Origin of the sequence: Kitasatospora sp. NPDC051984 (assembly GCF_044593455.1) — a bacterium.
Taxonomy (GTDB): domain Bacteria; phylum Actinomycetota; class Actinomycetes; order Streptomycetales; family Streptomycetaceae; genus Kitasatospora.
Genome location: NZ_JBIUCB010000009.1, coordinates 1 through 43,760, shown reverse-complemented (window position 1 = coordinate 43,760; position 43,760 = coordinate 1). Strand labels below are relative to the sequence as shown.

Annotated in this window: 40 protein-coding genes; 23 read left to right on the top strand and 17 right to left on the bottom strand. The window is 72.4% G+C overall.

Features of this window, described 5'->3' with window-relative positions; genetic code table 11:
• The first annotated feature begins 85 nt into the window (after positions 1–85).
• The 3 genes from ACIHEI_RS19370 to ACIHEI_RS19360 all read left to right on the top strand — a co-directional run bounded on the left by ACIHEI_RS19370 (position 86) and on the right by ACIHEI_RS19360 (position 2,178).
• A complete protein-coding gene (locus tag ACIHEI_RS19370) occupies positions 86–208 on the top strand; it encodes a hypothetical protein (protein ID WP_396607472.1) in 123 nt (40 codons plus the stop codon).
• On the top strand, positions 205–837 hold the full coding sequence (locus ACIHEI_RS19365) for an alkaline shock response membrane anchor protein AmaP (RefSeq protein ID WP_396607471.1): 633 nt from the start codon (positions 205–207) through the stop codon (positions 835–837). The genes ACIHEI_RS19370 and ACIHEI_RS19365 overlap by 4 nt, the downstream gene beginning before the upstream one ends.
• Positions 838–945: 108 nt before the next feature.
• Entirely contained in the window at positions 946–2,178 is a 1,233-nt protein-coding gene (locus ACIHEI_RS19360; RefSeq protein WP_396607470.1) for an MFS transporter, read from the top strand.
• Positions 2,179–2,331: 153 nt separating this feature from the next.
• Here ACIHEI_RS19360 and ACIHEI_RS19355 read toward each other — a convergent pair whose 3' ends face one another.
• Positions 2,332–3,087: an SDR family oxidoreductase gene (locus tag ACIHEI_RS19355; RefSeq protein WP_392956380.1), complete on the bottom strand. Its 756-nt coding sequence runs from the start codon at positions 3,085–3,087 to the stop codon at positions 2,332–2,334.
• Between the two features lie 42 nt (positions 3,088–3,129).
• Positions 3,130–4,131: a sheath polysaccharide-degrading enzyme gene (locus ACIHEI_RS19350; RefSeq protein WP_396607469.1), complete on the bottom strand. Its 1,002-nt coding sequence runs from the start codon at positions 4,129–4,131 to the stop codon at positions 3,130–3,132.
• 195 nt (positions 4,132–4,326) lie between these two features.
• On the opposite strand from ACIHEI_RS19350, the gene ACIHEI_RS19345 reads away from it, so the two are divergent.
• The gene (locus ACIHEI_RS19345; protein WP_396607468.1) at positions 4,327–6,621 is read left to right on the top strand and encodes a SpoIIE family protein phosphatase; all 2,295 of its coding nucleotides are present in this window, start codon (positions 4,327–4,329) and stop codon (positions 6,619–6,621) included.
• Positions 6,622–6,633: 12 nt separating this feature from the next.
• On the opposite strand, the gene ACIHEI_RS19340 is transcribed toward ACIHEI_RS19345, so the two are convergent.
• Positions 6,634–7,440: an SURF1 family protein gene (locus tag ACIHEI_RS19340; RefSeq protein WP_387646069.1), complete on the bottom strand. Its 807-nt coding sequence runs from the start codon at positions 7,438–7,440 to the stop codon at positions 6,634–6,636.
• A 22-nt stretch (positions 7,441–7,462) separates the two neighbouring features.
• Positions 7,463–8,443: a DEDDh family exonuclease gene (locus ACIHEI_RS19335; protein ID WP_396607467.1), complete on the bottom strand. Its 981-nt coding sequence runs from the start codon at positions 8,441–8,443 to the stop codon at positions 7,463–7,465.
• A 122-nt stretch (positions 8,444–8,565) separates the two neighbouring features.
• Here ACIHEI_RS19335 and ACIHEI_RS19330 point away from each other — a divergent pair, with 122 nt between their 5' ends.
• The 4 genes from ACIHEI_RS19330 (at position 8,566) to moaA (ending at position 12,864) form a co-directional block, all read left to right on the top strand.
• Entirely contained in the window at positions 8,566–9,609 is a 1,044-nt protein-coding gene (locus ACIHEI_RS19330) for a zinc-dependent alcohol dehydrogenase family protein (RefSeq protein ID WP_396607466.1), read from the top strand.
• Positions 9,610–9,783: 174 nt separating this feature from the next.
• Positions 9,784–10,179: a DUF485 domain-containing protein gene (locus ACIHEI_RS19325; RefSeq protein WP_396607465.1), complete on the top strand. Its 396-nt coding sequence runs from the start codon at positions 9,784–9,786 to the stop codon at positions 10,177–10,179.
• The gene (locus tag ACIHEI_RS19320) at positions 10,176–11,789 is read left to right on the top strand and encodes a cation acetate symporter (RefSeq protein ID WP_387646062.1); all 1,614 of its coding nucleotides are present in this window, start codon (positions 10,176–10,178) and stop codon (positions 11,787–11,789) included. Before ACIHEI_RS19325 ends, ACIHEI_RS19320 begins: the two co-directional genes overlap by 4 nt.
• Positions 11,790–11,874: 85 nt before the next feature.
• Complete coding sequence (gene moaA, locus ACIHEI_RS19315) at positions 11,875–12,864, top strand: GTP 3',8-cyclase MoaA (RefSeq protein ID WP_396607464.1); 990 nt, start codon at positions 11,875–11,877, stop codon at positions 12,862–12,864.
• On the opposite strand, the gene ACIHEI_RS19310 is transcribed toward moaA, so the two are convergent.
• From ACIHEI_RS19310 to ACIHEI_RS19270, 9 genes are all read right to left on the bottom strand, one after another.
• Positions 12,861–13,301: a nuclear transport factor 2 family protein gene (locus ACIHEI_RS19310; protein WP_396607463.1), complete on the bottom strand. Its 441-nt coding sequence runs from the start codon at positions 13,299–13,301 to the stop codon at positions 12,861–12,863. The two genes, moaA and ACIHEI_RS19310, sit on opposite strands and share 4 nt — an antisense overlap.
• Positions 13,302–13,306: 5 nt before the next feature.
• The gene (locus ACIHEI_RS19305) at positions 13,307–14,152 is read right to left on the bottom strand and encodes a hypothetical protein (protein ID WP_396607462.1); all 846 of its coding nucleotides are present in this window, start codon (positions 14,150–14,152) and stop codon (positions 13,307–13,309) included.
• Between the two features lie 41 nt (positions 14,153–14,193).
• The gene (locus tag ACIHEI_RS19300; protein WP_396607461.1) at positions 14,194–17,601 is read right to left on the bottom strand and encodes a tetratricopeptide repeat protein; all 3,408 of its coding nucleotides are present in this window, start codon (positions 17,599–17,601) and stop codon (positions 14,194–14,196) included.
• A gap of 77 nt (positions 17,602–17,678) precedes the next feature.
• The gene (locus ACIHEI_RS19295; protein ID WP_396607460.1) at positions 17,679–17,921 is read right to left on the bottom strand and encodes a hypothetical protein; all 243 of its coding nucleotides are present in this window, start codon (positions 17,919–17,921) and stop codon (positions 17,679–17,681) included.
• Positions 17,922–18,146: 225 nt separating this feature from the next.
• Positions 18,147–18,509: a DUF3099 domain-containing protein gene (locus tag ACIHEI_RS19290; RefSeq protein ID WP_396607459.1), complete on the bottom strand. Its 363-nt coding sequence runs from the start codon at positions 18,507–18,509 to the stop codon at positions 18,147–18,149.
• A gap of 92 nt (positions 18,510–18,601) precedes the next feature.
• Positions 18,602–19,150 (bottom strand): RNA 2'-phosphotransferase, encoded by a 549-nt coding sequence (locus ACIHEI_RS19285; RefSeq protein WP_396607458.1) that lies wholly within the window; start codon positions 19,148–19,150, stop codon positions 18,602–18,604.
• A gap of 288 nt (positions 19,151–19,438) precedes the next feature.
• Entirely contained in the window at positions 19,439–20,833 is a 1,395-nt protein-coding gene (locus tag ACIHEI_RS19280; protein WP_396607457.1) for a metallopeptidase TldD-related protein, read from the bottom strand.
• Complete coding sequence (locus tag ACIHEI_RS19275; protein WP_392956351.1) at positions 20,833–22,359, bottom strand: TldD/PmbA family protein; 1,527 nt, start codon at positions 22,357–22,359, stop codon at positions 20,833–20,835. Before ACIHEI_RS19275 ends, ACIHEI_RS19280 begins: the two co-directional genes overlap by 1 nt.
• Positions 22,360–22,496: 137 nt before the next feature.
• Entirely contained in the window at positions 22,497–23,627 is a 1,131-nt protein-coding gene (locus ACIHEI_RS19270; RefSeq protein WP_392956348.1) for an MBL fold metallo-hydrolase, read from the bottom strand.
• A gap of 248 nt (positions 23,628–23,875) precedes the next feature.
• Between ACIHEI_RS19270 and fabG the strand changes: the two genes are divergently transcribed.
• Positions 23,876–24,595, top strand: a complete 720-nt coding sequence (gene fabG / locus ACIHEI_RS19265; RefSeq protein ID WP_387646039.1) for a 3-oxoacyl-[acyl-carrier-protein] reductase — start codon at positions 23,876–23,878, stop codon at positions 24,593–24,595.
• Positions 24,596–24,597: 2 nt separating this feature from the next.
• Positions 24,598–25,365, top strand: coding sequence for an enoyl-ACP reductase FabI (fabI, locus tag ACIHEI_RS19260; RefSeq protein ID WP_387646037.1), 768 nt, complete (start codon positions 24,598–24,600; stop codon positions 25,363–25,365).
• A gap of 230 nt (positions 25,366–25,595) precedes the next feature.
• On the opposite strand, the gene ACIHEI_RS19255 is transcribed toward fabI, so the two are convergent.
• On the bottom strand, positions 25,596–26,261 hold the full coding sequence (locus tag ACIHEI_RS19255; protein ID WP_387646035.1) for a FadR/GntR family transcriptional regulator: 666 nt from the start codon (positions 26,259–26,261) through the stop codon (positions 25,596–25,598).
• Positions 26,262–26,338: 77 nt separating this feature from the next.
• Here ACIHEI_RS19255 and ACIHEI_RS19250 point away from each other — a divergent pair, with 77 nt between their 5' ends.
• From ACIHEI_RS19250 to ACIHEI_RS19240, 3 genes are all read left to right on the top strand, one after another.
• The gene (locus ACIHEI_RS19250) at positions 26,339–27,631 is read left to right on the top strand and encodes an MFS transporter (protein WP_387646033.1); all 1,293 of its coding nucleotides are present in this window, start codon (positions 26,339–26,341) and stop codon (positions 27,629–27,631) included.
• A gap of 10 nt (positions 27,632–27,641) precedes the next feature.
• Complete coding sequence (locus ACIHEI_RS19245; protein WP_387646030.1) at positions 27,642–27,764, top strand: SGM_5486 family transporter-associated protein; 123 nt, start codon at positions 27,642–27,644, stop codon at positions 27,762–27,764.
• A 110-nt stretch (positions 27,765–27,874) separates the two neighbouring features.
• A complete protein-coding gene (locus tag ACIHEI_RS19240; RefSeq protein WP_396607456.1) occupies positions 27,875–28,402 on the top strand; it encodes a SixA phosphatase family protein in 528 nt (175 codons plus the stop codon).
• A gap of 53 nt (positions 28,403–28,455) precedes the next feature.
• Here the strand turns inward: ACIHEI_RS19240 and serB are convergent, their stop codons facing one another.
• A complete protein-coding gene (serB, locus tag ACIHEI_RS19235) occupies positions 28,456–29,718 on the bottom strand; it encodes a phosphoserine phosphatase SerB (RefSeq protein WP_387646027.1) in 1,263 nt (420 codons plus the stop codon).
• A 167-nt stretch (positions 29,719–29,885) separates the two neighbouring features.
• Here serB and ACIHEI_RS19230 point away from each other — a divergent pair, with 167 nt between their 5' ends.
• The 3 genes from ACIHEI_RS19230 (at position 29,886) to ACIHEI_RS19220 (ending at position 34,577) form a co-directional block, all read left to right on the top strand.
• The gene (locus tag ACIHEI_RS19230; protein WP_396607455.1) at positions 29,886–32,693 is read left to right on the top strand and encodes an FHA domain-containing protein; all 2,808 of its coding nucleotides are present in this window, start codon (positions 29,886–29,888) and stop codon (positions 32,691–32,693) included.
• A 107-nt stretch (positions 32,694–32,800) separates the two neighbouring features.
• A complete protein-coding gene (locus ACIHEI_RS19225) occupies positions 32,801–33,940 on the top strand; it encodes a GAF domain-containing sensor histidine kinase (RefSeq protein ID WP_396607454.1) in 1,140 nt (379 codons plus the stop codon).
• Positions 33,933–34,577, top strand: a complete 645-nt coding sequence (locus tag ACIHEI_RS19220) for a response regulator (RefSeq protein ID WP_387646019.1) — start codon at positions 33,933–33,935, stop codon at positions 34,575–34,577. Before ACIHEI_RS19225 ends, ACIHEI_RS19220 begins: the two co-directional genes overlap by 8 nt.
• 8 nt (positions 34,578–34,585) lie before the next feature.
• Here ACIHEI_RS19220 and ACIHEI_RS19215 read toward each other — a convergent pair whose 3' ends face one another.
• The gene (locus ACIHEI_RS19215; RefSeq protein ID WP_396607453.1) at positions 34,586–35,383 is read right to left on the bottom strand and encodes a hypothetical protein; all 798 of its coding nucleotides are present in this window, start codon (positions 35,381–35,383) and stop codon (positions 34,586–34,588) included.
• A gap of 132 nt (positions 35,384–35,515) precedes the next feature.
• Here ACIHEI_RS19215 and ACIHEI_RS19210 point away from each other — a divergent pair, with 132 nt between their 5' ends.
• From ACIHEI_RS19210 to ACIHEI_RS19185, 6 genes are all read left to right on the top strand, one after another.
• Positions 35,516–36,307, top strand: coding sequence for an ABC transporter ATP-binding protein (locus ACIHEI_RS19210; RefSeq protein WP_396607452.1), 792 nt, complete (start codon positions 35,516–35,518; stop codon positions 36,305–36,307).
• A gap of 121 nt (positions 36,308–36,428) precedes the next feature.
• Positions 36,429–36,842 (top strand): NfeD family protein, encoded by a 414-nt coding sequence (locus tag ACIHEI_RS19205; protein WP_380342548.1) that lies wholly within the window; start codon positions 36,429–36,431, stop codon positions 36,840–36,842.
• Positions 36,843–36,852: 10 nt separating this feature from the next.
• Complete coding sequence (locus tag ACIHEI_RS19200) at positions 36,853–37,878, top strand: SPFH domain-containing protein (protein WP_396607451.1); 1,026 nt, start codon at positions 36,853–36,855, stop codon at positions 37,876–37,878.
• 150 nt (positions 37,879–38,028) lie between these two features.
• Positions 38,029–38,793, top strand: coding sequence for a sulfite exporter TauE/SafE family protein (locus ACIHEI_RS19195; RefSeq protein WP_396607450.1), 765 nt, complete (start codon positions 38,029–38,031; stop codon positions 38,791–38,793).
• 48 nt (positions 38,794–38,841) lie between these two features.
• On the top strand, positions 38,842–39,138 hold the full coding sequence (locus ACIHEI_RS19190; RefSeq protein WP_380486166.1) for a 4a-hydroxytetrahydrobiopterin dehydratase: 297 nt from the start codon (positions 38,842–38,844) through the stop codon (positions 39,136–39,138).
• A gap of 99 nt (positions 39,139–39,237) precedes the next feature.
• Positions 39,238–41,202: a PQQ-binding-like beta-propeller repeat protein gene (locus tag ACIHEI_RS19185; RefSeq protein WP_396607449.1), complete on the top strand. Its 1,965-nt coding sequence runs from the start codon at positions 39,238–39,240 to the stop codon at positions 41,200–41,202.
• Between the two features lie 73 nt (positions 41,203–41,275).
• On the opposite strand, the gene ACIHEI_RS19180 is transcribed toward ACIHEI_RS19185, so the two are convergent.
• Entirely contained in the window at positions 41,276–41,785 is a 510-nt protein-coding gene (locus tag ACIHEI_RS19180) for an HNH endonuclease (protein WP_387646002.1), read from the bottom strand.
• Between the two features lie 216 nt (positions 41,786–42,001).
• Here ACIHEI_RS19180 and tyrS point away from each other — a divergent pair, with 216 nt between their 5' ends.
• Positions 42,002–43,267, top strand: a complete 1,266-nt coding sequence (gene tyrS / locus ACIHEI_RS19175) for a tyrosine--tRNA ligase (RefSeq protein WP_387863023.1) — start codon at positions 42,002–42,004, stop codon at positions 43,265–43,267.
• Positions 43,268–43,760 lie beyond the last annotated feature (493 nt).

The following is a 43,760-nucleotide window of genomic DNA, read 5'->3' as shown; positions in this document are numbered from 1 at the left end:
TGGGATCGCACCGGCTGGACGTCCGCACCCGGTCGGTCCGGGAACGTCACCACCGCCGTGAACTGGCCGAGTTGGAGCCACCCCGATGAGCCGACGTGCCGTCAACCGCGCGGTGTTGGTGGGATCGCACCGGCTGGACGTCCGCACCCGGTCGGTCCGGGAACGTCACCACCGCCGTGAACTGGCCGAGTTGGAGCCACCCCGATGAGCCGACGCACCGTCAACCGGGCCATTCTGGCCGTGGTCGGACTCCTGCTGCTGACCGGCGGAGCACTGGTGCTGCTCGGCGGGCTGGACGTCTACCGGCACCTCGGGATCACCCCGCCGCACTGGTGGCCGCTCACCTTGCCCGACCAGCCGGTGGTCAGCGCCACCAGCCGCACCCGCTGGACCGACCGCGACTGGTGGTGGCCGGTGGCGATCGCGGTGCCCGCGCTGGTCGTGCTCGGCGGGCTGTGGTGGCTGTTCTCGCAGCTGCGCCGCGGCGGCCCGGCCGGCCTGGACCTGCCGTCCCCCGCGGCGCCCGGGCAGCCGCACTTCGCACTGCACGTGCGCAGCCGGGCCGTCGAGGACGCGATCGAGACGGAGCTCATCGCCCACCCGGCGGTCGACCGGGTCACAGTCCGGGTCACCGGCGCCGCCCGCCGCCCCGAGGTGCACACCGCCCTGCGGCTCGTCCCCGGCGCCGACACCGCCGCCTTGATCGACACCTACCGCACCGGCCCGGTCGAACGCGCCCGCCGCTCCCTCGGCCTGGCCACCCTCCCCGCCGAACTCCGCCTCCGGGTGGCCCGCCCCCGCAAGGCCCGCACGAAGAAGACCCCGCGGGTCCGCTGAGTCCGGAGAGATCCGCACCGCTTTGCCGAACGGCCGGTCCGCCGGGTCGAACGGCAGTACGGTGACTGACTGTTCGTGAGTCGATCGTATGCGTGCGGGGGGCAGCAAATGCGGGGGTGGCGGAACGGGCCGCTGGCGGTGCCGGGGTTCCGGCTGCTGGTGGTCGGGCAGTTCGCTTCGACGGTGGGGGACTACTGCTACGCCGTCGCGCTGCCCTGGCTGGTGCTGGGCGGCCGCGGCGGGACGGCCCAACTCGGCACTGTGCTGGCGTGCTACGGCATCGCCCGGGTGGCGACCATTCCGCTCGGCGGCATCCTCGCCGACCGCTACGGGGGCCGCCGCATCATGCTCGGCGCGGACGTCGTCCGGGCCCTCGCGATCGGCGCGCTCGCCGCGGTCGCTGCGGCGGGCGAGCCCGGACTGCTCCAACTCGCGCCGCTGGCCGTGGTGTTGGGGGCCGGCTCCGGGCTGTTCCTGCCCGCCTCGTACACCCTGCTGCCCGCCCTGCTCCCCGCCGAACAGCTCGGCCGCGGCAACGCGCTGTCCTCGATGGCCAACCAGTTCGGCGGCGTGCTCGGCCCGTCCATCGGCGGCATTCTGGTCGCGCTGTGGGGCTCGACCCCGGCGCTCGCCGTCGATGCCGGGTCCTTCCTGCTCTCCGCCGCCGTGCTGCTGGGCCTGCGGCCCCGCAAGGCCGATCCAGTTGCCGAGGGCAGCCCGTCGGAGGCGGAAACGGACGGCCCAGGGTTCGCCGACGTGCTGCGGCGCGGCCGGCTGCTGCACGTGGTGATGGTCGTCGCCCTGGTCTGCAACCTCGCCTTCAACGGCACCATGGAGGTCGCCCTCCCCGACTGGGCACACGGCTCGCTCGGCGCCGCGGACTACGGCATCCTGCTGACGGTGCTCAGCATCGGCTCCCTGGTCGGCTCGGCAATCGCCGCGAAGGCCCCGGCCACCCAGCAGCCCGCCCGCCTGTTCGCGCTGCTCGCGGTGGTGATGGGCATCGGCCTGGCCGGCGTCCCGTACGCGGGTGGCGCGATCGGCGCGGGCGCGTGCATAGCCGTCTACAGCGTGGCCAGCGGCTGGCAGAACATCGTCGCCGTGACGATGCTTCAGACCTGGACGCCCACCCGCCTGCTGGGCCGGGTGATGAGCATGGTGATGCTCGCCGTCACCGGCTCCTTCCCCATCTCGGTCGCCGCCGCCGGCCTGATCGTCCACCGCATCGGCCCCGCGCCGTTCTTCCCCGTCGCCGGCCTCACCATCGCCCTCACCGTGGCCCTCGCCCTCGCCCAACCCGCGTTCCGCAGGCATCGCAACGGGCAGGCCTTCGCGAGCTGAGGGAGAGCGACCGGGGGCGCGTGGGGGCACCTCCCAGCCCCCAAGGGCTGGGGGAGAACTGCGCGGGGTGGAAGGCTGCCACCGGCAAGATCGCGACCCAGGACAATGACGTGCACGTGGTCGCGACCTTGCTGGCAGTCACTCCCTCTCGCCCTACAGGCCCCGGGTCGCGCCGCCGTCCACCGGCACCATCACGCCCGTCAGGTAGGACGCGGCCGGGGAGAGCAGGAACGCCGCGGTGCGGCCGAATTCTGCCGGGGTGCCGTAGCGGCGGAGGGGGATGTTGGCGGTGGCGGCTTCGCGGGCGGCGGCGGGGTCGGGGGTGAGGGAGTCGAGTTCGCGGACGCGGTCGGTGTCGATGCGGCCGGGGAGGAGGCCGAGGACCCGGATGCCGCGGGGGCCGAGTTCGTCGGCGAGGGTCTTGGCGGCCATGGCGAGGCCGGGGCGCAGGCCGTTGGAGATGCCGAGGCCGGGGATCGGCTGGCGGACGGAGGTGGACAGGACGAAGGCGATGACGCCGCCGGAGGGGAGGCGTTCGGCGGCGGCGCGGGCCAGGCGGATGGCGCCGAGGAAAACGGAGTCGAACGCCGCGCCCCAGGCTTCGTCGCTGGCGGTGGCGACCGGCCCGGCGGCGGGGCCGCCGACACTGATCAGCATGCCGTCGAAGCCGCCGAAGCGGCTGCTCGCGGCGTCGATCAGACGCCCCGGGGTGGCCGGGTCGGCGTTGTCGGCGACCACGCCGTACGCGTGGTCGCCGAGGGCGTGGGCCGCGGCGGCGACCGATTCTTCGGTGCGGCCGGTGACGACGACGCGGGCGCCCTCGGCGATCAGTTGTGCGGCGGTGGCGTGGCCGAGTCCCCGGGTCGAGCCGGTGACCACGTACACCTTGTCCTTGAGTCCGAGATCCATACCGACCATTCTGACCGGTCGTCCTGGCGGGGTGAGGGAGGGTCAGCCCACCGGGACGCCGGGGTTGACCAGGGCGGCGGGGCCGGTGACGGTGTTGTCGGCGGTGACGGTGACGGGACAGCCGGTCCGGTCGTAGTTCGTGACGTCGATCGCGTACTTGGCGGGGTTGCGGCCGGTCGCGCCGGTGAGGTCGGAGTGGTTGTTGCGGAACACGGTGCCGCAGCCCCAGCCGGGGAGCTGGCTGTGGGTCTGGTAGCCGTCGTTCACGGTGCGGACGCCGGTGTTGTTCTCGATGACGTAGCCGTTGCCCTTCACGTCGACCCAGGAGTCGTCGTAGTTGACCTCGGTCAGGCCGTTGCCGTCGAAGCGGTTGCCGGAGATCAGGCCGCCGGTGGTGCCCTCCTTGAGGTCGATGTTCTCGCCGCCGATGTTCGGGCCGATCACGTTGTTGAGGATCTGCACGTAGTCGCTGCGGTCGGTGAGGGTGTTGGCGGTGCCGACGTACACGCCTTCGCCCTTGCCGTCGTGGGCGGTGCCGGTGTCGTGGACGGTGGAGCCGCGCAGCACGCCGTGGCTGGAGGAGGTACGGAAGTGCACGCCCTCCATGGAGGTGTGGTGGACGGTGACGCCGTCGAGCACCACCCAGTCGGAGGCGTCCAGCACGATGCCCTTCTGCGCGCCCGTGACGGTGAGTCCGTGAACGGTCCAGTAGGGGGCACTGTTCAGCGACAGGCCGTAGCCGCCGCCGGTGGGGGTGGTGAGGACGGCGCGCGGGGAGCCGGTGAGGGTGATCCGGGCGGCGGCGGTGCCCGGGGCGGTGATCTTGAAGTTGCCGGTGTAGGTGCCGTCGGCGAGCTGGATGGTCCGGCCGGGGACGGCGGCGTTCAGCGCGGCCTGGAGTTCCTTGCCGGTGGAGACCTTGACGGTGTCGCCGGCCAACGGGGACGGGGCGGCGCCGGCCGGGGCGGGGAGCAGCGCGAGGGCGGCGGCGCCGAGGCAGAGGGCGGTGGCGGCGGCCCGGATGCGGAGGGTGAGGTGCGTCATGACGGTGCGCTCCAGGGGGGGAAGAGCGGATCAGGACAACGGCACCCGCCAATGTGGACTGGACCAATGCGGGCCGTCAACGGGTGCGTATCGGCCAGCTGCGGTCACCGGGTGCCGCGGACGGGTGTCAATGGCGCGCGGCCGGGAACCGTCCGAAGATGGGGAGGACCGGACCACCCACCCGAGGTGCTGCGCATGGAAAGTAGGCGGTTGCCGAACATCGACGGCGTCGCGGCCGCCCTGGTCGACGGCGACGGTCGCGTCGTCGGGTGGACCGCCGCTGCCGAGCAGCTGCTCGCGCTGGACGCGGCCCAGGTCACCGGCCGCCCCGCCCGCGAGCTGCTCGCCGACGAGAGCGAGGAGCGCCTGCTCGACCGTGGGTCCGGCGAGGTACGGCTGCGCACCGGCTCCGGGGTTCCGCTGGAGGTCTCGTACCAGGTGCTGCCGCTGGCCGGCGAGGGCAGCGAGGTACGCGCCCTGGTGCTGGCCACCCCCGCCGACACGGTCGCCCAGCGGCGCCAGGACGAGGCGTTCACCCGAGAGCTGTTCCTGCAGGACCAGCTCGGCCTCGCCGTGTTCGACACCGACCTGCGGCTGCTGCGTACCAACAGCCACCTGCTGCCCTACACCGGCCTGCCCGACGGTCTGACCGGCTCCAAGCTGCACGACTACCTGCAGCCCGAGGACGCCGACGCCGCCGAGGCGCTGCTGCGGCACGTGGTCACCACCGGGGAGCCGGTGGTGCGCACCGCGCTGCGGATCCGCCCGCTGGACGACCCCCGCAGCGGGGTGGTGATGGAGATCCAGGCGTTCCGGCTGCAGGCCCTGGACGGCAAGGTGATCGGCGTGACCGCGCTGTTCGGCGACGTCACCGAGGTGCACCGGTACCGGCGGCGGGCCGACGTGCTGCACCGGGCCACCGCCGCCGTCGGCAGCTCGCTGTCGGTGGCCGGCACCGCCGAGGACCTGGCCGGGGTGCTGGTCCCCGGGCTCGGCGACCGCGTCGAGGTGGACATCGCCGAGGCCGTGTTCACCGGCGACGAACCGCAGCCCGACACCGAGGGCCGGCTCGCCGTCCGCCGCACCGCCACCGCCGGGCCGCCGCGCACCGACGGCCGGCCGCTCGGCCCGCTGGGCCGGGAGGTGCTCGGCGCCCCGCTCTCCTCGACCCCGGAACCGCCGTCGATGAGCGCCCCGCTACAGGCCCGCAGCGGCCCGCTAGGCCGGGTCACCGTCCACCGCGACCCCGCCGAGGGCGCCTACCAGCGCGAGGACCTGGAGCTGCTCCGGGAGATCGCCGCCCGGTCCTCGCTCGCCCTGGACAACGCCCGCCGCTACACCCGCGAGCACCGGGCCGCCGTCGGACTCCAGCGCAGCCTGCTGCCGCCCGCCGAGACCACCGTGCCCGCCGCCACCACCGCCAGCGTCTACCGGCCCACCGACACCGCGACCGGCGTCGGCGGCGACTGGTTCGACGTCATCCCGCTCTCCTCCGCCCGGGTCGCCCTGGTGGCCGGCGACGTGGTCGGCCACGGACTCCAGGCCAGCGCCACCATGGGCCGCCTGCGCACCGCCGTCCGCACCCTCGCCGACCTGGACCTGGAACCCGACGAACTGCTGGTGCACCTGGACGACCTGGTCTCCCAGCTGGTCGTCGAGGGCAGCGAGGAGGAACGCGAACGCGGCGTCGCCGACCCGTCCGGGGCGACCTGCGTGTACGTCGTCTACGACCCGGTGGCCGGGCTCTGCCAGGCCGCCAGCGCCGGGCACCCGCCGCCCGCGCTGGTCCACCCCGACGGGCAGGTCGAGTACCTGCCGGTCAACCCCGGGCCGCCGCTGGGCATCGGCGGCCTGCCGTTCGAGACCGCCGAGTGCGCGCCGCGGGCCGGCAGCGTGCTGGCGCTGTACACCGACGGGCTGATCGAGGGCGGCAACGGCGGCGACGTCGACGAGGGCATGGACCAGCTCGCCACCCAGCTCCGCGAGGCCGACCTGCGCGGCGACCTGGCCGCCGCCGGGCGGGCGATCGTCGCCGAGATGGCCACCGCCGGGCAGAGCGACGACGTCACGCTGCTGCTGGCCCGGCTGCACCCGGTGCCGGCCGAGGACACCGCCGCCTGGACCATCGAGGCCGACCCGGCGGCGGTCGCCGGGGTGCGCGAGTCGGCCAGCCGCACCCTGGAGCAGTGGGGTCTCGGCGAGCTGGTGTTCACCACCGAACTGGTGCTCAGCGAACTCGTCACCAACGCGATCCGGTACGCGGGCGGGCCGGTCATGGTGCGCCTGATCCGCTCCTCGGTGCTGACCTGCGAGGTGTCCGACCCGAGCGCCACTCAGCCGCGGATGCGCCGGGCCCGGCTCACCGACGAGGGCGGACGCGGCCTGTACCTGGTCGCCCAGCTCACCGAACGCTGGGGCAGCCGCTACACCCGCAGCGGGAAGACCATCTGGGCCGAGCAGCGGCTCGACCCGCCGCCGCTCAGCTGGTAGCTCCTGAGCTGATCAGCCGGCGGCGCCGACCAGTTCGTCCTCGGCCGCCACCGGCTTCGCCGCGTGCTGCTTGGCCTCGCGGCGGGCCAGCACGACCAGGCCGGTCGGGATCAGCGTGGTGAACAGCCACCACTGGATGGCGTACGCCATGTGCGGGCCGATGTCGGTGTGGCCGGGCTCGGTGAGCAGGGTGGGGGAGGCGCCGGCGGCGGGCTGGGAGGAAGCCAGCTCCAGGTAGCCGCCGAGCACGGTGGTGCCGGAGAACTTGGCCTGCTCCTCGGTGTTGATCACCTTGTACATCCGGTCGGGCAGGCCGCCGCGGTTCTTCAGGCCCACCTTGGCGTAGGTCTCGTCGGCGCGCAGCCGCCCGGTCACCGTCACGTCGCCGTCCGGCGGGGCGGGCACGGCGGGGAAGTCGGCGGCGCCCGCGCCGGACTCCACCCAGCCGCGGTTGACCAGCACCGAGCCCTTGCCGTCGGCCAGCACCAGCGGGGTGATCACGAAGTAGCCGATGGAGCTGCCGCCCGGCTCGGTGCGGCCGCGGATGACCACCTCGTGCGCGGTGTCGTAGTGCCCCTGCGCGGTGACGGTGCGCCACACCTCGCCGCCGGGGACCGACCAGCCCGGCGAGGACAGCGAGTCGAAGGCGACCGGCGGGCTGCCCAGGTTCCGGGCCACCAGGTCGTTGCGGGCCACCCGCGCCTCGTGGCGGTGGTACTGCCAGAAACCCAACCGGATCATGGTCGGGATCAGCACCAGCGCCAGCAGGACGATGACCGCCCAGCGCGCGGACAGCAGGAATCGGTACACACCCGGCACGCTAATCCTCCTTACCGTCGCGTCACGCACCGGGGTGCGGCGCGACCTCCCGCAGCAGCTGCAGGAACGCGTCCTCGCCGACCACCGGGGTGCCGTACTCGCGGGCCTTGCGGGCCTTGCCGCTCCACGAGGTGGGCTCGTTGGTGACCAGCAGGCTGGTGAGCCGGCTCACCGAGGAGGCGATGTGCAGGCCCGCCTCGATCATCCGGTCCTCCAGCAGCTCGCGATCGGTGGCGGTGTCGCCGGTGATCGCCACCCGCATGCCCTGCATCAGCGGCGAGCCGTCCACCCAGCGCCCCGGGTTCGGGTACGGGCAGACCGGGCGCTTGCGGGAGGGCCGGTACGAGCTGCTCCAGGAGCCGCGGGACGGCCCGGCCGGGGCGCTCTCGCCCAGGTCGGTGACGGCCACGCAGGTGGTCAGCGGCAGCGGCACCCCGCCGCTGCGGGCGAGCGCCAGCGACGGGCGGAACACCTCGGCGAGCACCCGGGCGTCGTCCAGCGCGTGGTGCGCCTGGCGCTGGCTGACCCCGAAGTGGGCGGCCAGCGAGGAGAGTTTGCCGTTCGGCAGGGGCAGCCGCAGGTCGCGGGCCAGCACCATGGTGCACAGCCGCTGCTCGACGGGGGCGCGCAGGCCGGCCCGGGAGAACTCGCGGGAGATCATGTTCCAGTCGAACAGCGCGTTGTGCGCGACCATCACCCGGTCGCGCAGCCGCTCGGCGAACTCGTCGGCGACCTCCGGGAAGGTCGGTGCGCCCTCCAGGACCTCGCTGGTCAGGCCGTGGATCCAGACCGGGCCGGGATCCCGCTCCGGGTTGACCAGGGTGTACCAGTGGTCGGTGACCTCACCGTCCGGGTCGAGCTGGTAGATGCCCGCCGAGATCACCCGGTCCGAGCGCCCGAGTCCGGTGGTCTCCACGTCGACCACCGCGAAGCCGCGCCCGGCGTCCCCGCCGGGGCCGGTGCGCTGTGCCGGGAGCGGCGAGGTGGGGAATGGCGCGTACATAGCGCACCACTTTACGGGGAACGGGGGACGGCTCAGGCCGGAACGGTCGCCCGGACGGCCGTTCTAGAGTGGCAAGTGGGTGCGAACCAGGCACCCGACCTCTGCAACGAAGGACAACCCTCATGCGCGCCACCGTGATCCACGGCCCCCAGGACATCCGGATCGAGGAGGTGCCCGACCCCCGGATCCAGCGGCCCACCGACGCCGTGGTGCGGGTGCTGAACGCCTGCATCTGCGGCAGCGACCTGTGGGCGTACCGCGGTGTGGCCAAGCGCCAGGCCGGGCAGCGGATCGGGCACGAGTTCCTCGGCTTCGTCGAGGAAGTCGGCCCCGAGGTGCGCGATCTCACAGTCGGCGACCTGGTGGTGGCCCCGTTCGTCTGGTCGGACGGCGTGTGCGAGTACTGCCGCGAGGGCCTGCAGACCTCCTGCCCGCACGGCGGGTTCTGGGGCATCCCCGGTTCGGACGGCGGGCAGGGCGAGGCGGTCCGGGTGCCGTTCGCGGACGGCACGCTGGTGAAGCTGCCCAAGGAGGCCGCCGGCGACGAGAAGCTGCTGCCGGCCCTGCTGGCGCTGTCCGACGTGATGGCGACCGGGCACCACGCCGCGGTGTCGGCGGGCGTCCGGCCCGGCGCGACGGTCGCGGTGGTCGGTGACGGCGCGGTCGGCCTGTGCGGCGTGCTGGCCGCGCACCGGCTCGGCGCCGGCCGGATCATCGCGCTCGGCCGCCACGAGGGCCGCACCGCGATCGCCCGCACCTTCGGCGCCACCGACGTGGTGCCGGAGCGCGGCGAGGCGGCGATCGAGGCGGTGCGCGAGCTGACCGGCGGTTTCGGCGCGCACGCCGTGCTGGAGGCCGTCGGCACCGAGGAGTCGATGCGCACCGCCATCTCGATCGCCCGCGACGGCGGCGCGGTCGGCTACGTCGGTGTGCCGCACGGCGGCAGCGCGGGCGTGGACATCGGCCAGATGTTCAACCGGAACGTCTCGGTGCGCGGCGGCGTCGCCCCCGCCCGGGCGTACATCCCCGAGCTGCTGCCCGACGTGCTGTCCGGGGCGATCGACCCGGGCATCGTGTTCGACCGGACGGTGGGCCTGGACGGGGTGCCGGAGGGTTACCGGGCGATGGACGAGCGGACGGCGCTGAAGGTGCGCATCGCCTTCTGAGCCTTTCTCTGAGCCTTCTCAGGGGACGTTGATTGACTGATTGTCAGACCGGGGCGGCCGAGACGGGCCGCCCCGGTTCTGCGTTCCGGTCAGATTTCGACCGGATCGTGCACGGGATCTTCTCGCGGCCGCACCCCGGATCTACCATGCTCCGCACTCCGCACGACACGACCCATGCCCATCCGATCGTCCATCGCACCGAAGACGTCAGGAGGCACCGCCGTGACACCCCCGCACGACACCGTCCCGGAACCGTTCACCCGCATCGAGGAATCACCGGAGTTCGGCCAACTGCGCAGCTCCTTCCGGAACTTCGCCTTCCCCGTCACGGCCGGATTCGTCCTCTGGTACCTGCTGTACGTCCTGCTCTCCTGCTACGCGCCCGGGCTGATGAACACCAAGGTGGCCGGCAACATCAACCTGGCCCTGGTGCTCGGCCTGCTCCAGTTCGCCAGCACCTTCGCCATCGCCGCCTGGTACGCCCGCCACGCCGGCCGCCGGCTCGACCCGGCCGCCGCCGCCATACGCGACCGCGCCACCGCCGCTGTCGTCGGGGAGAGTGCCGAATGATCCAGCTGGCCGGCTCCGCGAGCGAGCACCGCACCCTGATCATGTCGCTGTTCGGCGTCTTCGTGATCGTCACCCTCGGCATCACACTGTGGGCCGGACGGCAGACCAAGGACGCCGCCGACTTCTACGCCGGCGGCCGTGCCTTCACCGGCTTCCAGAACGGCCTGGCGATCTCCGGCGACTACATGTCCGCCGCGTCCTTCCTCGGCATCGCCGGACTCATCGCGCTGTACGGCTACGACGGCTTCCTCTACTCGATCGGCTTCCTGGTCGCCTGGCTGGTCGCGCTGCTGCTGGTCGCCGAACCGCTGCGCAACTCCGGCCGCTACACCATGGCCGACGCGCTCGCCTTCCGGATGCGCCAGCGGCCCGTGCGCACCGCCGCCGGAATCTCCACCATCGTGGTGTCGATCTTCTACCTGCTCGCCCAGATGGTCGGCGCCGGCACCCTGGTCGCCCTGCTGCTCGGCGTCAGCGGCGACGGCGCCAAACGCTGGACCATCGTGGCGGTCGGCGCGCTGATGGTGGTCTACGTGACCGTCGGCGGCATGAAGGGCACCACCTGGGTGCAGATCGTCAAAGCCGTGCTGCTGATCGCCGGCGCCGCGACGATGACCTTCATGGTGCTGGCCAAGTACCACTTCAACCTGTCCGGCCTGCTCGGCGCCGCCGCCGACGCCAGCGGCAAGGGCCACGCCTTCCTCGAACCGGGACTCAAGTACGGCGTCACCGGCACCACCAAACTCGACTTCCTCAGCCTCGGCATCGCCCTCGTCCTCGGCACCGCCGGACTGCCGCACATCCTGGTCCGCTTCTACACCGTCCCCACGGCGAAAGCCGCCCGGAAGTCCGTGCTCTGGGCGATCGGCATCATCGGCGTCTTCTACCTGATGACGCTCGCCCTCGGCTTCGGAGCCGCCGCCCTGGTGGGCCCCAAGACCATCAAGGCCTCCAACGCGGCCGGCAACACCGCCGCCCCGCTGCTCGCCGAACAACTCGGCGGCGGGGCCGGCTCCACCGGCGGTGCCGTGCTGCTCGCGGTGATCTCCGCCGTCGCCTTCGCCACCATCCTCGCCGTGGTCGCCGGACTCACCCTGGCCTCCTCCTCGTCCTTCGCCCACGACCTCTGGGCCAACGTGATCCGGCGCGGGAAGGCGAGCGAGAAGGAGGAGGTGGCCAGTGCCAAGCTCGCCGCCGTCGCGATCGGCGCCATCGCCATCGTGCTGTCGATCTTCGCCGACAAGCTGAACGCCGCCGCCCTGGTCGCGCTGGCCTTCGCGGTCGCCGCCTCGGCCAACCTGCCCACGCTGCTGTACTCGCTGTTCTGGAAGCGGTTCAACACCGTCGGCGCGGTCTCCGCCACCTACGCGGGCCTGATCACCTCCGTCACCCTGGTGATCTTCTCGCCGGTGGTCTCCGGCAACCCCAAGACCTCGCTCTTCCCGCACAGCGACTTCCACTGGTTCCCCCTGGAGAACCCCGGCCTGATCTCCATCCCGGTCGGCTTCCTGGCCGGCGCGATCGGCACCTGGCTGGCCCGCGAGCAGGCCGACCCCGCGAAGTACGCCGAACTGGAAGTCCGTTCACTCACCGGCCTGGGCGCGGACTAGGTCGTGTCCCGCGCCCGGTTAAGCTGGCCCGGCCGCTGGGTGGCGGCCGGGCCGGTGCGGCTCTTCGAGGAAGGGCGGGACCGGGATGCTCCTCGACACCTACGGTCGACAGGCCGTCGACCTGCGGGTCTCCCTCACCGACCGGTGCAACCTGCGCTGCACCTACTGCATGCCCGAGGAAGGCCTGAATTGGCTCGGCAAGCCCGAGCTGCTCACCGACGAGGAGATCGTCCGGCTGGTCGGCCTGGCGGTTCGCGACCTCGGCGTCCGCGAAGTCCGCTTCACCGGCGGCGAACCGCTGCTGCGTCCCGGGCTGGTCTCCATCATCGCCGCCTGTGCCGAGCTGGAGCCCCGCCCCGAGATCTCCCTCACCACCAACGGCATCGGCCTCGCCCGGGTGGCAACCGCCTTGCGGGACGCCGGAGTCGACCGGGTCAACGTCTCGATCGACACCCTGAACCCCGACACCTTCGCGAAGCTGACGCGCCGCCGCCGCCACCAGGACGTCCTGGACGGGCTGCTCGCCGCCGAGGCCGCCGGGCTGCGGCCGGTCAAGCTCAACGCCGTCCTGATGCGCGGCGTCAACGATCACGAGGCCGCCGACCTGCTCGCCTGGGCGATCGAGCACCGTTACCAGCTGCGGTTCATCGAACAGATGCCGCTGGACGCCCAACACGGCTGGGACCGCTCGCAGATGGTCACTGCCGAGGAGATCCTCGCCCTGCTGCGCACGCGTTTCTCGTTGACTCCCGAACCGTCCTCGGTGCGCGGCGCGGCCCCCGCCGAGCGCTGGCTGGTCGACGGCGGTCCCGCGACGGTCGGCGTCATCGCCTCCGTCACCCGCCCGTTCTGCCGCGCCTGCGACCGCACCCGGCTCACCGCCGACGGCCAGGTCCGCAACTGCCTCTTCGCGACCGGCGAGACCGACCTGCGCGGCGCGCTGCGGGCCGGCGCGAGCGACGCGAAGCTGGCCGAGCTGTGGCGGGCGGCGATGTGGGGCAAGAAGGCCGGCGCGGGCATCGACGCTCCGGAGTTCCTCCAGCCCGAACGGCCGATGTCGGCGATCGGCGGTTAGCTTCGGAGGTGGCGGCTGACGTCGCCGACCAGCGTGGCGCGGAAGCGCCGTTCGGTGAAGCGCCACTGCCCGTCGCGGCGTTCGAAGCGGTCGTGGTACCGGCCGCAGACGATGGCCTGCAACGGCAGCTCCGGGAGCGACTGGAACACCGTGACGTAGGAGCGGGCCGACGCCGTACCCGCCTCCTCGTCGACCTCGACGGCGAGGTTGGTGGTCACGTGCTGGGTGCGCGGGGTGCCGTCGGCGTAGACGATCAGCATGCCCCGGAACATCCGCTCGATCGCGTCCCGCCCGCGCACCGGGTCGCCGCTGCCGGTGAAGGCGGCGTCCGAGAGGAGGTCGGCGAGGCCGGCGAAGTTCCCGTCGTCCACGAGCTCGGCGTACCGGGCGATCAGGTTCTCGATTGCTTGCCGACCAGGCGCGGGAAGATCATTCACGGGCCTCACTGTAGGCGTACCGCCTGACGTGCCGTCATCCGGCGCCGTTCCCCGACGGCTTCGCGAACCTCTTCCCGTGCCAACTCGGGTTCGACGGCGGGTGGCTGGAACCGGTGGCCGGCCAACCGGACGTGCTCCTCCCAGCGGTCCTGCCAGAACTCGACTGTCCACCCCGGCCACCGCTTCGGCATCTCGTACGCCTCCGCAGTCGCCGCCAGCGTCCACCAGCCCACCCGGCGCCGCGCCGGATCGATGTGCACCCCCGCATCGGCCGCCACCCGGCACACCCCGTGCTCGGGGGCGCCCGCCAGCCAGTTGAGCAGTGCGGCCCCCTCGCCGATCGGATGGTCGTCGACGTGCGCCACCATGAAGCACTGGTCGGAGCCGACCGTCACCACCGCAGCCAGCGGCGCCGGGTGGGCAAGGTCCTCGTCGTCGGGTTCCAGCAACGCAACGGGCCAGATGGTGCGTTCGCGATCCCGGACGAACTCCGGGTCCAGGCCCAGGTAGGCCCGCACCTCCGCGTTCCCGTCGTACAGCCAGCGCACCTCCCAGCCCGCCCACGCCTCCCGCAGCAGCTCCAACGTGGCGGCACGGTGGCGGAGTTCGGTGCTCGGGCCCTCCCAGGCGAACAGCAGCAGTACCTTCCGGCCCAGATCGATCAGCGCCGCGCCCATGCAGATCACGTCGTCCAGCCACCAATCGGTCACCCGCAGCCCCTCGACCATCGCGAGGGTCGCCTCGGGCCCCGCCAGCAGGTCGACGTCGAGCCACACGGCGCCGAAGCGGGACAGGTACAGCTCGTGCTCGCCGCTCTCGCGGACGATGACGAAGTTTGCTCGGTCGGCCATGGGGTGAGGATGACTGCCGCCCGGTGGCGGCCGCCAGCGAATTAGGGTGCTTGACCGAGCAGGCCGAGTGCGGTGGCGGCGCGGGTGGCGGCGGGGGAGGCGGTCAGTTCGTGGAGGTATTCGCGGAGGGTGTCGTGGGTGTCGGGGGCGTTCGGGACGGCGAGGAACTCGGCTATCGGGGGGCCGAGCTCGCCGTCCTGGACTGCCACCGCGTGCAGCACCGCCAGGGCCGCCCGGGAGGCCGCGAGGGTGAGGGGGACTGCGGCCAGCAGCGCGTCCCAGGCCGGGGTGGAGGCCTCGCGGCCGTGCTCGTACAGCTGCGTGACGGCCTCTTCGCGGAGCACGCCGGGGGCGGTCGGTTCCAGCCGGGCGGCCTGGTCCAGGGCCTCCCGGGCGGGTTGCCACTTGCCCTGCCGGCGGAGCACCGCGACGAGTGCGCAGTGGGTGCCGATCTCGTAGGGGGAGAGTGCGAGGGACGCCCTGAGATCGGTGACGGCTGCGTCGAGGCGGCCCGCACGCCGGTGGAGTTCGGCGCGGTCGCGCAGCAGCCAGGGGGAGTCGGGCTCGATGGTGAGGGCGGCGTCGAAGTCGGTGAGGGCCAAGTCGTGGCGGCCGGTCTGTTGGTGCAGGTGGGCGCGTTCGAGGAGGGCCCAGTGGAAGCCGGGGTCGATGGCGAGGGCGGCGCCGAGGTCGGCGGACGCCTGGTCGGGGCAGCCGGTTCGCCGGTGCGACTTCGCGCGGTGCAGCAGCGCCCAGATGTGCTGCGGGTCGATGGCGACGGCGGCGGTGAAGTCGGCGATCGCCTCCGGGTGGCGGGTCGCGTCCTGATGGATCTCGCCGCGGTAGAAGTGGGCCCAGGGATCGGCGGGGTTGATGGCGAGCGCCGCGTCGAGGTCGACGAGGGCCAGGTCGAGACGGCCCTCCCGGCAGTGGGTGCGGCCTCGCCAGACCAGGGCGATGAAGTCGTTGGGGTTGAGGGCGATGGCGGCGGTGAAATCGGCGACGGCCTGGCTGTACCGTCCCGCCCGGCTGTGCGCCTCGCCGCGGTCGCGCAGAACGACGGGGTTGTCCGGGTCGAGCGCGAGGGCGGCGTCCAGGTCGGCGACCGCGTGGGAGAGCCGGCCTGATTGGTAGTGCGTCTTGCCGCGTTCGCCCAGGGCCCAGACGTAGCCGGGGTTGACGGAGAGCGCGGCGGTGAAGTCGCTGATCGCCTGTTCCGGGTGGTCGGCGAGTCGGTGGGCGATGCCGCGTTCGCACAGGGCCCAGGTGTTGAAGGGGTCGAGGGCGAGGGCGGCGTCGAAGTCGCCGATGGCGAGGTCGATCCGGTGCGCCGCGCCTTGGGCCAGGCCTCGGCGGATCAGGGTCGAGCCGTGCTCGGGTTCGAGGGCGAGGGCGGCGGTGAAGTCGGCGATCGCGCGGTCGAACCGGCCTGCCCTGTGGTGCACCTGGCCGCGTTCGGACAGTGCCCAACTGTCCTCCGGGTCGAGGACCACTGCGGCGTCGAGGTCGGCCAGCGCCTCGTCCAGCCGGCCGACCAGGCGCAGGACCCAGCCCCGGTAGTAGAACGCGTCGGAGTGTTCCTGCCTGGTGGCCACGGTCGTCGCGCGGTCGGAGACGGCGGCCGCCATGCGGTCCGGGTGCTCGCGGGCCGCGAGCACCTCGGCGGCGAACGGGGTGCGGGCGAGCGCCGCGTCCAGGTCGGCCAGTGCCAGGTCGCGGTGGCCGAGGTAGCAGCGCACGCGGCCGCGCTGGATCAGTGCGGGCAGCAGGTCGGGGGCGAGCAGCAGGGCCTGGTCCAGCAGGACGAGCGCCGCGGGGTCCTCGTTCTGCTGGATCGACCGGTGGCCCTGCCCGGTCAGCGCCCGGGCCCGGAGGCGGGCGGGCAGGCCGGGGGCGGCCAGGGCGGTGAGAACGGTCTCGGCCGGGTCGGGGGTGGTGAGGGCGGTGTGCAGCAGCTCGGACCAGCGGGTGAGGTCGGCGTCGGCGGTGTCGCGGGCGGCCAGGGTGAGGAGTTCGGCCCAGGCGGTGAGGGAGTCGGGGGAGTGGTCGGCGGCCTCCGCGAGGCGGTGGAGCGCCGGCGGCAGCTGGGTGGTCGGGGCGGCGCAGAGCAGGTGGTAGGTCTCGTCGAGGAGGTGGCGGAGCCAGCGGGCGTTGCCGCGGAGCCGGGACGGCGGGAGCTCGGCCTGGAGGGCTTCGCAGGCGGCCGCGTGGTGCTGGGCGAGGCGGGTGTGCCCGCTTCGCCAGGCGTGCGGGGCGCGGATGCGGTGGTGGCGCAGGAGGCTGGCGCGGACGACGGCGTGGTACTGGTGGGCGTCGCCGTGGGCGGTGACGAAGGGCTGGTCGAGGAGCCAGTCCCAGCCGGGGGCGGTCGGGTCGTCCACGGCGAGGCAGAAGAGGTCGCGGTCGAGGCGGGGCGGGAGGGCGGCGGCGAGGACGGTCTCGCGCAGGGCGGGTTCGGGAATCCACTGGAGGAAGCGCTGAACTGCCTTGTCTACGGCGTCCGTTCCGGCGTCGGCGACCTCCTCGGCGGAGTGCGGGTCGGTGCCCGCGAGCAGGGCCAGCAGCAGCGGCAGGCCGAGGGACATCCGGACGATGGCGTCGATCGCGTCGGGGGAGTGCACGCCGCGGCTCGCCAGCAGGTCGCGGGCCTCCTGCTCGGTGAAGGCTTCGAGGGCGACGTCCACCACGGCGGAGCGCAGGCGGGCCCAGTCGCGTTCGGCGAGTTCGTCGCGGCCGGCCAGCACGACGATCACGTCGAGCGGGAGATCGCCATAGGTGCCGTCGATCAACTCGCGCAGCCAGCCGTCGAGGTGGCGGCCGGTGATCTCCCAGGTGTCGAGGAAGAGCACCACCCAGGGGACGGGTTCGCGGTCGCAGAGGTGGGCGAGTTCGGTGACGAACGCCCGGCTGAGGGTGGCGAGTTCGGAGTCGCCGGTGGGTCGGCGGCGGCGGACGGCGGCGATCAGGCGGTCGGTGCTCTCGGCGACGGTCTCGGGGGTGGTGAAGGCGGCGGAGCCGGGAACGAAGGTGTTGGCCGCGCCGAGAGCGGCGTGGGCGACCACCCGGGCGGGCAGCGAAGGCAGGTCGGCCGGGGTGGCCTGGGCCCGCCGGTACTGTTCCAGGGCCTTGTCGAAGTCCTTGAACGGGGCCTCCGGCGAGGCGAGTTGGGCGGCGAGCGCGGCCAGCGCGGTGTCGACGCCCTGCACGTCGGTGTCGTCGATCAGCGCGGTGCGCCCGCCCGCCCGGCCGGCCGTCTCCCGCCACTGGGCGATCAGGGTGGACTTGCCGATGCCGCCGACGCCCCGGACGTGGAACAGGAAGTCGGCGGGGTCGGGCCCGGCCTCCGGGTCGGGGTTCTTGCGCAGGTTGTCGGCGAACAGGGCGAGTTGGGCCCGGCGTCCGACGAACTGGGAGTCGACGCGGCGGCGCAGCGCCTCCGCCCGGGACATTCGCCTTGCACCACCACGAGACAACGCATTCCCCCACTCGCCGAAGTGCGGACCACGCTACTGGGCGCTGTCGACGGTCAGGGGGTGAACGGCTCGGTGTCCTTGAGGAAGCCGCGGACCGCGAGGAACTGGCTGAGGGAGTCGCGGTGTTCGTCGCAGGCGAGCCAGGTTTTGCGGCGGTCGGGGGTGTGGAGCTTGGGGTTGTTCCACAGCAGGGTCCAGGTGGCGGACTCGCGGCAGCCCTTGGCGGAGCACTTCGGGGGGCCGGCCGGGCTTTCGGGGCCGGTGGGGGTGCCGAAGAGGGGGTGCGCGGTGTCCATGGGTCCGATCCTATGCCCGGGCATGACGACGCCGGGCAGCCACGGGGGGAGCTGCCCGGCGTCGGTCCGTCGCTCCGACGGGGGATGCGGAGCGCTTAGGAAGTATGGCACGGCAACGGGCTCGGAAGCTCGTCCGTCCAGTGATTAATTTGAGGATCGTCTGAGCTTTCAGACGGTCAGACCGTCGCATGAACGGTCATATCGGGCAGCGGAATTGAGGGATTCTCAATCCTGTGGCCGGTTCTCGGCGGGACGGGCGGCCGCCGCCCCGCCGCCGCCCGTCCCGCCGGGGCCGAGCATCAGCTGGGTGTCGGGGGCGAAGTCGAACGTCGAGGGCAGGCCGGGGGCGCGCTCGCGGCCCGCGTTGGCGATCAGGACCGCGAAGTACGGGAGCAGCACGCCGCCGGCCAGTGCGGCGAAGGCGAGCCAGCGCTGGACGTCCCACAGGATGACGGCGAGCAGGACGCACACGGTGCGGATCAGCATGGAGATCACGTAGCGGCGCTGCCGGCCCCGGACGTCCTCGCTGAGGCTGCTGCGGGCACCGGTGATCCGGAAGACCTGGTCGTCGTCCGCGCTCTTGCGCATGGGTCCATCCATCCATCGGTTCCGGGCTCCCTACGGTCGTCCACGGTAACCCCGCTGATGCCGGACGGACCCACGTGGGGTCCGTCCGGTGGTCAGGCGGTGCGGCGCAGGTACTGGACGGGTACGGCGTCGGTGAGCCAGACACCGTTCGCAGACACCCGGAATTCGTGGCCGACGGCGGCCATCGCCGCCGCATCGACCTCCAGCACCACGGGGCGGCCGTGCCGGGAGCCGACCTTGACGGCCGTCCCGGTGTCGGCGGAGAGGTGGACGTCCTGCCGGGCCATCGGGCGCAGGCCCTCGGCCAGGATGTACCGGAGGTTGCGCTCGGCGGTGCCGTGGAACAGCACGTCGGGCGGGGTGGTGGCGGGCAGGCCGAGGTCGACCTCGATGGTGTGGCCCTGGCTGGCCCGGATCGCCGAGCCGTCCTCGGAGTAGGCGAAGCGGCGCTTGTTGTTGGTGGCGACCACGTGGTCGAGCTGGGCGCGGCTGAGTCGCCGGCCGTGCCGGCCGAGCGCGGCGAGCAGGGTGTCGACCTCCACCCAACCCGCCGCGTCCAGGGTGACCCCGATGGCGCCCGGGTCGTGTCGCAGGACGCGGCTGAGCATCTTCGACGTCTTGACGGTGTGCTTTTCGTCCATCGGGATCCCCCCAGGGGTTCAGGGCCTGTCCAGCCGATCTTGCCGGGCGCGCGACGCCGGATCATCCGCCCCCAGCCTGGCGGCTGGGAGGTGCCCCCACCCCCAGCCCCAAGGGGGGCTGGGAGGTGCCCCCACGGACGCACCGGCAAAACATCCAAGTACACCCAGTACGAGGACGTTTCGCCGGCACGCCCAGCCGGGCGCGAAATGGGGGCACCTCCCAGCCCGCAAGGGCTGGGGGAGACGCACGCTGATCCGACAAGATCGACCGGACAGGCCCTCGGCCGGTCAGGAGGCCTGACTGACCGAGCTCATGTTGAAGTCGGGCACGCGTACCGGCGGCATCGCGGCCCGGGTGAACCAGTCGCCCCATTCGCGGGGCAGGCAGCGTTCGGTGCGGCCGGCCTCGGTGATCCGGCCGAGCAGGTCGACCGGGGATTCGTTGAAGCGGAAGTTGTTGACCGCGCCGACCACTTCGCCGTTCTCGACCAGGTAGACGCCGTCCCGGGTGAGGCCGGTGAGCAGCAGGGTGGCCGGGTCGACCTCGCGGATGTACCAGAGGCAGGTGAGCAGCAGGCCGCGCTCGGTGCTGGCGACCATCTCCTCCAGCGTCGGCGCGTCGGGCGCGGAGGTCTCCAGCACCAGGTTGTCGATCGGCGGGGTGAGCGGGAGGCCGGCCAGGCCCGCGGAGTGGCGGGTGGTCAGCAGGTGGGTGAGCTTGCCGTCGCGCAGCCAGTCGGTGCCGGTCAGCGGCGCGCCGTTGTCGAACACCGAGTCGTTCTCGCCGGAGGAGTGGGTGAGCACGAACGGGGCGGCCTGGATGCCGGGTTCGGCCGGGTCGGAGCGCAGGGTGAGCGGCAGCGGGCTGAGCTGCTCGCCGATCCGGGTGCCGCCGCCGGGCTTGGAGAACACCGAGCGGCCCTCGACCGCGTCCCGCGCGCCGGACGACCAGGACATGTAGACCAGCAGGTCGGCGACGGCGGACGGCGACAGCAGCGTCTCGTAGCGGCCGGCCGGCAGGTCGATCTTCTTGCGGCCCCAGCCGAGGCGGCGGGTCAGGTCGGTGTGCAGGGCGGTGACGTCGACGTCCGTGAAGTCCTGGGTGGCGGCGCCGGCCCAGGCGGAGCCGGTCAGGTCGGCGGTCTTGGCGTTCAGCTCGACGGTGCCGGTGGGCTGGTCGTGGCGCAGCCGCAGGCCGGTGGAGCTGCCCAGGTAGGAGGAGACCATCTCCTGCCGGGCGAAGCCGTACAGCAGCTCGCCGTTGGCGCGGGCGCGGCCGAAGGCCTCGCCGAGTGCGGGCGCGAACGCGTCGAACACGCCGATGTCGGTGACCTGCGGGGCCTCGGTGAAGCGCGGGTCGGCCGGTCGGGCGGTGATCAGCGGCTGGGCGTCCTCGGCGGGTTCGGCGGCCCGGGCGGCGGCCTCGGAGGCGCGCACCAGCTGCTCGACCTCGTCGAGCGTGACGGCCTCCTGGGCGACCACGCCGGCGGCGGTGCCCTGCGCGCCGTTCACGGTGGAGATCACGGTGAGCCGCCGGCCGCGGGTGACGCCGTTGGTGGTGAGCGCGTTGCCGGCCCAGCGCAGGTTGGCGGTGGACTCCTCGTCGGCGATCACCACGCAGCCGTCGGCGCGGGACAGTTCGAGGGCGCGTTCCACCAGCTCGTGGGGGTGCGTGAGGGACATCAGTGACCCGCCTCCTGCTGGGTGTTGAGCACGTTGACCTGACGGAACAGCGCGGACGGGCAGCCGTGGCTGACCGCGGCGACCTGGCCCGGCTGGGCCTTGCCGCAGTTGAAGGCCCCGCCGAGCACGTACGTCTGCGGGCCGCCGACGGCGCTCATCGAGCCCCAGAAGTCGGTGGTGGTGGCCTGGTAGGCGAAGTCCTTGACCTGCCCGGCGAGTTCGCCGCCCCGGATGGCGTAGGCGCGCTGCCCGGTGAACTGGAAGTTGTAGCGCTGCATGTCGATCGACCAGGAGCGGTCGCCGACGATGAACAGGCCGTTCTCCACCTGGGAGATCAGGCCGGCGGTGTCGGGGCCGTCGGCGGCGGGCTGGAGTGAGACGTTGGCCATCCGCTGCACCGGCACGTGCGCCGGGGAGTCCGCGTAGGCGCAGCCGTTGGAGCGCTCGAAACCCTTCAACTTGGCCATCGGACGGTCGAGTTGGTATCCGACCAGGACGCCGTCGCGGATCAGGTCCCAGGACTGGGTGGCCACGCCCTCGTCGTCGTACCCGATGGTGGCCAGGCCGTTCTCGGCCGTCCGGTCGCCCGTGACGTGCATCAGCTCGGAGCCGTACTTCAGGCTGCCGAGCTGGTCGAAGGTGGCGAACGAGGTGCCCGCGTAGGCGGCCTCGTAGCCCAGCGCGCGGTCCAGCTCGGTGGCGTGGCCGATCGACTCGTGGATGGTCAGCCACAGGTTGGACGGGTCGATCACCAGGTCGTAGCGGCCCGCGGTGACGCTCGGCGCGCGCATCTTCTGCGCCAACAGCTCGGGCAGCTCGGCCAGTTCGGCGTCCCAGTCCCAGCCCTTGCCCCGCAGGTACTCCCAACCGCGCCCGGCCGGTGGCGCGATGGTGCGCATCGAGTCGAACGCGCCCGTGCGCTCGTCCACGCTGGTGGCCTCCAGCCACGGGTGCAGGCGCACCCGCTGCTGGGTCGTCACGGTGCCCGCGGTGTCCGCGTAGAACTTGTTCTCCTGCACCGTCAGCACCGCCGCCGACACGTGCGAGACGCCGTCCGCCGCCAGCAGCCGGGAGGACCACTCGGCCAGCAGGCCGGTCTTCTCCGCGTCCGGCACCTCGAACGGGTTCACCTCGTACGCGGAGACCCACTCCACGTCGGGGTACACCGGCTCCGGGGCCAGCTCCACCCGCTCGTCCGAGCCCGCCGCCCGGCTGATCCCGCCCGCCAGCCGGGCCACCGCCACCGCCTGCTCGGCAACCGCCGCCGCCGAAGCGGGCGTCAGGTCCACGCCCGCGGCGAAGCCCCAGGCGCCGTCCAGCAGGACGCGGACGGCGAAGCCCAGTTGCACGGTGTCCGACGACCCGGACGGCCGGGCGTCACGCAGCCGCCAGGACGCCGAACGGACCCGCTCCAGCCGGAAATCGGCGTGCGAGACGCCCAACTGCCGGGCCCGGGACAGGGCCGCGTCCGCCAGCGGGCGCAACGGGTACGAGAGGAACTGAGGGTCCATCGCGGAGGGGGGCATCGGGCTCCCTGGGTCGAGGGTCAGGTGCGGCGGGCCGCCCCCGGGTCGAGGGCACACCCGCTCGCATCATCCCCGGCCCCAGGGCGTTCTGCCAGCAAATATTCGCCGAACCGTCCTGACGCCCAGTCAGTTCCGGGTCAGGACAGCGCCTCCCACCAGCCGTCCAGCTCCGGCGGATCGGACACCTCGACCCGCTGCCCCGGACGCGGCACCGCCAGCGGCACGCCCTGCGCCTTCGCCTCCGCCAACAGCCGCTCCACCGGCTCCGCCCAGCGGTGCGGCGCCAGGTTGAACGTGCACCAGTGCACCGGCAGCAGCAGACCGCCGCGCAGCTCCAGATGCGCCCGGACCGCGTCCTCCGGGCTCAGGTGGATGTCCGCCCAGGCGTCGTCGTACGCGCCGATCGCCATCAGCGCGGCGTCGAACGGGCCGTGCTGCTCGCCGATCCGGGCGAAACCCTCGAAGTAGCCGGAGTCGCCGGTGAAGAACACCCGCCGCTCCGGTCCCGCCACCACCCACGAACCCCACAGCGTGGTGTTGCGGGTGAAACCACGGCCGGAGAAGTGGTGCGCGGCGGTCAGCGTCAGCGTCAACTCGCCGAGCGTGCACGTCTCGTCCCAGTCCAGCTCGATGATCCGGTGCTCCGGCACACCCCAGCGGCGCAGGTGCCCGCCGATGCCCAGCGGCACCGCGAACGGCGCCGACTGGAGCTCCACCAGGCGGCGCACCGTCGCCATGTCCAGGTGGTCGTAGTGGTCGTGCGAGATCAGCACCGCGTCCACCTGCGGCAGCGACGCCAGCTCCACCGGCACCGGGTGCAGCCGCTTCGGGCCCGCCAGGTGGGACGGCGAACAGCGGTCCGACCACATCGGGTCCACCAGCACCCGGCAGCCGTCCAGCTCCAGCAGCGCCGAGGCGTGGCCGTACCACGTCACCGCCACCTCCTGGGAGGCCGCGGCCGGCTGCACCGGCACCGCCAGCGGCACCGGACCGGCCGGCACCCGCCCGTCCTTCTCGAACAGCATCCGGCGCAGCGTCGCCGCGTCCGGGCTGCCCGGAACGCCCGGCGACACCTGCGAGGGCGCGTTGTGGAACACCCCGTCCCGGTACTGCGGAGACACCCGCACCCGCGGGTCCGACGGGTCCGGCCGGCGCCCGAACTGGGCCGGCAGCTCCCGCAGCGCCCACGCCGCAGCACCCGCCACCGTCAGTGCCGCCGCCGCCACCAGCGCCCGGCGGCCCGCCCGGCCAGGGAGTGCACCACTCATCGCGTCCGCTCCGATCGGCTCGCTCGAAAACGGTGCCCGGACTCTCCGGAGCACCCCCGGGGCAACGGCCACCACCGGCCGGGCGTTCCCCACGCCCGACCCGCACCCGGATTGTCGGGATGCGACAGAACACACCCGGCAATGCCTGTCCAAGGCCGCTTCGCCCGAGCTCGCACCCTACCGATAGCGTCACAGATGGCTACGCGTGCGATCGGCACGCGCACATCGAGTAGGGAAGAGGTGGACCGTTGAGCCGCTCGGTACTGGTCACCGGAGGTAACCGGGGCATCGGCCTCGCCATCGCCCAGAGCTTCGCCGAGGCGGGCGACAAGGTCGCCATCACCAGCCGCAACGGCGAGGTCCCGGCGGAGCTCGCCAAGTACGACGTCCTCGCCGTGCGCGCCGACATCACCGACACCGAGCAGGTCGACGCCGCCTTCACGGAGATCGAGGCCGCCCACGGCCCGGTCGAGGTCCTGGTCGCCAACGCGGGCATCACCAAGGACACCCTGCTGCTGCGCATGTCCGAGGACGACTTCACCTCCGTCCTGGACACCAACCTCACCGGCACCTTCCGGGTCGTGAAGCGCGCCGCCGCCAAGATGCTGCGCGCCCGCAAGGGCCGCGTGGTGCTGATCTCCTCCGTGGTGGGCCTCAGCGGCTCCGCCGGCCAGGCCAACTACGCCGCCTCCAAGGCCGGCCTGGTCGGCTTCGCCCGCTCGCTGGCCCGCGAACTCGGCTCCCGCAACATCACCGTCAACGTGATCGCGCCCGGCTTCGTCGACACCGACATGACCGCGGTGCTCAGCGAGGAGCGCCGCAAGGAGATCGTCTCCGGCGTCCCCCTGGGCCGCTACGCCGCCCCCGCCGAGATCGCCTCGGCCGCGCGGTTCCTGGCCTCCGACGAGGCCGCGTACATCACCGGAGCCGTCATTCCCGTGGACGGCGGATTGGGCATGGGTAACTGACCATGACTGGAATTCTCGAAGGCAAGCGGATCCTGATCACCGGTGTGCTGATGGAGTCCTCCATCGCCTTCCACACCGCGAAGCTCGCCCAGGAACAGGGCGCCGAGATCATCCTCACCGCCTTCCCCCGGCCCAGCCTCACCGAGCGCATCGCCAAGAAGCTGCCCAAGCCGGTCAAGGTCCTGGAGCTCGACGTCTCCAACCCCGAGCAGCTGGCCGGCATCGCCGACCAGGTCCGCGAGCACCTGCCGACCCTGGACGGCATCGTCCACTCCATCGGCTTCGCCCCGCAGGACGCGCTCGGCGGCAACTTCCTGGACACCCCCTGGGAGTCCGTCGCCACCGCCATGCAGGTCTCCGCGTACTCGCTGAAGTCCCTCACCACCGCGCTGCTCCCGCTCATGCAGGACGGCGGCGCCGTGGTCGGCCTGACCTTCGACGCGCAGTTCGCCTGGCCGCAGTACGACTGGATGGGCCCGGCCAAGGCCGCCCTCGAGTCCACCAACCGCTACCTCGCCCGCTACCTCGGCGAGCGCAACATCCGCTGCAACCTGGTCTCGGCGGGCCCGATCGGCTCGATGGCCGCGAAGTCGATCCCCGGCTTCCCGGACCTCGCCGCCACCTGGGACTCCCGCTCCCCGCTCAAGTGGGACCTCACCGACCCGGAGCCGGCCGGCCGCGGCGTCGTCGCGCTGCTCAGCGACTGGTTCCCGAAGACCACCGGCGAGATCGTCCACGTGGACGGCGGGCTGCACGCCATCGGTGCCTGAGGCAGACGAGTAAGCACAACCAGGGGCTCGGGGAACTGCGAGGGCGAGCTGCTGGTGGTCAGGGATATCGGTAGGTCGTGACTGCTACCGGTAAAAGACGGGACCCGAAACGACGGGACCTTCCACGCCCCGTTGATCACCAGCAGACTCGGCCCCGCCGTTCCCCGGGCCCCTGTTGTGGCTCCCGCCGTTCCCCGCGCAGCTGTTGTGGCTCCCGCCGTTTCCAGGGCTCAGCTCTTGCATCTGCCAATCGCCCGGCCCGCCGCCTCGGCGGCCTTTTCCGCGTCGCCGGACCTGATCGCGTCCAGGATGTCCGAGTGCGAGACCCAGCGGTGGGGGAGCAGGTCGGGGCCGACGTCGTGGCGGAGGTGGGCGAGCAGGACCTCGCCGAGGTCGGCGTAGATCGCGGCGAGGACGTCGTTGTGGGCGGCGGCCACCACCGCGTGGTGGAAGGCGGCGTCGGCCTGGATGAAGTCCTCGGGGATGCCGGCGTGCCAGGCGGCGTCGCGGCGGGCCAGGGCGGCGTCGAGGAGTTCGAGGTCGCGGGCGGTGCGGCGGGTCGCGGCGAAGCCGGCGGCGGAGGTTTCCAGGGTGGCGCGGAGTTCGGCGACCTGGCTCTGGTCGGCGTCGGCGAACCGGCGGTGCATCACGCCGGCGAGTTCGCTGGTGGCGAGGACGTAGGTGCCGGAGCCCTGGCGGATGTCGACCAGCCCGTTGTGGGCGAGGGCGCGGACGGCTTCGCGGATGGTGTTGCGGGCGACGCCGAGCTGGTCGACGAGTTCCGCCTCGGTCGGGATGCGTGATCCCACCGGCCATTCGCCGGAGGTGATCTGGGCCCGGAGTTGGGCGATCACCTGGTCGGAGAGCGGGGTGCGGCGAGTGGTCGACAGCGCCAAGGTCGGGCTCCTTCTGTGGTTTACGTCATCAGGATACCGGGGCGACTTAAGTCATCCCATGATTCTATGATTACGCCATGTCTACCGCAGCAGACCCCTCAGCGACCGGAACCGAGAACCCTCGACCAGCCCCAACGTCCAGCGCCACCGTCACCGCCGCCGGCCCCCCGTCGGTGGTTCGCAACGGCGGAGCCGTCCTGCTCGCCGTCGGTGTGGCCGCCGCCGCCGTCAACCTGCGTCCCGTGGTGACCAGCCTCGGCGCGCTGCTCGACCCGGTCCGCGAGGGCCTCGGGATGAGCGCCACGGTGGCCGGCCTGCTCGCCGCGGTGCCGCCGCTGTGTTTCGCGCTGCTGGGCTTCGCCGCTCCGGGTCTGGCCCGCCGGCTGGGCCCGATCACCGTGGTGACGGCCGCGATGGGCGCCATCGCGGCCGGTGTGCTGGCCCGTTCGTTCACCGGTTCCACCGCGGTGTTCCTGCTGCTCACCGCGCTGGCGCTGGCCGGAGTGGCGCTGGCCAACGTGCTGCTGCCGGTGGTGATCAAGCGGTACTTCCCGGACCGGGTCGGTCCGATGATCGGCCTGTACTCGATGGCGCTGTCGGTCGGCACCTCGCTGGCCGCCGCCACCACCGTCCCGCTGGCCCACGCGCTCGGCGGCTCCTGGCGGCTCGGCCTCGGCGTCTGGGCGCTGCCCGCCGTGCTGGCCCTGGCGCTGTGGCTGGTCGTGCTGTTCGTCCGCCGGGACAAGGGCACTGCGGTGGCCCCCGCCGCGCAGGCCCACACCCGGCTGCCGATCCTGCGCAGCGGCACCGCCTGGGCGCTGGGCGCGTTCTTCGGCCTCCAGTCCACCAGCGCGTACAGCACGATGGGCTTCCTGCCGAAGATCTACCACGACGCCGGCGTCTCGGAGTCCGCGGCCGGTGTGCTGCTGGCGGTGGTGATGGCGATCAGCGTGCCGGTCTCGTTCGTGCTGCCCAACCTGGCCGCCCGGGGCGGCGACCAGCGGATGTACGTGGTGGTGCTCGGCCTGTGCGGCATCGCGGGCTACCTGGGCCTGATGCTGGCCGCCGGGACGGTGCCGTGGCTGTGGGCGATCCTGGTCGGCCTGTCGATGTGCGCGTTCCCGCTGGCACTGACCATGCTCGGCCTGCGCGCCCGCACCCCGGGCGGGGTGGCGCAGCTGTCGGCGTTCGCGCAGAGCCTGGGCTACCTGATCTGCATCCCGGGCCCGATCCTGATGGGCGCCCTGTACGAGAACACCGGCGAGTGGTACCTGCCGCTGGGCCTGCTGGCGCTGCTGCTGGTGCCGCAGATCCTGGTCGGCGTGCGCGCCGCCCGGGCCCGGCACATCGAGGACGAGGTGGTCGGTTAGGCTCGGCGACATGCCAGTTCTCGAACCGAATCCCCAGGGCGGCCAGAAGAAGCTGCTGCAGATGCTCGGCCTGATCGCCGCCATCGTGGTGGTGATCTCGATCGTCGCGTCGATCGCCTCGAACATGGGCTGATCCGACAGGTGCCCGCCGTCCGTGCCGGACCGGTGGAGCTGCCACCCGCAGGGGTGGCAGCTTTCCCGACCCCGCGCCCGGGCGGCGGTTTTCTGCGAAGCTCTAGGGGTATGAGCGCCGACACTCCTCGTAGGATCATCGTTCTTCGTCATGCCCGGGCCGACTGGCCCAACCAGGTCGACGACCACGACCGCCCGCTGGCCGACCGCGGGCGCGGCCAGGCCTCCGAGGCCGGCCGCTGGCTCGCCGACTCCGGCGTCAACCCCGACCACGTCCTGTGCTCCACCGCGCTGCGCACCCGGGAGACCTGGAAGCTGGTCGCCCACGAGCTGCCCAAGCGGTCCCGGAAGACGGTCTACGAGGACCGCGTGTACGAGGCCCAGCCCGGAAAGCTGATCGAGGTGATCCAGGAGACCCCGGAGGAGCACAGCGACCTGCTGCTGGTCGGCCACAACCCCGGCGTGCTGGGCCTGACCCAGGTGCTGGCAGGCGACGAGGGCGACGCCGAGGAACTCAACCGGATGCGGTTGAACGGATTCCCGCCCGCCGCGGTGGCGGTGCTCAGCTTCGACGGCCCATGGAAGCTGGTCGAGCCCGGCGTGGCCCGGCTCGAGTCGTACTTCATGCCACAGGACTGAAGGCAGACCGAAGGGGCGGGGTCCGCGGACCCCGCCCCTTCGGTATCGGTCGATCAGTCCCCGGTGGGCGCGCCGTCCAGCTCGTCGGCCGCCTCGACCTCCTCGCGGGTGACGCCCAGCAGGTACAGCACGGTGTCCAGGAACGGCACGTTCACGGCGGTGTCGGCCTGCTCGCGGACCACCGGCTTGGCGTTGAACGCCACGCCCAGGCCCGCCGCGTTCAGCATGTCCAGGTCGTTGGCGCCGTCGCCGATCGCCACCGTCTGCTCCAGCGGCACCCCGGCCTGCTCGGCGAACCGGGCCAGCCAGCGGGCCTTGCCGGCCCGGTCGACGATCTCGCCGGTGACCCGGCCGGTGAACTTGCCGTCCACCACCTCCAGGGTGTTGGCGGCCGCGAAGTCCAGGCCCAGACGGTCCACCAGGTGCTCGGTGACCTGGGTGAAGCCGCCGGAGACGATCGCCACCTGGTAGCCGAGCCGCTTCAGGGTGCGGATCAGGGTCCGGGCACCCGGGGTGAGCCGGACCTCCGAGCGGACCTTCTCGGTGACGGCCGCGTCCAGGCCCGCCAGCAGCGCCACCCGGGCCCGCAGCGACTCGGCGAAGTCCAGCTCGCCGCGCATCGCCTGCGCCGTCACCTCGGCGACCTGCGCCTCGCAGCCCGCGTGGGCGGCGAACAGCTCGATCACCTCGTCCTGGATCAGCGTGGAGTCGACGTCCATCACCACCAGGCGCTTGGCCCGCCGGTGCAGCCCCGAGCGGACCACCGCGATGTCCACCCGCTGCACGGCGGCCTCCGCCGCCAGCACCGCGCGCAGCTCCTCGGTGGGCACGCCGGAGATGGTCAGCTCCACCGCCGTCACCGGGTACTTGGCCAGGCGGAACACCCGGTCGATGTTGCCGCCGGCCTCCGAGACCCGGGCCGACAGCGCCGCCACCGCGGCCGCGGTCAGCGGGTGGCCGAGCACCGTGACGTGCGAACGGCCCTCGCGGCGCGGACGGTTGTCGCCGGTGCCGGAAATGATCTCGGCCTGAAGCCGGTGCTCCTCCGCCCAGCGGTGCACCGTCACCCGCAGGTCGCCCTCGGCACCCGCCGCGGGCGGGGGAGTGACCAGCGCGCACAGCGTTATCCGGCCACGCGTGACCACCTGCTCGATGTCGATCACCTCGACCCCGAAACCGGCGAGCTGGGTGAACAGGCCCGCGGTGATGCCGGGGCGGTCCTTGCCGAACACCTTGACCAGCAGCGTTCGCTCGGTGTCGGTGCTCACGGGCGGCGCGGCGGAAGGGGCCTGAGCGGCCGGATCTGTTGCGTTCATGGTGCCCCCCACGCTACCCGGAGCGTCCCCGCGCGAGCCGCCCGCGTCCGGGTCGTGGGACACCCGGCGGACACCCCAGCAGGTCCGCGAGCGGTAGCCGGGCGGTCACAGAACCGTGTACCGGGTTTCGGACAGACCGACCCGGCTGGAATGATTCCCCCCGTCAGATGCAACATCCTGGGGGACCGGAGAGCGGGGCGGGCGGAGAGTTGCCGCAACTCGTACTAGAAATCGACGGCCGGCAGCGGGTACTCGAACCCGGCCGTGCCTACACCATCGGGCGTGACCCGGCGTCGGACTTCCTGTTCGACGACGCCAGGGTCTCCTGGCGGCACGCCACCATCAGCTTCGACGGGGCGAGCTGGCAGTTCACCGACCACGGCTCGACCAACGGCACCTTCGTGGCCGGCGCCCGGGTCGAGCAGAGCGCCCTGCACCCCGGCACCGTGGTGCACCTCGGCAACGGGCAGAACGGCCCCCGGCTGGCCTTCACCGCTCCCGCCGCCGCGCCCGCGCAGCCCGGACCGCTGCACGAGGCCGTCACCAGCCGGGCCCCCGGGCCGCAGGCGCAGCCGCCGTACCAGCAGCAGCCCGTCGGCCAGCCGCCGGTCGGTCAGCCGCCGGTCGGACCCGGCCCGGCCGCCCGGCCCGGCCAGTGGCAGCAGCCGGCCGAGCAGCCGATCCCGCAGGGCTGGGACGCACCCACCCCGCGGCCCGGCTTCCCGCAGCAGCAGAGCTTCCCGCCGCCGCAGCAGCAGGCCCCTCACCCGCAGCAGGGCTTCCCGCAGCAACAGGGCTTCCCGCCGCAGCAGCAGCCCGTCCCGCAGCCGCCGTTCCCGCACCAGCAGCAGGCCGCGCAGCAGCAGTTCCCGCCGCCGCAGCAGTTCCAGCAGCCGCAGCCGCCCGTGCAGCAGCACCCGGCGGCCCCGCAGCAGGCCGGGCCGGCCGGCGGGCTCGGCAACCCGACCATGGTCCGCAGCCTGAGCGGCGGGCGGACCATCCGGATCGGCCGCGCCCTCGACAACGACATCGTGGTCTCCGACCTCCAGGTCTCCCGGCACCACGCGGAACTGCGCCAACTGCCGGACAGCCGCTGGGAGATCGTCGACCTCGGCAGCCACAACGGGATCTTCCTGAACGGCCAGCCGACCCGTCGCCAGCTGATGGGCCCGCAGGACCGGCTGACCGTCGGCCACTCCTCCTTCGTGCTGGTCGGCGACCAGCTGCAGGAGTTCGTCGACAACGGCGCCGTCACCTTCTCCGCCCACCACCTGACCGTCGAGGTCGACTTCAAGGGCGGCAAGAAGACCCTGCTCGGCGACGTCTCGTTCTCCGTCCCGGAGAAGTCCCTGGTCGCGGTGATCGGCCCGTCCGGCTCCGGCAAGTCCACCCTGCTGCGCGCCCTCACCGGCTACCGGCCCGCCGACCGCGGCGACGTGCTGTACGACGGCCGCAACCTGTACCGGCAGTTCGCCGAACTGCGCTCCCGGATCGGCCTGGTGCCGCAGTCCGAGATCCTGCACAAGGAACTCACCGTCCGCACCGCCCTCAAGTACGCGGCCCGGCTGCGCTTCCCCGGCGACACCGAGGCCGCCGAGCGCGACCGCCGGATCGACGAGGTGCTGTACGAACTGCGCCTCGACAAGCGCGCCGACAACCGCATCACCGCTCTCTCCGGCGGCCAGCAGAAGCGCGTCTCGGTGGCGCTGGAGCTGCTCACCAAGCCCTCGCTGATCTTCCTGGACGAGCCGACCTCCGGCCTCGACCCGGGCATGGACCGCGAGGTCATGCAGACCCTGCGCGGCCTCGCCGACGACGGCCGCACCGTCCTGGTCGTCACCCACTCGGTGGCCGAACTCGCGCTCTGCGACCGCCTGTTGGTGATGGCCCCCGGCGGCTCGGTGGCCTACTTCGGCCCGCCCGCGGAGGCCCTGCACTTCTTCGGCTACGAGACCTGGGCCGACGTCTTCCAGGCGTTCGAGAACTTCCCCGACCACGACTGGGCCGGCCGCTACCGCAACTCGGTGCACCACCAGAAGTACTCGGCCAACGTGGACGCCGCCGTCACCCAGGCCCAGCCCAACGCGCTCACCCAGCTGCGCCCGCCCAAGGCGCAGAGCTGGGGCTCGCAGCTGTGGACGCTGATCCGCCGCTACCTGGCGGTGATCGCCTCCGACAAGGGCTTCATCGCGCTGTCACTGATCCTGCCACTGGTACTCGGCGCGGTCTCCGCGGTGATCCCCGACAAGTGCGGCCTGGCGCCGTGCAACAACGCGGCCGGCCGCAACGACGTCGCCCGCCTGATCCTGATGGTCGTCGCGTTCTCCGCCTGCCTGTCCGGCTCGGCGAACTCGGTCCGCGAACTCATCAAGGAACGCGCGATCTACGAACGGGAACGCGCCACCGGCCTGTCCCGGTCCGCGTACCTGGCCTCGAAGTTCATCGTGCTCGGCGCGATCAGCTTCCTGCAGGGCGGCATCATCTCCGCGATCGCGTTCAAGGTCCGCAAGCTCCCCGCCGAGGGCCTGGTCTTCAAGCACCTCCCCGCGGTCGAGATGTCCATCGGCGTGATCCTGCTCAGCTTCACCTCGATGATGGTCGGCCTGGCGATCTCCTCGCTGGTCAAGACCTCCGAGAAGACCATGCCGCTGCTGGTCATGTTCGCCATCGTCCAGATGGTCTTCACCGGCGCGATCTTCCAGCTGTTCGACAAGCCCGGCCTGGAGCAGCTCGGCTGGCTGATGCCCGCCCGCTGGGGCGTCGCCGCCAGCGGCAACACGCTCGACCTCGCCCACATCTCACCCGTGGTCGTGGCCAAGCCCCCGGAGACCGCCCCGCTCGACAAGCTCTGGGACCACTCCGCCGGCATCATGTTCCTCAACTGGACCGTCATGATCCTCATCTCGGTCGGCCTGGCCTTCGCCATCCAGCGCTTCCAGAAGCGCCACGAGCCCGAGGTCATGCAGAAGGGCTGACCACTCGCACGTCGCGCACAAGGGCCGGGGAAGCACGTTTCCCCGGCCCTTCGACGTAGGTCCCCCGCCCGAGGCGTAGGCCGTGAGCGCGGCGGTAGCGTGGCGCCATGGAGAGTCCCGGGTGCGATCCCTCGCTGGAGGGGATCGAGGCGGTCAGTGCGGCCGTGCTGGCGATGAGCCGACCGCTCGAGGTGCGCGAGGTGCTGCGCCGGATCACCGCCTCGGCGCGCACCCTGCTGGGCGCCGAGTACGCCGCGCTCGGCGTGCCGGACGACCACGGCGGGTTCGCGCAGTTCGTGGTCGACGGCGTCAGCGACGAGACGTGGCGGGCGATCGGCCCGCTGCCGCGTCAGCACGGCGTGCTCGCCTCGATGCTGCACGACCGCGAACCCACCCGGCTGAAGGACGTCCGCACCGCGCCCGCGTTCGGCGGCTGGCCGGAGGCCCACCCGGCCATGACGGACTTCCTCGGCATGCCGATCATGGACGGGGACGAGGTGGCCGGCGCCCTGTTCCTGGCCAACAAGCCCGGCGGCTTCACCGAGCACGACGAGGCGCTGCTGCGGATCCTGGTCGCCCACGCCGCGCTCGCCCTCGGCAACGCCCGGCTGTACGAACGCAGCCGCGAACTCACGCTGTCCGGCGAACGCGCCAGGATCGCCCACGACCTGCACGACGCCGTCTCGCAGAAGCTCTTCTCGCTGCGCCTCACCGCCCGTGCCGCTGCCAAACTCGTCGACCGCGCCCCGGCCCGGGCCCGCGACCACCTCGCCGAGGTCGCCCGGCTGGCCGCCGAGGCCGCCGACGAACTCCGCGCCGTGGTGATCGAGTTGCGCCCCGCCGCGCTGGAGGAGGACGGCCTGGTCGCCACCCTCGCCTCGCAGATCCAGGTGCTCGACCGGGCGCACAGCGCCACCGTGAACTTCACCGCCACCGGCGTGCGCGCGCTGCCGGCCGGTCAGGAGTCGGCGGTGCTGCGGGTCGCCCAGGAGGCGCTGCACAACGCGCTGCGGCACGCCCAGGCGAAGACCGTCACCGTGACCCTGACCGGCACCCCCGGTCGCGGCGTCCGGCTGACGGTCGCCGACGACGGCCGCGGCTTCGATCCCGAATCCGTTCGCCGGGCCGGCCGCCACCTGGGCCTGGTGTCGATGCGTGACCGGGCCGCTGCGGTCGGCGGCCGACTGTCCTTGGAGTCCGCCCCTGGCCGGGGCACCCTGGTCGAACTGGAGGTCCCCGGTGCCTGACACCACGTCACCGATCCGCGTCCTGCTGGTGGACGACCACCAGGTGGTCCGGCGCGGTCTGCGCACCTTCCTGGAGGTGCAGGACGACATCGAGGTGGTCGGCGAGGCCGCCGACGGTGCGGAAGCCGTCGAACGGGCCGGCGAGCTCGCCCCCGACGTGGTGCTGATGGACGTCAAGATGCCCCGGGTGGACGGCATCGAGGCACTGCGGCTGCTGCGCGAACAGGACAACCCCGCCAAGGTGCTGATCGTCACCAGCTTCACCGAGCACCGCACCATGGTCCCCGCCCTGCGGGCCGGCGCGGCCGGCTACGTGTACAAGGACGTCGACCCGGAGGCGCTGGCCGGGGCGATCCGCTCGGTGCACGCCGGCCACGTCCTGCTCCAGCCCGAACTCGCCGCCGCGCTGCTCGTCGAGGACGTCCCCGCGCCCGCGCAGGGCCGCGGCGGCAGCCTCACCGACCGCGAGCGCGAGGTGCTCTCGCACCTCGCCGACGGCCGCTCCAACCGGGAGATCGCCCGCGCGCTCCACCTGTCCGAGAAGACCGTGAAGACCCACGTCAGCAACATCCTGATGAAGCTGGACGTCGCCGACCGCACCCAGGCCGCGCTCTGGGCGGTGCGCAACCAGGGCTGAGGACCCGCTCAGCCCCGTTCGTCCACGATCGCGTTGTACGCCGCGACCTGGGCCCGCCTGGCGGTGCGGTCCAGCGGGGCGAGGATCTCCCGGCGGGCCGTCATCTCGGAGGCGGAGACGGCCGCGCCGTGGCCGCCCGCGGCGATCCCCAGCAGCGCCGACACCTGCCGGGCCGACTCCAGCACCCGCACCGCGCGCTGCGGGTAGCCCGGCGCGAGCAGCTTCTGGTGGCCGCGGCGGCGGAACCCCTCCAGGGCGCGCAGCGTCTGCGGCCCGGCCCCGGCCACGTCCAGCCGGGTCAGCATGACGGTGGCCTGCCGCAGGCCGTCCTGGAGTTCGCGCTCCGCCTCGTCCAGCGAGGGCACGTCCGCGGGCAGCGCGTCGTTGACCGGCAGGCACTGCCACAGCACCCGCACGCCCTGGTCGCCCTCCGGGCCGTACACCTCGACCTCCGGCACCAGCCCGTACGGGACGCCCACCGCGAGGACGGCCTCCTGGGCGCCCATCGCCAGCGCGTTGAAGGCCGGCGGCCCGGTCAGCCCGAGCGGGTGCCCGGCCACCGGCAGCGCCAGCCGCAGGCCCTTCGCGCCCAGCACGCGCAGCTTCCCCAGCGCCCAGGTGAGGCCGTGCAGCGAGTCCGGCGGTTCGCCGGGAAGGCCGGTCACCCGGTGGGCGTCGTCGTCGCCCTGGACGGCGGTGGCGGCGTCGTCGGGGGAGCAGGCACCGGCCAGCAGCGCGTTGCCCCAGGCGGTGAGTCGTCCCGAACGAGGCTCTTGGTACGGATTGTCGGCAGGAGTCGCGAGCATCGGACCAGCCTACGGACAACCGGGCGGGGCGGGTGGCGTAGGTTTGGCCTGACACAGGTTGGACCGCACCCCGAGGACCTTCGCGCAGGTTCCACGGACGGCCGGATTCTTGCATTTGGGGAAGGCGTAGGCATGAGCGACGTGCTGGAGCTGGTGGACGTTTCCGTGGTCCGGGAGGGGCGCGCACTCGTCGATCACGTGTCCTGGACGGTCAAGGAGGGCGAGCGCTGGGTGGTGCTCGGCCCCAACGGCGCGGGCAAGACGACGCTGCTCCAGATCGCCGGCGCCTACCTGTTCCCGAGCTCGGGCCAGGCCGTCGTGCTCGGCGAGAAGCTCGACCAGATCGACGTGTTCGAGCAGCGCGCCCGGATCGGTCTGGCCAGCGCCGCCATGTTCGACAAGCTGCCGGGCAACCAGACCGTGCTGGAGTCGGTGCTGACCGCCGCCTGGGGCCTGACCGTGCACGGCAAGGAGACCTACGAGAAGCCCGACGAGGCCCGCGCCCTTGCGCTGCTCGACCGGCTCGGCATGGCCGGCTTCACCGACCGCAAGTTCGGCACCCTCTCCGAGGGCGAGCGCAAGCGCACCCTGATCGCCCGCGCCCTGATGACCGACCCCGAACTGCTGCTGCTGGACGAGCCCGCCGCCGGCCTCGACCTCGGCGGCCGCGAGGACCTGGTGCGCCGCCTCGCCGCGCTCGCCCAGGACGAGTTCGCGCCGTCCATGGTGATGGTCACCCACCACGTGGAGGAGATCGTCCCCGGCATGACCCACGTGCTGATGATCCGTCAAGGCAAGATCATGACGGCCGGGCCGATCGGGACCACCCTCACCGCCCGCAACCTCTCGCACTGCTTCGGCCTGCCGCTGACCCTGGAGCAGCGCGGCGACCGCTGGACCGCGCAGGGCCTGCCGCTCGGCTGACGGCCGGATCCGCTACGCAAGGGGAACCGGTCGCACACCTGGCCGGTTTCCGCACCCCCAGCTGCGGGAAGCTACGCCTGAAGAGGTCGAACTTCCCTAGGATGGACGCGTGGACGGCTGGATCTGGTGGCTGCTGCTCGCAGTGGGCCTGGGCATTCCGCTGGTGGCGACCGCGATGCCCGAATTCGCCATGTTCGCGGTCGGCGCCGGGGCGGCCGCCCTGACGGCCGGCCTGGGCGGCGGTGTGGTCCCGCAGTTCCTGGTGTTCGTCGGAGTGTCGGCGGCGCTTCTGGTGTTCGTACGCCCGATCGCCTACCGCCAGCTGAAGCAGGGCCCGGGCTATCGCACGGGCGTGGAGGCGCTGACGGGCGCCACCGCAGTCGTACAGGAAACAGTCGACGGAGGGGAGGGCGGCCGGATCAAGCTCAACGGCGAGATCTGGTCCGCCCGGGCGCTCCACCCGGGCTCGGTCTTCGAGCCCGGCCAGCAGGTCGACGTCGTCGAAATCCAGGGCGCGACCGCCCTGGTCGTCTAGGGGAGAAGCGTTGGAACCCGTCCTCATCGTGCTGATCGTCCTGGTCGTGGTGGCCTTCATCGCCCTGATCAAGACGATCCAGGTGATTCCGCAGGCCAGCGCCGCGATCGTGGAGCGCTTCGGCCGTTACACCCGCACCCTCAGCGCCGGCCTGAACATCGTGGTGCCGTTCATCGACACCATCCGCAACCGGATCGACCTGCGTGAACAGGTCGTCCCGTTCCCGCCGCAGCCGGTCATCACCTCGGACAACCTGGTCGTCAACATCGACACCGTCATCTACTACCAGGTGACCGACCCGCGGGCCGCGACCTACGAGGTGGCCAGCTACATCCAGGCCATCGAGCAGCTCACCGTCACCACGCTGCGCAACATCATCGGCTCCATGGACCTGGAGTCCACCCTGACCTCCCGCGAGGTCATCAACGCCGGTCTGCGCGGCGTCCTCGACGAGGCCACCGGCCGCTGGGGCATCCGGGTCAACCGGGTCGAGCTCAAGGCCATCGAGCCGCCGACCTCCATCCAGGACTCGATGGAGAAGCAGATGCGCGCCGACCGTGACAAGCGCGCCGCCATCCTCACCGCCGAAGGCGCCCGGCAGGCCCAGATCCTGCGCGCCGAAGGTGAGAAGCAGGCCGCCGTCCTCCAGGCCGAAGGTGAGGCCCAGGCCGCGGTGCTGAAGGCCGACGGTGAGGCCGCCGCGATCCGAACGGTCTTCGAGGCCATCCACGAGGGCGACGCCGACCAGAAGCTGCTCGCCTACCAGTACCTGCAGACCCTGCCCGAGCTCGCCAAGGGCGACGCCAACAAGCTGTGGATCATCCCCAGCGAGGTCGGCGACGCGCTCAAGGGCCTCGGCGGCGCGTTCCAGGGCGCCACCGGCGGCGGCAAGGGAGGCCCCGAGGCCACCGCCGTCACCCCGGCCGCCGCCCGCGTCCCCGTCGACCCGGCCAGCGCCCCGCGCCCCGTGGACACCGACAAGACGCTCCGCCCCCGGGTCGAGCCCACCCGCGAGTACCCGAAGTTCGACGAGTAGTCAGCCGCGCTCCGCAGGCCCCGCCCGATCCAACGGGCGGGGCCTGCGCGCGTGTTGGGGCCGGATCGCGATTCGGACACCCTCTGGCGGAACGCCGAACCGCTCCGGCATGATCAACCGGCCCGACAGCAGCCAACGAGGGGAAAGCGGATGACACTGTGGGAGGCGCTCGCCGTCCTGCTCGCCGGAACCGCCGCCGGCACCATCAACGCCATCGTCGGCTCCGGCACCCTGATCACCTTCCCCGTGCTGCTCGCCATCGGCCTGCCACCCGTCACCGCCAACGTCTCCAACACCCTCGGCCTCGCCCCCGGCTCGCTCGCCGGCGCGATCGGCTACCGCGCCGAACTCGCCGGCCAGGGCCGCCGCCTGCTCCGCTACGGCGCCGCCTCGCTGACCGGCGGACTCATCGGCGCAGCGCTGCTGATCGTGGCCCCCGGCGCCTTCGACGCCGTCGTCCCCGTGCTCATCCTCACCGCCCTCGTCCTGGTCGTCCTGCAACCCCGGGTCGCCCGCGCGATGGCCGCCCGCCGCGCCGCCGGCACCCTGCCGCCCGCCACCGACGGCGGACCACTGCTGCTCCTGCTGATCGCCCTCACCGGCGTCTACGGCGGCTACTTCGGCGCCGCCCAGGGCGTCCTGCTGCTCGCCCTGATGGGCATGCTGCTCCCCGACACCCTGCAGACGATCAACGGCATCAAGAACGTCCTCGCGCTGATCGTCAACGGCGTCGCCGCGATCTTCTTCGTCCTCACCTCCACCGTCGACTGGACCGCCGCCGGCCTGATCGCCGTCGGCTCCACCCTCGGCGGCATGCTCGGCGCCAAGGTCGGCCGCCGCCTCCCGCCGGTCGCGCTGCGCACCCTGATCGTCCTGGTCGGACTCACCGCCGTCACCAAGCTGCTGTTCTTCTGAGCTCCCCCTAGGCTCGGCCCGACAGCCACTTGGACGGAGATTCGCACTATGAGCCGCACCCGCCTCAGCGAGGACCAGATCACCGCCGCCCTCGCCGACCTTCCGCACTGGACCCGCACCGGCGAGGCCCTCACCCGCACCGCCGAGACCGCGAGCTTCCCCACCGCGATCAAGGTCGTCGACGCCGTCGCCGAGCAGGCCGAGGCGCTCGACCACCACCCCGACATCGACATCCGCTGGCGCACCCTCACCTTCGTCCTCAGCACCCACAGCGCGGGCGGCCTGACCGGCCTCGACTTCACCCTCGCCCACCTGATCGACCAGGCCCTCGACACCACCTCCTGACCCACCGTCCCGTCCCCGGGCAAAGCCCCGGCCAAAACCCGTCCGCCGGGCGTGAGATGCTGGCTGCTTGCCAGACCGCAGTCGGGACGGACGGAACGCATGGCTCAGGAACCCTCCACGACCCCCGGGTACGACCAGCAGCAGCCCTGGTACCCGCAGCCGCAGCCGTCCTACGGCGAGCAGCAGGCGTACGGGCAGCAGCCGGTCCACGGCGAGCAGCCGGCCTACACCGAGCAGCAGCAGGCCTACGGCGGCTACCCGCAGCCCGGGGGACAGCTGGACGCGGCCGCCCAGGAGCAGCTCTACGGCCGGCCCGACCAGGCGTACCAGCCGCAGGGCTACGACCAGGCGTACGGCCAGCAGGGCTACCCCGAGGGCTACGTCGACCAGCAGACGTACGGTCAGCAGCAGCTCTACGCAGGGCAGCAGCAGGACTTCGGCGGCTACCAGCAGCCCGGCGTGTACGCCGACCCGGCCGCCCAGCAGCCCGGCGCCTACGGTGACCCGGCCGACCCGTTCACGCAGCAGGAGACTCCGGCGCCGGGCGCGTTCGACGAACCCGCCGCCGAGCGCGGTCCGGTCGCCGCCAGCGACTACCCGCAGACCAGCGCCGCCGACCCGTTCGCTCCCGGCGCCGACGGCACGTCAACTCCGCCGATGCACGCAGCCGATGACGCCGAGCCGCCGGCCGGCGGACTGGCCTCCCGGGCCCGCGCCGCCGTCACCGCCGGCCCGGGCGCGCCCAGCAAGCGCGGCCTCGCCATCCGGATAGGCGCCGGCGTCGCCGCGCTCGCCGTGCTGGCCACCGCGGCCGTGCTGGCCACCTCCGACAGCGACAGCGGCAAGTCCGGCGCCGGCAAGGGCACCCAGGGCACCACCCAGAACATCGCGGTCGCCCACACCAAGGCCTGGACCGCCAACACCGATCCGGCCGCCGCCGGAGCCCAGGGCGCCGACGACACCCTGGTCGGCAGCTGGCTGCTCGCCGACGCCGTGGTCCGCGCCGACGCCACCGGCGTGCACGCCTACAACCTCGCCGACGGCAAGCCCACCTGGACGCTCGCCCCGCCCGCCGACGGAGCCGTCCCCTGCGGACTGTCCCCGAGCGTCAACTCCGGCGGCATCGGCGCCGTGGTCTACCGACCCGCCGCCGACCCGAAGAGCCCGTGCAGTACCGCCGCCGCCGTCGACACCAAGGCCGGGAAGATCACCTGGTCCAAGACGCTGTCCGACGCCAAGGAGAAGTACGCCGCCCACGTCGCCGTCACCGACGACAAGGTGATCGCGGTCGGCTACGACAAGGCCGCCGCCTGGGCCGCCAACGACGGCTCCGAAGCCTGGCAGTACACCGGCCAGGGCAAGTTCTGCACCCTCTCCGGCAGCGCCGGCCCCACCACCGTCCTGCTGCACAGCCGCTGCGCCGACTCCACCCCCGGTGACCAGGCCGTCGCGCTGAACGTCTCCGACGGCAAGGTGAAGTACTGGCGGGGCCTCAACAACCAGCCCACGACCGTCACCGTGCTCTCCGCCGAGCCCGCCGTGGTGCTCACCACCGGCAGCCAGCCCGCCGACGACCGGGTCTTCGCCTGGGGCGCCAACGGCGACCCCGGCGTCGAGATCCAGCTCGGCGTCGAGGGCGGCGGCCGCCTGGACGTCGCCCGCGGCAGCTTCGCCGCCGTCCCCGGCGTCCACTTCCAGGGCAGCACCATGTTCGCCGCGGTCGTCCCCGACGGCGGTGGCAACCCCACCGCGATCACCGCCTACGACCTCGGCACCGGCAAGCAGCAGTGGCGCACCCCCATCGCCGAGAAGGGCAAGGCGCACCCCGCCGGCGTCGACAACAGCGGCCTGCTGGTCGCCGTGGACGAGCGCGCCGACCAGCCCGCCCACCTCAGCCGCTTCGCGGTGGCCGGCGGCCAGGAGACCCAGGGCGGCGCCTTCCCGCAGGGCACCGGCTCGCTGCTCTCGGCGGGCCGGGTGTTCACCACCTCCGGGCACGTGGTCGCCGTTCCCGAGCACGCCGCCAACTTCGGTATCGCGACCGGCTTCACCAGCAAGAGCTGACCCGCAGCCGGTCTTTCGCCCGCATGCCGACGGGCCCGACCTGTCCCCTGATCAGGTCGGGCCCGTCGGCATTTCACGCGCCCGCAGGCAGCCAGGCGGCCAGCTCTCCGAGCTCACCCGCCCGCAGCCCGAGCGCGAGCATCAACGTCGCCTCCGGCGTCGGTTCGAACGGCCGCCGCAGCAGCCGCATCCCTGCCTGCTCCGGCGTCCGGTCCGCCTTGTGCTGGTTGTCCTCCGCGCAGGCCGCCACGGTGTTCAGCCAGCTGTCCGCACCGCCGCGCGACCGGGGCACCAGGTGGTCCACGGTGGTGGCCCGCCGCCCGCAGTACGCGCACCGGTGCTGGTCCCGCGCCAGCACACCCCGCCTCGACCACGGAGCCTGTTGTCGGAACGGCACCCGCACGTACCTGGTCAGCCGGATCACCCGCGGCACCGGCACCTGAACCCCCGAGCCGCGCACCACCCGCAGTGGATGGGCCTGCTCGACCACCGCCTTGTCCTGCAGGACCAGCACCACCGCACGGCGCAGTGGCACCGTGGTCAGCGGTTCGTAGCTCGCGTTCAGGACAAGGGTGTTGCGCATGACGGGCCACCTCCGGTGCTCGCGGCCGCCGGTCGGCGGTGGCACAACTGTGGCCGCCCGCCACGTCTCGAACAACGGAATTTCCGTCCCGCCCGGTGACCTGTCCCCGAACCTCCGGGTCACGACCGCGTAGGCTCTACCCCGCTGGAACTGTCCAGGCGCGCAGCCCACCAGGGCCGCACCGCGCCGGACCCACGACCGAAGGAGACGCGGACCGTGACCGACATCGTCGACGAGCTCCAGTGGCGAGGGCTGATCGCCCTGTCCACTGACGAGGACGCACTGCGCAAGGCGTTCGCGGACGGCCCGGTCACGTTCTATTGCGGCTTCGACCCGACCGCGCCCAGCCTGCACCTCGGCAACCTGGTCCAGATCCTGACCATGCGCCGCATCCAGCAGGCCGGAAACCTCCCGCTCGGCCTGGTCGGCGGCGCCACCGGCCTGATCGGCGACCCCAAGCCCACCGCCGAGCGCGTCCTCAACGACCCCGAGACGGTGGCCGGCTGGGTCGAGCGCCTGCGCGGCCAGATCTCCCGCTTCCTCGACTTCGAGGGCCAGTACGCCGCGCGCATGGTCAACAACCTGGACTGGACGTCCGGCATGTCGGCGATCAGCCTGCTGCGCGACGTCGGCAAGTACTTCCGGGTCAACAACATGATCGCCAAGGAAGCGGTGGCCCGCCGCCTCAACTCCGACGCGGGCATCAGCTACACCGAGTTCAGCTACCAGATCCTGCAGGGCATGGACTACCTGGAGCTCAACCGCCGCTACGGCTGCACCCTGCAGACCGGCGGCAGCGACCAGTGGGGCAACCTCACCGCCGGCACCGACCTGATCCGCAAGGCCGAGAGCCGCTCCGTGCACGCCCTCGCCACCCCGCTGATCACCAAGGCCGACGGCACCAAGTTCGGCAAGACCGAGTCCGGCACGGTCTGGCTCGACCCCGAACTCACCACCCCCTACGCCTTCTACCAGTTCTGGCTGAACGCGGACGACCGGGACGTCGCCAAGTTCCTGCGCATCTTCTCCTTCCGCTCCCGCGAGGAGATCGAGCAGCTGGAACGCGACACCGCAGAACGCCCCGCCGCCCGCCTCGCCCAGCGCGCCCTCGCCGAGGAACTCACCACCCTCGTCCACGGCGCCGAGCAGTACGAGCGCGCCGTGGCCGCCTCCAAGGCCCTGTTCGGCCAGGGCGACCTCGCCGACCTCGAACCCGCCACCCTGGCCGCCGCCCTCGCCGAGGTCCCCAAGGCCACCGTCACCGAACTGGGCCAGCTCGTCGACCTCCTGGTCGAATCCGGCCTGGCCCCCAGCCGCTCCGGTGCCCGCCGCACCATCAAGGAAGGCGGCGCCTACCTCAACAACGCCAAGGTCACCGACGAGGAGGCCGTCGCCACCACCGACGACCTGCTGCACGGCCGCTGGCTGGTCCTCCGCCGCGGAAAGCGGAACCTGGCCGCGGTCGAACTGGCCGGCGCCTGAGCGCTCCGCGGCAGGTGCTCTCCGGCTCCTTCGAGTAGTCGGATGGCCTGAAACAGACCGCAGTTGACCTGTGGCGCACACTTCGAGGGGCCGGATCCAGCCAGATCCGGCCCCTCGAGGTTTGACTCGTCCGTCCTAGTGACCTAACGTAGTCCGAGTCGCCTGAACCGGACGTGACCGGGAGGCGGCCCCCCAAACCCTCGCTGAGCGACCCGTCGCGCGCCCATTCGAAAATTCGAGTGGAAATGCGGAACGAATAACTCTGCTAGAGTTCGGGAGCGCCGAAAGGCAAAAGCGAATCGGATCGAATGAAACTCCGGAAAACGGGGCGGAAAACATCTGATAAGCTGGAAACACGAAAGAACGAAGTGCCCGGAGGGTCGGTCGGAAGGCCGCCTGAAGGAAGTGTCCGTTCCTTGAGAACTCAACAGCGTGCCAAAAGTCAACGCCAGATATGTTGACATCCCCGGCCAGCCGGTATCGGTTGGTTGGA

Excerpts from the sequence above, each read along its gene's own strand:
- ACIHEI_RS19300 (WP_396607461.1), bottom strand. The coding sequence starts at position 17,601 with ATGTCCCGGGCGGAGGCGCTGCGCCGCCGCGTCGACTCCCAGTTCGTC.
- ACIHEI_RS19335 (WP_396607467.1), bottom strand. The coding sequence starts at position 8,443 with ATGTACGCGCCATTCCCCACCTCGCCGCTCCCGGCACAGCGCACCGGC.
- ACIHEI_RS19345 (WP_396607468.1), top strand. The coding sequence starts at position 4,327 with ATGGAAAGTAGGCGGTTGCCGAACATCGACGGCGTCGCGGCCGCCCTG.
- ACIHEI_RS19295 (WP_396607460.1), bottom strand. The coding sequence starts at position 17,921 with ATGGACACCGCGCACCCCCTCTTCGGCACCCCCACCGGCCCCGAAAGC.
- ACIHEI_RS19305 (WP_396607462.1), bottom strand. The coding sequence starts at position 14,152 with ATGGCCGACCGAGCAAACTTCGTCATCGTCCGCGAGAGCGGCGAGCAC.
- ACIHEI_RS19320 (WP_387646062.1), top strand. The coding sequence starts at position 10,176 with ATGATCCAGCTGGCCGGCTCCGCGAGCGAGCACCGCACCCTGATCATG.
- ACIHEI_RS19185 (WP_396607449.1), top strand. The coding sequence starts at position 39,238 with ATGGCTCAGGAACCCTCCACGACCCCCGGGTACGACCAGCAGCAGCCC.
- ACIHEI_RS19290 (WP_396607459.1), bottom strand. The coding sequence starts at position 18,509 with ATGCGCAAGAGCGCGGACGACGACCAGGTCTTCCGGATCACCGGTGCC.
- ACIHEI_RS19215 (WP_396607453.1), bottom strand. The coding sequence starts at position 35,383 with ATGCTCGCGACTCCTGCCGACAATCCGTACCAAGAGCCTCGTTCGGGA.
- ACIHEI_RS19275 (WP_392956351.1), bottom strand. The coding sequence starts at position 22,359 with ATGCCCCCCTCCGCGATGGACCCTCAGTTCCTCTCGTACCCGTTGCGC.
- ACIHEI_RS19325 (WP_396607465.1), top strand. The coding sequence starts at position 9,784 with ATGCCCATCCGATCGTCCATCGCACCGAAGACGTCAGGAGGCACCGCC.
- ACIHEI_RS19245 (WP_387646030.1), top strand. The coding sequence starts at position 27,642 with ATGCCAGTTCTCGAACCGAATCCCCAGGGCGGCCAGAAGAAGCTGCTG.
- ACIHEI_RS19365 (WP_396607471.1), top strand. The coding sequence starts at position 205 with ATGAGCCGACGCACCGTCAACCGGGCCATTCTGGCCGTGGTCGGACTC.
- moaA (WP_396607464.1), top strand. The coding sequence starts at position 11,875 with ATGCTCCTCGACACCTACGGTCGACAGGCCGTCGACCTGCGGGTCTCC.
- ACIHEI_RS19370 (WP_396607472.1), top strand. The coding sequence starts at position 86 with ATGAGCCGACGTGCCGTCAACCGCGCGGTGTTGGTGGGATCGCACCGG.
- ACIHEI_RS19250 (WP_387646033.1), top strand. The coding sequence starts at position 26,339 with ATGTCTACCGCAGCAGACCCCTCAGCGACCGGAACCGAGAACCCTCGA.
- ACIHEI_RS19350 (WP_396607469.1), bottom strand. The coding sequence starts at position 4,131 with ATGACGCACCTCACCCTCCGCATCCGGGCCGCCGCCACCGCCCTCTGC.
- ACIHEI_RS19230 (WP_396607455.1), top strand. The coding sequence starts at position 29,886 with ATGCAACATCCTGGGGGACCGGAGAGCGGGGCGGGCGGAGAGTTGCCG.
- ACIHEI_RS19195 (WP_396607450.1), top strand. The coding sequence starts at position 38,029 with ATGACACTGTGGGAGGCGCTCGCCGTCCTGCTCGCCGGAACCGCCGCC.
- ACIHEI_RS19225 (WP_396607454.1), top strand. The coding sequence starts at position 32,801 with ATGGAGAGTCCCGGGTGCGATCCCTCGCTGGAGGGGATCGAGGCGGTC.
- ACIHEI_RS19285 (WP_396607458.1), bottom strand. The coding sequence starts at position 19,150 with ATGGACGAAAAGCACACCGTCAAGACGTCGAAGATGCTCAGCCGCGTC.
- serB (WP_387646027.1), bottom strand. The coding sequence starts at position 29,718 with ATGAACGCAACAGATCCGGCCGCTCAGGCCCCTTCCGCCGCGCCGCCC.
- ACIHEI_RS19210 (WP_396607452.1), top strand. The coding sequence starts at position 35,516 with ATGAGCGACGTGCTGGAGCTGGTGGACGTTTCCGTGGTCCGGGAGGGG.
- fabI (WP_387646037.1), top strand. The coding sequence starts at position 24,598 with ATGACTGGAATTCTCGAAGGCAAGCGGATCCTGATCACCGGTGTGCTG.
- ACIHEI_RS19240 (WP_396607456.1), top strand. The coding sequence starts at position 27,875 with ATGAGCGCCGACACTCCTCGTAGGATCATCGTTCTTCGTCATGCCCGG.
- ACIHEI_RS19360 (WP_396607470.1), top strand. The coding sequence starts at position 946 with ATGCGGGGGTGGCGGAACGGGCCGCTGGCGGTGCCGGGGTTCCGGCTG.
- ACIHEI_RS19190 (WP_380486166.1), top strand. The coding sequence starts at position 38,842 with ATGAGCCGCACCCGCCTCAGCGAGGACCAGATCACCGCCGCCCTCGCC.
- ACIHEI_RS19330 (WP_396607466.1), top strand. The coding sequence starts at position 8,566 with ATGCGCGCCACCGTGATCCACGGCCCCCAGGACATCCGGATCGAGGAG.
- ACIHEI_RS19180 (WP_387646002.1), bottom strand. The coding sequence starts at position 41,785 with ATGCGCAACACCCTTGTCCTGAACGCGAGCTACGAACCGCTGACCACG.
- ACIHEI_RS19355 (WP_392956380.1), bottom strand. The coding sequence starts at position 3,087 with ATGGATCTCGGACTCAAGGACAAGGTGTACGTGGTCACCGGCTCGACC.
- ACIHEI_RS19270 (WP_392956348.1), bottom strand. The coding sequence starts at position 23,627 with ATGAGTGGTGCACTCCCTGGCCGGGCGGGCCGCCGGGCGCTGGTGGCG.
- ACIHEI_RS19280 (WP_396607457.1), bottom strand. The coding sequence starts at position 20,833 with ATGTCCCTCACGCACCCCCACGAGCTGGTGGAACGCGCCCTCGAACTG.